Annotated in this window: 57 protein-coding genes and 1 pseudogene (1 of these 58 only partly in view); 21 read left to right on the top strand and 37 right to left on the bottom strand. The window is 64.7% G+C overall.

Annotated features, from left to right (window positions below; genetic code table 11):
* Positions 1–227, bottom strand: partial view of an alpha-D-ribose 1-methylphosphonate 5-triphosphate diphosphatase gene (locus DL899_RS11085; protein WP_111734421.1) — the beginning only. Its footprint begins 919 nt before the window's first position; the window shows 227 of its 1,146 coding nt (coding positions 1–227); it begins with the start codon at positions 225–227; the stop codon falls past the left edge of the window.
* Entirely contained in the window at positions 224–946 is a 723-nt protein-coding gene (locus DL899_RS11080) for an alpha/beta fold hydrolase (RefSeq protein WP_111734420.1), read from the bottom strand. Before DL899_RS11080 ends, DL899_RS11085 begins: the two co-directional genes overlap by 4 nt.
* A 59-nt stretch (positions 947–1,005) precedes the next feature.
* Here DL899_RS11080 and DL899_RS11075 point away from each other — a divergent pair, with 59 nt between their 5' ends.
* The 3 genes from DL899_RS11075 (at position 1,006) to argF (ending at position 3,856) form a co-directional block, all read left to right on the top strand.
* The gene (locus tag DL899_RS11075; RefSeq protein WP_111734419.1) at positions 1,006–1,446 is read left to right on the top strand and encodes an NUDIX domain-containing protein; all 441 of its coding nucleotides are present in this window, start codon (positions 1,006–1,008) and stop codon (positions 1,444–1,446) included.
* 223 nt (positions 1,447–1,669) lie between these two features.
* A complete protein-coding gene (locus tag DL899_RS11070; protein ID WP_111734418.1) occupies positions 1,670–2,863 on the top strand; it encodes an aspartate aminotransferase family protein in 1,194 nt (397 codons plus the stop codon).
* Between the two features lie 66 nt (positions 2,864–2,929).
* Positions 2,930–3,856: an ornithine carbamoyltransferase gene (gene argF / locus DL899_RS11065; protein WP_111734417.1), complete on the top strand. Its 927-nt coding sequence runs from the start codon at positions 2,930–2,932 to the stop codon at positions 3,854–3,856.
* 94 nt (positions 3,857–3,950) lie between these two features.
* Here argF and DL899_RS11060 read toward each other — a convergent pair whose 3' ends face one another.
* Positions 3,951–4,268 carry an HPF/RaiA family ribosome-associated protein gene (locus tag DL899_RS11060; protein ID WP_111734416.1) on the bottom strand — a complete coding sequence of 106 codons (318 nt, stop codon included), beginning with the start codon at positions 4,266–4,268 and terminating at the stop codon, positions 3,951–3,953.
* 180 nt (positions 4,269–4,448) lie between these two features.
* Between DL899_RS11060 and gndA the strand changes: the two genes are divergently transcribed.
* A complete protein-coding gene (gene gndA, locus DL899_RS11055; protein ID WP_111734490.1) occupies positions 4,449–5,849 on the top strand; it encodes an NADP-dependent phosphogluconate dehydrogenase in 1,401 nt (466 codons plus the stop codon).
* A 23-nt stretch (positions 5,850–5,872) separates the two neighbouring features.
* On the opposite strand, the gene DL899_RS11050 is transcribed toward gndA, so the two are convergent.
* From DL899_RS11050 to DL899_RS11035, 4 genes are all read right to left on the bottom strand, one after another.
* Positions 5,873–7,402 carry an inorganic phosphate transporter gene (locus DL899_RS11050; protein ID WP_420820975.1) on the bottom strand — a complete coding sequence of 510 codons (1,530 nt, stop codon included), beginning with the start codon at positions 7,400–7,402 and terminating at the stop codon, positions 5,873–5,875.
* A gap of 42 nt (positions 7,403–7,444) precedes the next feature.
* Positions 7,445–7,861 carry an NUDIX hydrolase gene (locus DL899_RS11045; RefSeq protein WP_338049656.1) on the bottom strand — a complete coding sequence of 139 codons (417 nt, stop codon included), beginning with the start codon at positions 7,859–7,861 and terminating at the stop codon, positions 7,445–7,447.
* Positions 7,862–7,969: 108 nt separating this feature from the next.
* Positions 7,970–10,423: an ATP-dependent helicase HrpB gene (hrpB, locus tag DL899_RS11040; RefSeq protein ID WP_111734413.1), complete on the bottom strand. Its 2,454-nt coding sequence runs from the start codon at positions 10,421–10,423 to the stop codon at positions 7,970–7,972.
* A 77-nt stretch (positions 10,424–10,500) separates the two neighbouring features.
* Positions 10,501–11,199, bottom strand: coding sequence for a DUF3108 domain-containing protein (locus tag DL899_RS11035; RefSeq protein WP_162685560.1), 699 nt, complete (start codon positions 11,197–11,199; stop codon positions 10,501–10,503).
* A gap of 89 nt (positions 11,200–11,288) precedes the next feature.
* Here DL899_RS11035 and meaB point away from each other — a divergent pair, with 89 nt between their 5' ends.
* Together meaB and DL899_RS11025 are read left to right on the top strand one after the other, a co-directional pair.
* Entirely contained in the window at positions 11,289–12,260 is a 972-nt protein-coding gene (meaB, locus tag DL899_RS11030; protein WP_111734411.1) for a methylmalonyl Co-A mutase-associated GTPase MeaB, read from the top strand.
* A gap of 229 nt (positions 12,261–12,489) precedes the next feature.
* Positions 12,490–13,416, top strand: a complete 927-nt coding sequence (locus tag DL899_RS11025) for an AEC family transporter (protein ID WP_162685559.1) — start codon at positions 12,490–12,492, stop codon at positions 13,414–13,416.
* A gap of 179 nt (positions 13,417–13,595) precedes the next feature.
* Here DL899_RS11025 and DL899_RS11020 read toward each other — a convergent pair whose 3' ends face one another.
* On the bottom strand, positions 13,596–14,516 hold the full coding sequence (locus tag DL899_RS11020) for a manganese-dependent inorganic pyrophosphatase (RefSeq protein WP_111734409.1): 921 nt from the start codon (positions 14,514–14,516) through the stop codon (positions 13,596–13,598).
* Positions 14,517–14,798: 282 nt separating this feature from the next.
* Here DL899_RS11020 and groES point away from each other — a divergent pair, with 282 nt between their 5' ends.
* On the top strand, positions 14,799–15,101 hold the full coding sequence (gene groES, locus DL899_RS11015; RefSeq protein ID WP_111734408.1) for a co-chaperone GroES: 303 nt from the start codon (positions 14,799–14,801) through the stop codon (positions 15,099–15,101).
* Positions 15,102–15,156: 55 nt separating this feature from the next.
* Entirely contained in the window at positions 15,157–16,806 is a 1,650-nt protein-coding gene (gene groL / locus DL899_RS11010) for a chaperonin GroEL (RefSeq protein WP_111734407.1), read from the top strand.
* 101 nt (positions 16,807–16,907) lie between these two features.
* Here groL and DL899_RS11005 read toward each other — a convergent pair whose 3' ends face one another.
* Positions 16,908–17,531, bottom strand: coding sequence for a hypothetical protein (locus tag DL899_RS11005; protein WP_111734406.1), 624 nt, complete (start codon positions 17,529–17,531; stop codon positions 16,908–16,910).
* A 109-nt stretch (positions 17,532–17,640) separates the two neighbouring features.
* Positions 17,641–18,129: a flavin reductase family protein gene (locus tag DL899_RS11000; RefSeq protein ID WP_111734405.1), complete on the bottom strand. Its 489-nt coding sequence runs from the start codon at positions 18,127–18,129 to the stop codon at positions 17,641–17,643.
* Between the two features lie 240 nt (positions 18,130–18,369).
* Here DL899_RS11000 and DL899_RS10995 point away from each other — a divergent pair, with 240 nt between their 5' ends.
* On the top strand, positions 18,370–19,278 hold the full coding sequence (locus DL899_RS10995) for a glycosyltransferase family 10 domain-containing protein (protein WP_111734404.1): 909 nt from the start codon (positions 18,370–18,372) through the stop codon (positions 19,276–19,278).
* Positions 19,279–19,318: 40 nt separating this feature from the next.
* On the opposite strand, the gene DL899_RS10990 is transcribed toward DL899_RS10995, so the two are convergent.
* The gene (locus DL899_RS10990) at positions 19,319–21,031 is read right to left on the bottom strand and encodes a bifunctional sulfate adenylyltransferase/adenylylsulfate kinase (RefSeq protein WP_111734489.1); all 1,713 of its coding nucleotides are present in this window, start codon (positions 21,029–21,031) and stop codon (positions 19,319–19,321) included.
* A 394-nt stretch (positions 21,032–21,425) separates the two neighbouring features.
* On the bottom strand, positions 21,426–22,370 hold the full coding sequence (gene trxB / locus DL899_RS10985; RefSeq protein WP_111734403.1) for a thioredoxin-disulfide reductase: 945 nt from the start codon (positions 22,368–22,370) through the stop codon (positions 21,426–21,428).
* A gap of 229 nt (positions 22,371–22,599) precedes the next feature.
* On the opposite strand from trxB, the gene DL899_RS10980 reads away from it, so the two are divergent.
* Positions 22,600–23,100, top strand: a complete 501-nt coding sequence (locus DL899_RS10980) for an Lrp/AsnC family transcriptional regulator (RefSeq protein WP_111734402.1) — start codon at positions 22,600–22,602, stop codon at positions 23,098–23,100.
* 55 nt (positions 23,101–23,155) lie between these two features.
* On the opposite strand, the gene DL899_RS10975 is transcribed toward DL899_RS10980, so the two are convergent.
* From DL899_RS10975 to lgt, 4 genes are all read right to left on the bottom strand, one after another.
* The gene (locus DL899_RS10975; RefSeq protein WP_162685558.1) at positions 23,156–23,836 is read right to left on the bottom strand and encodes a Hint domain-containing protein; all 681 of its coding nucleotides are present in this window, start codon (positions 23,834–23,836) and stop codon (positions 23,156–23,158) included.
* Positions 23,837–24,645: 809 nt separating this feature from the next.
* Positions 24,646–25,401 (bottom strand): peptidoglycan editing factor PgeF, encoded by a 756-nt coding sequence (gene pgeF / locus DL899_RS10970; protein WP_111734400.1) that lies wholly within the window; start codon positions 25,399–25,401, stop codon positions 24,646–24,648.
* Positions 25,398–26,462, bottom strand: coding sequence for a class I SAM-dependent methyltransferase (locus DL899_RS10965; protein WP_111734488.1), 1,065 nt, complete (start codon positions 26,460–26,462; stop codon positions 25,398–25,400). The genes pgeF and DL899_RS10965 overlap by 4 nt, the downstream gene beginning before the upstream one ends.
* Positions 26,459–27,349, bottom strand: coding sequence for a prolipoprotein diacylglyceryl transferase (lgt, locus tag DL899_RS10960; RefSeq protein ID WP_111734487.1), 891 nt, complete (start codon positions 27,347–27,349; stop codon positions 26,459–26,461). The genes DL899_RS10965 and lgt overlap by 4 nt, the downstream gene beginning before the upstream one ends.
* 99 nt (positions 27,350–27,448) lie before the next feature.
* On the opposite strand from lgt, the gene DL899_RS10955 reads away from it, so the two are divergent.
* From DL899_RS10955 to aroA, 7 genes are all read left to right on the top strand, one after another.
* The gene (locus DL899_RS10955; RefSeq protein ID WP_111734399.1) at positions 27,449–27,694 is read left to right on the top strand and encodes an accessory factor UbiK family protein; all 246 of its coding nucleotides are present in this window, start codon (positions 27,449–27,451) and stop codon (positions 27,692–27,694) included.
* 360 nt (positions 27,695–28,054) lie between these two features.
* Positions 28,055–28,555, top strand: a complete 501-nt coding sequence (locus DL899_RS10950) for a type III secretion system chaperone family protein (RefSeq protein WP_111734398.1) — start codon at positions 28,055–28,057, stop codon at positions 28,553–28,555.
* 97 nt (positions 28,556–28,652) lie between these two features.
* Positions 28,653–29,468: a pyrroline-5-carboxylate reductase gene (proC, locus tag DL899_RS10945; protein WP_111734397.1), complete on the top strand. Its 816-nt coding sequence runs from the start codon at positions 28,653–28,655 to the stop codon at positions 29,466–29,468.
* On the top strand, positions 29,461–29,802 hold the full coding sequence (locus DL899_RS10940; RefSeq protein WP_111734396.1) for a tRNA-binding protein: 342 nt from the start codon (positions 29,461–29,463) through the stop codon (positions 29,800–29,802). The genes proC and DL899_RS10940 overlap by 8 nt, the downstream gene beginning before the upstream one ends.
* The gene (locus DL899_RS10935) at positions 29,802–30,755 is read left to right on the top strand and encodes a 2-hydroxyacid dehydrogenase (RefSeq protein ID WP_111734395.1); all 954 of its coding nucleotides are present in this window, start codon (positions 29,802–29,804) and stop codon (positions 30,753–30,755) included. The genes DL899_RS10940 and DL899_RS10935 overlap by 1 nt, the downstream gene beginning before the upstream one ends.
* A 57-nt stretch (positions 30,756–30,812) precedes the next feature.
* Positions 30,813–31,082 (top strand): hypothetical protein, encoded by a 270-nt coding sequence (locus DL899_RS10930; RefSeq protein ID WP_162685557.1) that lies wholly within the window; start codon positions 30,813–30,815, stop codon positions 31,080–31,082.
* Between the two features lie 73 nt (positions 31,083–31,155).
* Positions 31,156–32,502 carry a 3-phosphoshikimate 1-carboxyvinyltransferase gene (aroA, locus tag DL899_RS10925; RefSeq protein WP_111734393.1) on the top strand — a complete coding sequence of 449 codons (1,347 nt, stop codon included), beginning with the start codon at positions 31,156–31,158 and terminating at the stop codon, positions 32,500–32,502.
* Positions 32,503–32,692: 190 nt separating this feature from the next.
* Here aroA and DL899_RS10920 read toward each other — a convergent pair whose 3' ends face one another.
* The 7 genes from DL899_RS10920 to DL899_RS10890 form a co-directional block, all read right to left on the bottom strand.
* Positions 32,693–33,376, bottom strand: coding sequence for a phosphoribosylanthranilate isomerase (locus DL899_RS10920; protein ID WP_111734392.1), 684 nt, complete (start codon positions 33,374–33,376; stop codon positions 32,693–32,695).
* Positions 33,377–33,386: 10 nt separating this feature from the next.
* Positions 33,387–33,737 carry a lipopolysaccharide assembly protein LapA domain-containing protein gene (locus tag DL899_RS10915; RefSeq protein WP_111734391.1) on the bottom strand — a complete coding sequence of 117 codons (351 nt, stop codon included), beginning with the start codon at positions 33,735–33,737 and terminating at the stop codon, positions 33,387–33,389.
* Entirely contained in the window at positions 33,737–34,021 is a 285-nt protein-coding gene (gene ihfB, locus DL899_RS10910; RefSeq protein ID WP_111734390.1) for an integration host factor subunit beta, read from the bottom strand. The genes DL899_RS10915 and ihfB overlap by 1 nt, the downstream gene beginning before the upstream one ends.
* Positions 34,022–34,371: 350 nt before the next feature.
* Positions 34,372–36,150: a 30S ribosomal protein S1 gene (gene rpsA, locus DL899_RS10905; protein ID WP_275426793.1), complete on the bottom strand. Its 1,779-nt coding sequence runs from the start codon at positions 36,148–36,150 to the stop codon at positions 34,372–34,374.
* 95 nt (positions 36,151–36,245) lie between these two features.
* Entirely contained in the window at positions 36,246–36,518 is a 273-nt protein-coding gene (locus tag DL899_RS10900) for a DUF6525 family protein (protein ID WP_111734388.1), read from the bottom strand.
* 80 nt (positions 36,519–36,598) lie between these two features.
* A complete protein-coding gene (locus DL899_RS10895) occupies positions 36,599–37,207 on the bottom strand; it encodes a (d)CMP kinase (RefSeq protein WP_111734387.1) in 609 nt (202 codons plus the stop codon).
* Between the two features lie 77 nt (positions 37,208–37,284).
* Positions 37,285–39,327 carry an ASKHA domain-containing protein gene (locus DL899_RS10890; protein WP_111734486.1) on the bottom strand — a complete coding sequence of 681 codons (2,043 nt, stop codon included), beginning with the start codon at positions 39,325–39,327 and terminating at the stop codon, positions 37,285–37,287.
* Between the two features lie 287 nt (positions 39,328–39,614).
* Here DL899_RS10890 and trpB point away from each other — a divergent pair, with 287 nt between their 5' ends.
* A complete protein-coding gene (trpB, locus tag DL899_RS10885; RefSeq protein WP_111734485.1) occupies positions 39,615–40,847 on the top strand; it encodes a tryptophan synthase subunit beta in 1,233 nt (410 codons plus the stop codon).
* A gap of 126 nt (positions 40,848–40,973) precedes the next feature.
* Here the strand turns inward: trpB and DL899_RS10880 are convergent, their stop codons facing one another.
* The 10 genes from DL899_RS10880 to hmgA form a co-directional block, all read right to left on the bottom strand.
* Entirely contained in the window at positions 40,974–41,369 is a 396-nt protein-coding gene (locus DL899_RS10880) for a carboxymuconolactone decarboxylase family protein (protein WP_111734386.1), read from the bottom strand.
* Between the two features lie 22 nt (positions 41,370–41,391).
* Positions 41,392–41,766: a DUF2237 family protein gene (locus DL899_RS10875; RefSeq protein ID WP_111734385.1), complete on the bottom strand. Its 375-nt coding sequence runs from the start codon at positions 41,764–41,766 to the stop codon at positions 41,392–41,394.
* A 198-nt stretch (positions 41,767–41,964) separates the two neighbouring features.
* Positions 41,965–42,168, bottom strand: coding sequence for a YgaP family membrane protein (locus DL899_RS10870; RefSeq protein ID WP_111734384.1), 204 nt, complete (start codon positions 42,166–42,168; stop codon positions 41,965–41,967).
* Positions 42,169–42,305: 137 nt separating this feature from the next.
* Entirely contained in the window at positions 42,306–42,992 is a 687-nt protein-coding gene (gene pth / locus DL899_RS10865; protein WP_111734383.1) for an aminoacyl-tRNA hydrolase, read from the bottom strand.
* A 154-nt stretch (positions 42,993–43,146) separates the two neighbouring features.
* The gene (locus tag DL899_RS10860; RefSeq protein ID WP_111734382.1) at positions 43,147–43,815 is read right to left on the bottom strand and encodes a 50S ribosomal protein L25/general stress protein Ctc; all 669 of its coding nucleotides are present in this window, start codon (positions 43,813–43,815) and stop codon (positions 43,147–43,149) included.
* A gap of 133 nt (positions 43,816–43,948) precedes the next feature.
* Complete coding sequence (locus tag DL899_RS10855) at positions 43,949–44,140, bottom strand: DUF2783 domain-containing protein (protein WP_111734381.1); 192 nt, start codon at positions 44,138–44,140, stop codon at positions 43,949–43,951.
* A complete protein-coding gene (locus DL899_RS10850) occupies positions 44,137–45,729 on the bottom strand; it encodes an FAD-dependent oxidoreductase (RefSeq protein WP_111734380.1) in 1,593 nt (530 codons plus the stop codon). Before DL899_RS10850 ends, DL899_RS10855 begins: the two co-directional genes overlap by 4 nt.
* Positions 45,730–45,767: 38 nt before the next feature.
* Positions 45,768–46,718, bottom strand: coding sequence for an MBL fold metallo-hydrolase (locus DL899_RS10845; RefSeq protein ID WP_111734379.1), 951 nt, complete (start codon positions 46,716–46,718; stop codon positions 45,768–45,770).
* A complete protein-coding gene (locus DL899_RS10840; RefSeq protein ID WP_111734378.1) occupies positions 46,715–47,677 on the bottom strand; it encodes a fumarylacetoacetate hydrolase family protein in 963 nt (320 codons plus the stop codon). Before DL899_RS10840 ends, DL899_RS10845 begins: the two co-directional genes overlap by 4 nt.
* 64 nt (positions 47,678–47,741) lie before the next feature.
* A complete protein-coding gene (gene hmgA, locus DL899_RS10835; RefSeq protein WP_111734377.1) occupies positions 47,742–49,100 on the bottom strand; it encodes a homogentisate 1,2-dioxygenase in 1,359 nt (452 codons plus the stop codon).
* Positions 49,101–49,168: 68 nt separating this feature from the next.
* On the opposite strand from hmgA, the gene DL899_RS10830 reads away from it, so the two are divergent.
* The 3 genes from DL899_RS10830 to DL899_RS10820 are packed head-to-tail and all read left to right on the top strand — an operon-like array spanning position 49,169 to position 51,213.
* The gene (locus tag DL899_RS10830) at positions 49,169–49,612 is read left to right on the top strand and encodes a MarR family winged helix-turn-helix transcriptional regulator (protein ID WP_111734376.1); all 444 of its coding nucleotides are present in this window, start codon (positions 49,169–49,171) and stop codon (positions 49,610–49,612) included.
* Between the two features lie 51 nt (positions 49,613–49,663).
* Complete coding sequence (locus DL899_RS10825) at positions 49,664–50,530, top strand: DMT family transporter (RefSeq protein WP_111734375.1); 867 nt, start codon at positions 49,664–49,666, stop codon at positions 50,528–50,530.
* 23 nt (positions 50,531–50,553) lie between these two features.
* On the top strand, positions 50,554–51,213 hold the full coding sequence (locus tag DL899_RS10820) for a 5-formyltetrahydrofolate cyclo-ligase (RefSeq protein WP_111734374.1): 660 nt from the start codon (positions 50,554–50,556) through the stop codon (positions 51,211–51,213).
* A 200-nt stretch (positions 51,214–51,413) separates the two neighbouring features.
* Here the strand turns inward: DL899_RS10820 and DL899_RS10815 are convergent, their stop codons facing one another.
* From DL899_RS10815 to DL899_RS10800, 4 genes and pseudogenes are all read right to left on the bottom strand, one after another.
* Positions 51,414–52,223: a division plane positioning ATPase MipZ gene (locus DL899_RS10815; protein ID WP_111734373.1), complete on the bottom strand. Its 810-nt coding sequence runs from the start codon at positions 52,221–52,223 to the stop codon at positions 51,414–51,416.
* Between the two features lie 198 nt (positions 52,224–52,421).
* Entirely contained in the window at positions 52,422–52,643 is a 222-nt protein-coding gene (rpmE, locus tag DL899_RS10810; protein WP_111734372.1) for a 50S ribosomal protein L31, read from the bottom strand.
* Positions 52,644–52,654: 11 nt separating this feature from the next.
* Positions 52,655–53,038, bottom strand: coding sequence for a 50S ribosomal protein L19 (gene rplS, locus DL899_RS10805; RefSeq protein ID WP_111734371.1), 384 nt, complete (start codon positions 53,036–53,038; stop codon positions 52,655–52,657).
* A 410-nt stretch (positions 53,039–53,448) separates the two neighbouring features.
* Positions 53,449–54,318, bottom strand: a pseudogene (locus DL899_RS10800) (acyltransferase family protein); the annotation flags it as partial.
* Positions 54,319–54,453 lie beyond the last annotated feature (135 nt).

Below are 54,453 nucleotides of genomic sequence, written 5' to 3'. Positions count from 1 at the left end.
AGCCCCGCGCCCAGGTCGGTCATTGCGCCGCGCCGGGGGGCGAGGTGCCTTTCAAACCCGTCGCCATGCGCATCGACGATACCAGGCAGCACCAGAAAGCCGCCCAGATCGACCTCTCGCCGCTGTTGGTCGCTGGTGATGCGCCCGTGGGCCAGGTTCAGGTCGGTATCGGCCAGCCCCTCGGAGGTCAGAACCTGGGCGCCGGTCAGGCGCAAGGACAGGCTCATTCATCATCCCCGAATATCAGGTCGCCCAGTCCCAGGTCATGATCAAAGGCGCCGGTGGCAAGGAACGTCTCGACCTGCGCGATGACAAGCGGGTTGTTCATCATGAAGGTGTGGGTGACCGGCAGGACGATGTGATCGGCCATGCCCTCGACACGGGTGGAGGCGACCGAGACCTTGCCGTCATCCGGCCCCTCGATCAGGGTCGAGAAATAGGGGTTGAGCGTCCTGTCGCCGGCAATCACGCCCAGTTCGAAATCGACCGGCGGCAACTGTTCCGGCAGGTCACGCGCCCCGGTGCCCAGTTGCTGACCGGCGGGGCCGTTGAACCACTGGAACAGCTCGTTCCCGCCCAGCTCGTCCACCAGTTCGGTGCCGTGGTTGGGCGGCGCCAGCATCACCACCCGGCCCAGCTTTGCGGGCCGGTTCGCACCCAGCCAATAGCGCAGCAGGATGCCGCCCATGGAATGGGTGACGAAATGGATGCGGGCGTCGCCGCAAACCCGGACGGCGTAAGGCAGCGTTTCTTCGGCCAGCGTTGCGATGCGCAGCTCGGTTGATGGGTAGTCGGGACGATAGGTGGTGTATCCCTTGGCCTGCAGCGCCTCTTCCATCACGATGAACGAGGCATCGGTGCGCGCCAGCCCGTGCAGCAGCACCACGCAGTCGGCCAGCGCCGAGGTGGACAGCCATAGGGCAAGGGCGAGAAGAAGTGCTTTCATGCTCCTTGAGATAACGCCGCCGGGCCGGTTACAACACCCCCTGTCGAAAGGGGAGTGGTATGACGGTACGTTTGGCGGTGCGCGCGGTGATCGTCGACAGGGGGCGGCTCTTGCTCGTCAACGCCTATCCCGGGGATGAAAGCGATCTGTGGTGCGCGCCGGGCGGCGGGGTGGTGCCGCACCTGTCGCTGCCCGAAAACCTTGCCCGCGAGGTGCATGAGGAAACCGGCCTTGCCGTTGAGGTCGGGGCGCCCTGCCTGGTGAATGAATTTCACGACCCAGGCGGCGACTATCACCAGGTCGATCTGTTCTTTCGCTGCCGCATCACCGCCGGGGCGTTGGATGACGGCTGGTGCGACCCCGAAGGGATCGTCAATCGCCGCCGCTTTTTCACGCAAAACGAACTGGCGGGCCTCAGGCTCAAGCCCGACCTCCTGCCTGATGTCGCGTTCTCCGATGGCTGCCTTTACGACCCGTTGGAGGTGCTGGTGCCGCGCTAGGCAGGGTGCGGGGCATGTTTTTTCTTCCCATTCGGCAAGCGGCGCGCTAGGACACGCCCATGATCGAACGCGCTGAAAATACCCTGCTCCGACGCCGCCGCCGCGGCTGAGCCTCGCCACCGTTCGATCCCGGCGTGCCCTGACGCATGCCAACCTTTCCCACCGCAATTGACTTGAACGCCCGCCTCGGGCACCAAAAGGCCTCCAACCGAAGGATGACGCCATGATCCCCTCCGTCCTGCCGACCTACAACCGCGCACCGCTTACCTTCGTCTCGGGCGAAGGAAGCTGGCTGACCGAGGCGGACGGGCGCCGATTTCTCGACCTGGGCGCGGGCATCGCGGTGAACGCGCTGGGCCACGCCCATCCGGCATTGGTCAAGGCGCTGGGCGATCAGGCGGCGCGGCTTTGGCATACGTCGAACCTCTACCGCATCCCCCAGCAACAGGAGCTGGCCGACAGGCTGGTCGAGGCGACCTTTGCCGATACGGTGTTCTTTACCAACTCGGGCACCGAGGCCTGCGAACTGGTGGTCAAGATGGCGCGCAAGCATTTCTTTGACGCGGGCCAGCCCGAACGGGTCGACATCATCACCTTCGAGGGGGCGTTTCACGGCCGCTCCAGCGCCGCCATCGCCGCCGTCGGGTCTGAAAAGATGACCCACGGCTTTGGCCCGCTGCTGCCCGGTTTCACCCAGGTTCCCTGGGGCGACGAGGCGGCGTTGAAGGCGGCGATCACCGACACCACCGCCGCCATCATGGTCGAGCCGGTGCAGGGCGAGGGCGGCATCCGCCCGATGCCCGATGCCTGTCTCAAGGGGCTGCGGGCACTGTGCGACGAACACGGGCTGCTGCTGATCCTTGACGAGGTGCAATGCGGCATGGGCCGCACCGGGCGCCTCTTTGCGCATGAATGGGCCGGCATCGCGCCTGACATCATGATGGTGGCCAAGGGCATCGGCGGGGGCTTTCCGCTGGGCGCCGTTCTGGCGACCGAGGTCGCCGCCAGTGCCATGACGGCAGGCACCCATGGGTCAACCTATGGCGGCAACCCGCTGGGCTGCGCGGTGGGGTGCGCGGTGATGGATCACGTCACCGCCCCCGATTTCCTGGCCGAGGTGAATCGCAAGGCAAGCCTGCTGCGCCAGCGGCTGGAGGGGCTGGTCGCCGCCCATCCGCAGGTGTTCGAGGAGGTGCGCGGCGTCGGCCTGATGCTGGGCATCCGGTGCAAGGCGCCCAATGCCGACGTGGTCGCGGCCGGCTATGATGCGCAGGTGCTGACCGTGCCGGCGGCCGACAACGTGGTGCGCCTGCTGCCACCCCTGAACATTACCGATGACGAAATCGCCGAGGCCATGACCCGCCTCGACGCCGCCGCCAACCAGATCGAACAGGCGCAGGAAAAAGCGACCGCCTGAGCCTTTATCCTTCAGAAGAATTCGCCGACGGGGCCGCGCCCCGCCCGGCCCAACCAGAGAAACGCGATGAGCCATTTCCTAGATATCCACACCACCGATCCCGTGGCGCTGCGCCAGATGCTTGATCAGGCCGCGGCGATGAAGGCTGCCCGCGCCGGGCGCCCGCGCGGCGCGCCCGATGACGAACAGCCGCTTTCGGGCCGGATGGTGGCGCTGATATTTGAAAAGCCGTCGACCCGGACGCGGGTCAGCTTTGACGTGGGCGTGCGCCAGATGGGCGGGCAGACGATGCTGCTGTCGGGGGCCGAGATGCAGCTTGGCCACGGCGAAACGATTGCCGACACCGCGCGGGTGCTCAGCCGCTATGTCGACCTGATCATGATCCGCACCTTCGACGAATCGGTGCTGGCCGAGATGGCCGAATATGCCGATGTGCCAGTGATCAACGGGCTGACCGACCGCACCCACCCTTGCCAGATCATGGCCGATATCCTGACCTACGAGGAACATCGCGGCCCCATCGCCGGGCGCAAGGTGGTGTGGTCGGGAGACGGCAACAATGTCTGTGCGTCGTGGCTGCATGCCGCGGGGCAGTTCGGCTTTGACTTCACCTTTACCGGCCCAGCCTCGCTGGACCCCGAGGCCGAATTCGTCGGGCTGGCGCGCAGCGCCGGCAGCACCGTGGTGATTGAACGTGACCCCGCCCGCGCGGTCGAGGGTGCCGACCTGGTGGTGACCGATACCTGGGTTTCGATGCATGACAGCCAGTCGGCCAAGGAACGCCGCCACAACCTGTTGCGCGGCTATCAGGTCAACGAGGAACTGATGGCGCATGCCAAGCCGGATGCGCTGTTCATGCATTGCCTGCCCGCCCACCGCGAGGAAGAAGTGACCAGCGCGGTCATGGACGGGCCGCAATCGGTGATCTGGGACGAGGCCGAGAACCGGCTGCATGCGCAAAAGGCGGTGATGCGCTGGTGTCTCGGCGTCTAATCCGGCCGACAGCCAAAGATAAGCGACCCGCCCCGGCCCTTGAGCCGGAGCCCCGGGTCAGGCCCGGGGCGGTTTTGTTTGCGGGTAGCACGCTCTAGCGCCGCTTGTCGAGGCGGCCGAATTCGCTTTCCAAGTGCGCACGCAGCTTTTTCGCGCCGTTGCGCAGGGCCGATTTTACATCGGCGTCGCGATGCACCACCGTATGCGGCTGCAACCCTTCGGGGCGCGCCTCTAGTGTGCAGCGAATGTCATCCGCACCACCCTTGCCGCCGTTTTCGTCGGCCAGGTGCACCTCGATCCGCGACAACCGGTGGCCGAGATGACCGATTTCGGATTGAAGCATGTCCTCGACCACTTCAAGCGTGCGCGCATCGCCGGTGATATGGGTGTCGGTATTGAGCTGAATCTGCACGATTGCGATCCTCCGGGTTGTTTTGTGTAGATCATACACCGTCGATGTGGGGTGCGTTTTGATCCTGCGCAAGTAGGCACAACATCGTGCGGCGGTCAGGGGCGATCCGGCCCTTGCGCCCGGCTGAGAGTGCAATAGGCTGGGGCCATGTCAACAACACGGGGCGCGCGCGGAATGCGGATGTCGCTGGCACAGATAGGTGTCTACGGCCTTGGAACCATGGGCAGCGCGCTGGCGCTGAACCTGGCCGAAAAGGGTATTCAGGTCGCCGTTACCAACCGCGAGGCCGAGTGGATCTCGCCCTTCATGGCCGAGGCCGGGGCGCTGGCCGGGAACCTGCACCCGCATGAGGTGCTTGCCGATTTTGTCGCCGGGCTGGCCAGGCCGCGAACCGTGCTGTTCATGATTCCGTCGGGGCCGCCGATGGACGCGATGATCAAGGCCATCACCCCACTGCTGTCACCCGGCGACATCCTGATCGACGGCGGCAACGCCGATTTCCACGACACCCGTCGCCGTACCGAGGAACTGGCCGGCACCGGCATCCATTTCGTCGGTATGGGGGTTTCGGGCGGCGAAGAGGGGGCGCGCAACGGCCCCTCGATGATGGTGGGCGGCAGCGAGGAAAGCTGGCAACGCCTGAAACCGATGTTTGAGGCAATTGCTGCGCGGTTCGACGGGCACCCTTGTGTCGACAGGCTGGGCCCGGACGGGGCGGGGCATTTCGTCAAGACGGTGCATAACGGCATCGAATACGCCGAAATGCAGGCGATTGCTGATATCTATGGCATATTGCGTTATGGTGCCGCCTGGACCCCGGCAGAGATCGGGGCGCTTTTCGGCCGCTGGAACGAAAGCGGGCTGAACGCCTACCTGCTGGGGATCACGGCCGAAATCCTGGGCCATTCCGACCCCAGGACCGGACACCCCATGGTCGACGTGATCGCCGACACCGCCGGGCAAAAGGGCACCGGCGGCTGGACGGTGATCGAGGCGCTGCGCCTTGGCCAGTCGGCCAGCATGATCGAGTCGGCGGTGGGCGCGCGCAACTGGTCGTCGGAAAAGGCCGTGCGGCATGAGGGAGAGGTCCGGCTGGGGGGCGAGCGTGGCTCGCTCGACATCGCCCCCGACGTTCTGGCAGACGCGGCGATGGCGGCGCGTATCCTTGGCCATGCGCAGGGCTTTGACATCTTTGCCGCCGCTTCGGCGGAATACGGCTGGCAGCTTGACGGGGCGCGTATCGCGGAAATCTGGCGCGCGGGGTGCATCCTGCGCTCGGCCCTGCTGGACGATATCGCCGGCGCCTTTCGTTCCGACCCGCCCCATGGCCGGCTGATCCTGTCAGAGGCGTTCGTGCAGCGGCTGCGGTCAACGGTTCCGGCGCTGCGGCAGGTGGTATCGCAGGCGGTGGCGGCGGGTCATGCCGTGCCGGCGTTGTCGGCCGGGCTGCAATGGTACGACACCATGCGCCAGGGCTATGGCACCGCCAACATCATCCAGGCGCAACGCGACTGGTTCGGCCATCACGGGTTCGAGCGGCTGGGCCAGCGCGGGCGCCATCACGGGCCGTGGCAGGACTGAAGACGCCAAAACCCGGCACCTTGTCAGATCATCGCCGTGTGCAGCACCAGATAGATCACCGCCGACATGGCGGCGGCGGCTGGCACCGTCACCACCCAGGCCGCTATGATGGTCATGAAGTGGCTGCGCCGTACCAGCTTGCGCCGGCGGCGTTCCTCGGGCGGCAGGCGGCGGGTTGTGCCGTTAGAGATGTCCGAGGGGCGGCGGTGGCGATCCATGTACCACTCCCTAAAGAACCCGACGCCAAAGACACCGCCCACCGCGATATGGGTCGAACTGACGGGCAGGCCCAGCCAGCTGGCCAGGATCACGGTAATCGCCGCCGAAAGCGCCACGCAATAGGCGCGCATCGGGTTGAGCTTGGTGATCTGGCTGCCGACCATCCGGATAAGCTTGGGACCGAACAGGAAGAGGCCAAAGGAAATCCCCAGCGCGCCGATCACCATCACCCATTGCGGGATCTCCACCTTGCCGGCGGCGGCGCCGAATTCTGACGCGTGAACAACCGCCGCCAGTGGCCCCACCGCATTGGCCACGTCATTGGCGCCATGCGCGAAGGATAGCAGCGCGGTCGAGATGATCAGCGGCAGGGCAAAGAGCTTTTTCAGCGACCGGACCCGGTTTTCCATGCCCACTGACTGGCGCCGGACAAGGGGGATGCTCAGCACCCAGATCGTCAGGCCGGCAACCAGCCCGATCGCCAGCGCCAGGCCGATGCTCATGCTGATGACGTGCTTGAGCCCCTTGAGCGCCAGGTAAGCCGCAAAGGCGCCTGCCATGATCCCCACAAGGATCGGAACCCAGCGGCGCGCGGCGGCGATCTTGTCATCGCGATAGATGATCCGGTTCTTGATCAGCGCCAGGAATGCCGCCGCGATCACCCCGCCCATGATCGGCGAGATCACCCAGCTGGCGGCGATGGCGCCCATGACCGGCCACGAAATGGCCGAGAAACCGGCCGCGGCCAGCCCGGCCCCCATCACCCCGCCGACGACCGAATGCGTGGTCGAGACCGGTGCGCCGATCCGCGTGGCAAGGTTGATCCAGAGCGCGGCCGCCACCAGCGCCGACATCATCGCCCAGATGAATCGCCTTGTTTCTGCCACGCTGGCGGGGTCGATGATGCCCTTGGATATCGTCGCCACCACGTCGCCGCCGGCCAGCAGCGCGCCGGCGGTTTCGAAAACCGCGGCGATGATGATCGCGCCCCCCATGCTGAGCGCATTCGCGCCCACCGCCGGCCCCATGTTGTTGGCAACGTCATTGGCGCCGATATTGAGCGCCATGTAGGCCCCGAACACCGCAGCGGCGATCACCACCAGGTTGCCGGGTTGCGAGTCGAAGAAAAGCGCCGCGCCCAGCCCGGCGATGACGATAAAGGCCAGACCGATTCCGGGGGCGATCAGCGGCCGCGCGACATAGGCGGTGGCGTATTCGATATGGGAGATACGCCCGAGGTCTTTGTCGAGCGTTTTCCACTGGTTGCTGTCCGGTGTTTCGCTCAAACCGCCGCTCCGGGGTCGTGAAAGATCGCCGTGCAGCGTTGCCGGCATGAGGCGCAGCCTCGGCTGTTTCGTGGCCGGGTTACCGAATTGTTACAGTTGCCGCAAGAGTGCTTTCAACTCCGGCTCGGCAACACGCGCCGCCGCCATCTGCGGCGACAGCCACAACCGCGCCCGTTCGCGCGTTTCGGGGTAGACGTCGGAAAGTTCCTCGACATCAATCCGGTAGACCCGCACCTCGACCGGGGCGGAATAGCCGTCATCAAGGCGCTTGTCGTAGTGATAGACGCCGTATGGTTCGGTCGAGACGCTGGCGGCCTTGACGCCGGCCTCTTCCCACGCCTCGGTGCGCGCGGCCTCGGCGGCGTTCATGTCTTCCATCAGCCAGCCCTTGGGCAGCACCCAGCGCCCGGTGTCCCGGCTGGTGATGAGCAAGACCTCCGTGCTGCCGTCCTCGGCCGTGCGGCAGCACAGCGCGGCCACCTGCAATTCAGGCGGTCGTCTCAGCAAGGGTTGAACCATTTCGGCCCAGGCTTTTTTCAGGGGTCCGGTCATATCGGTTTTTATCTGCTCGTTTGTTTGACAGATACTATAGGCATCAAGACGTTGAATATCAAATCAACTGTCTTTGCGACGTTTGGCCCGCAGGGTGGGGTCGGCGGCGGTCGGGTCTTCGGGCCAGGGGTGGCGGGGATAGCGGCCGCGCATTTCCTTGCGCACCTCCGCATAGGCCCCGGCCCAGAAACCGGGCAAATCCAGCGTCGTCTGCAAGGGCCGCCCGGCGGGCGACAGCAGCGTCACCCTGAGCGGCGTATCGCCCACCCTGGGATGCGTCGTCTGACCGAACATTTCCTGCAGGCGCAGGGTGATTTCGGGATGGTCGCCTGAATAGTCAATGGGTATCTGCCGCCCCAGGGGGGTGGTGAAATGCGCGGGCGCGGCGGCATCCAGCCGCTGCATCCGGTCCCAGTCGAGCCGGGCGCGCAGTGCCGGCAGGATGTCGAAGCGCCGCCAGGCGTCGGCGGTGCGGATGCCGGAAAGATGCGGCAACAGCCAGTCCTCGGCGCTGTCCAGTAGCCCGGCCTCGGTAAAGTCGGGAAAACCCTCGCCCGCGGCGCGCAGCAGTTCGACGCGTGCGGCCAGGCGGCGCGCGGCATCCGACCAGTTGAGGCCCAGCGCGTGCACGCCCTCCAGCATCGCGTGTGCAAGGGCCTCTTCGGGGGCGTCCTTCCATATCCGGTCGTCCAGCACCAGCGCGCCGAACCGTTCCTGTCGGCGGGCCTGGACGCGGCCGGCGCGGCGATCCCAGAAACAGACATCCTGCCAGGCGATGTCAGCGGTAAAGAGCGCGCGCAGCTCGGCCTCGGTCAGTTCGGCCGCCTGCCGGATGCGGGCCTCGCGCCGGTCGCCGTCCAGATCGGTGGCCACGATCAGCCGCGCGCCCGGCAGCGGGTCGCCCTCGGGCAGGGCCGCGCCGGCGCCGCCCGACAACAGATAGCGCGGCGCATCGCCGGGGCGGCGCAGGCCCACCCGGTCGGGATAGGCCAGCGCGGCCATCGTGCCGGTGCTCAGCGGCGCGTGCCGCGCCGCGCCCTTGGGGGTGCGTTTGGCCGCGCGCGCCAGCCGCCCGGCCTCGGCCCGGATGCGGGCGATTGCGCCACGGTTGGCATCGGGCGGCGGGTTGTCGATCGCAGACAGTCGTAGTGCCAGGTCGACCGACCCGACGCCACGCGCCAACGGGTCGCGTTCGCCCAGCAGGGCCGCGAGCGTCGCCGCCTGCGCACCGGCCATCGCCAGCATATGCGCCAGCCGCGGGTGCAGCGGCAGACCGGCCAGCGCCCGGCCGTGATAGGTGATCCGGCCCCGCGCATCGAGCGCGCCCAGCATCCCCAGCAGCGTTCGCGCCTCTGCCAGGCTGGCCGGGTTGGGCGGCGTCAGGAACGGCATCTGCTCTGGCTCTGCCCCCCAGAGTGCGAGTTCCAGCGCCAGAGCGGTCAGATCGGCGGCCTCGATCTCGGGCGGGGGAAAGGCGGCCAGCGCGCCTTCTTCACCCTTGCTCCAGAGCCGGTAACAAACGCCCTCGGCCACGCGACCGGCGCGGCCGGCGCGTTGGATGGCCTCGGCACGCGTCACCCGCTCGGTCACCAGCCGCGACATACCTGAGGCGGGGTCGAACCGCGCCCGCCGCGCCCGCCCGCCATCGACGACGACGCGGATATCCTCGATCGTCAGCGATGTTTCGGCGATGGCCGTGGCCAGCACCAGCTTGCGCCCCGATTTCTGCGGCGCGATGGCGGCGCGTTGTTCGGCAAAGGGCAGCGCGCCGTAGAGTGGGCGGATCCGGCAGCTATCCGGCAGGCGGTCGCGCAGCAGGGCGGCGACGCGGCGGATCTCGCCCTCGCCCGGCAGAAAGGCGAGAATGCCGCCCTCGGTCTCGGCAGCGGCCTGTTCCAGCAGATCGGCCATCGCAACATCGAACCGCGTGCCCTTGCGCAGCGGACGGGGCAGGTGGCGGATGGCGACCGGATAGGCGCGGCCCTCGGCGGTGATCACCGGCGCGCCCATCAGTTCGGCCACCGGGGCGGCATCCAGCGTGGCCGACATTGCCACCAGCAGCAGGTCATCGCGCAAGGCGCCCGCGATTTCCAGGCACAGCGCCAGGCCGAGATCGGCGTTCAGCGACCGTTCGTGAAATTCATCAAAGATGACGGCCCCCACCCCCGAAAGCCCCGGGTCGGACTGGATCATCCGGGTGAGGATGCCCTCGGTCACCACCTCGATGCGGGTTGCGCCCGATACGCGGGCCTCGCCCCGGATGCGATAGCCGACGGTCTGTCCCGGCGTTTCCTTCAGCGTTGCGGCCATGCGTTCGGCGGCGGCGCGGGTGGCCAGGCGGCGGGGTTCCAGCATCAGGATGCGGCCCTCGGTCAGCCCCGCGCGCAGCATTTCCAGTGGCACGACCGTGGTCTTGCCCGCGCCCGGCGGCGCCTGCAGCACCGCGCGGCGGGTTTGTCGCAGCGCATCCAGAAACGCCGGGATGGCGTCATGCACGGGCAGGGTGGCATCGGTCATGGCATGGGGTTATCGGGCAAGCGCGCGGCAATGGCCAGAGGGGGCGGGGAGAGGCAGTGGCAGCGGGCGCGGCGCCCTCAGCGGCGCTCCATCACCGCGGGGCCCAGCCTTGTGTCAAAGGCCACCCTTTCGGCCCGCATCGTGTTGCCGGCGGGGACATAGGTGACGGAGATGTCCACGTCGCTGCTGCGGCGTTCGATTTCGCTGTAGCCCGCCACCCGGCGATAGGCGCCGTCGCAAACGATGGCATCACCCTCGGCCCGGCGCCGATCAAGGGTGATCACCGCGTGGCGGTGGCCATCGAACACATCGGCCTTGAAGCGGCAGACCTCGTCTCGCGGCTGGTCGCGCAGCGCGATGTAAAGCAGCGTCAGCGGGTCGATGGCATTGCGCAGTCCCGATGTATCCGCCGGCGGTGCGCTGCTGCCGGTGTCGCCGGCGACAAGGCGGGGCTGACCCGGGGCAAAGCGCACGTGCACATCCGTGACCCGGCGACCGTCGTCGATGGCCTCGGTATAGTCGTGCGGTCGCAGGTCGCCGCCCGCGACCATCCCCTGCACGGTGACATTGGCCCTCAGCCGCCTGAGCACGCCGACAAGGCCCGCGGTCTTGAAATGCGACCGCGCGGCATAGCCGCCATTGGTAACATTGGCGCCGATCTCGATCACGCCGGCCCTCAACCCCAACAGCCGCACGTCAAAACGCATCGACGACTGTTCACCGGCACTGCCGGCGAAGGGCAGAAGCAAAAGCACAAATATGGCTGCGACGCGCATGGCGGACCCCTGTTCGCCGCCTCGGCACTGGACAATCGGACACGGGCCAAGGCATAGGGTCCGTCGACAGCGACGCATGGGCGGCATTCATGGACATTGCACAGCTAAGCGAGAGAATAATCAAGGGCGATCGACGGGCCCTTGCCCGCGCCATCACTCTGGTCGAAAGCGGCCGCGCCGATCACCGCGCTCAGGCGGGCGAGCTGATGGAGGCGCTCAAGGGTCGCCGGCAGGCCGTGCGCATCGGGTTGTCAGGTACGCCCGGCGTTGGCAAATCCAGCTTTATCGACGCTTTTGGTACCATGCTGACGGGGCAAGGGCTGCGGGTGGCGGTGCTGGCGGTCGATCCCAGTTCGGCGCGTTCGGGCGGCTCGATCCTGGGCGACAAGACAAGGATGGAACGCCTGAGCCGCGACGAGCGCGCGTTTATCCGCCCCTCGCCCAGCCGCTCGCATCTGGGCGGGGTGGCACGGCGCACGCGCGAGGCGGTCGGGCTGTGCGAGGCCGCGGGCTTTGACGTCGTGCTGATCGAGACCGTGGGCGTCGGGCAGTCTGAGACCGTGGTGGCCGAGATGTCGGACATCTTCGTGCTGCTGCTCGCCCCGGCGGGCGGGGACGAATTGCAGGGGGTCAAGCGCGGCATCATGGAGATGGCCGACATGATCCTGGTCAACAAGGCCGATGGCGACCTGAAACCGGCGGCCCAACGCACCCGCGCCGATTATGCCGGGGCGCTGCGGCTGCTGCGCAAACGCCCGCAGGACCCGGAAGGCTTTCCCAAGGTGATGCTGGTCTCGGCCCTGAAAGAGGAGGGGCTGAAAGAGGCATGGGACGAAATGCACCAGCTTGTCGAGTGGCGCCGCGAGAACGGGCATTTTGATGCGCGCCGGGCCGAACAGGCGCGCTATTGGTTCCTTGAAGAGGTCCGGCAGGGCCTTTTGGCGCGGCTGGAAACACCCGAGGCCCGCGCGGCGATGGAAGAGGCCGCAACGCAGGTGGCCGACGGCCATGTGACCCCGGCCAACGCGGCGCGGAAATTGCTGGAGCGGCTGAAGGGCTGAGTGAGAAGGATTGCGCGCAAATCATGTTGGTCTGCTTTGCGCCCAATATGACCAATGCTGCAGAACGCGTGAAAGGCTGCTTTGACGCTCTCCCTAATCCTAAGCTGGCTGTCTGGGTGTAGCTCGACCAGTATCCATGACGCGAGTGGACAGCGATGTGCCATCTTGCCTTCCGCCTCAAACGTTCATTATATGTTCTTTAACATCTACCTGTTTCAGGACTAACGGCATGTCCCTTGCTCTCTCGGTTCTACCGATCATTTTGACTGTCGCCGTGGGGTATATCGTGGTGAATTCGGGTGTATTACCGCGTGATAGGTGGGATGGAATAAACGCCTTGAATTTCAATATTCTGATTCCGGCAACACTTATTCACGCAATCGCCACAGCCGATTTGTCGCACCTCGCCTCAGGGGATTGGGTTATTGCCCTTCTGGCCACACTAGGAATTCTTGCTGGCGTGACCATCACCTTGCGGTTTTTGATCAATCCGACAGTCCTGCCAAATCCTTCTTTCTCGACCCTCTTTCAAACCACGACACGCTGGAATGCCTTCATAGGTCTCGCAGCGGCGGATCAATTGATTGGGGGGAACGGCATCGCATTACTCGCTCTGGGTATGGCGATATTGATCCCGGTCATCAATGTCGCAAATATTGTGATACTGGTCATTTTTGGAACTGCCCAAACTAGCGCAACAAAGGTTGCTCGCTCGATCATGCAAAACCCGCTTGTGATCGGATGCGCTGTTGGTCTTCTCATCAATATGGTCGAAATCCAACTACCGGTTCCAGTCATGAGCGCACTTGATCTGATTAGCCGTGCCGCCTTGGGAATCGGGCTTTTGGCAGTAGGTGCTGGAGTTGCGCTTAGCAGGCTCTTCGAAAGGTCATGGAAAGTCTGGATAGGCGTGTTTTTGCGTGTTGGCCTTGCTCCGGCTGTGTTCGTTGTCTTGGCTGTGGGGTTCCAGCTAAGCTCTGGCGAAACCTTGGCTGGAACGCTGATATTTGCTGTGCCAGCTGCTGCGAATGGTTACATCGTTGCCCAACGAATGGGCGGCGATGCAGACCTCTACGCCGATATTCTGACTTGGCAGATATTCCTGTCACTAGCGATGCTGCCTGTCTGGGCAGCGTTGGTACATCTTGTCCGATAGCCAACATCTGATGGAAGGTGAGGCGGACTGGTGCTGGGATAAGCAGACATTCGCGCCGCCGCAGTAAAGCAGCCGCAGTGAAAAAGACTTTCGTCCCGCATGGCCGACCAACACGGTCTGCGGGCACCACCAAAGAAAAGGGCGCCCGCAGGCGCCCCTTGTCAGTCCTTTGGCCGGTATCAGACCGCCAGGTTGGGGATGATCTGCTTTTTGCGGCTCATGACCCCGGGCAGCAGCACGGTGTCGCCCGAAACCTTGGCGCCAAAGCTTTTCTCGGCGACCGTTTTGACCAGGTCGTTGGGAACCAGCAGCGTCGCCTCTTCGCGGAGGATGTCGACCACGAACAGCAGCACCTGATCGACGCCGTCCTCGGCGGCGACGGTTTCCATCGTCGCCATCAGCCCGGCCTTGCGGTCCAGCACCATCGCCGGGGTGGTGGTTTCCAGAACCGAGACGCGGAAGCTCTTGTCGCCGACCTTGTATTCCTTGGAATCCATCCGCAGCAGTTCGGCATCGGAAAAGGCCGAAACGTCGGATTTGGCGGCGAACATTTCTGCCGCGTAGTCGGGGATCGACAGGCCAAGGTCGGCGGCCAGTCGTTCAGCCACTTCGCGGTCATGCGCCGTGGTGGTGGGCGAGCGGAATTCAAGCGTATCGCTGAGAATGCAGGTCAGCGCCGCGCCCTTGGCCCAGTCGGGCATCTTTTCGGCGTCGGCGCCCATCAGGTCGATCATGATCGTTGCGGTGCAGGCCAGCGGCCGCACGGTGATGTTGATCGGTGCCTTGGTTTCCAGCCCGCCGGCCAGCTTGTGATGGTCGATGATGGCGCGCACGTCGGCGTCGTTGACGTTCTCGGGCAGTTCAGCGGGGTTGTTGGTGTCGACGATGACGCAGGGTTGCCCTTCGGCCAGCGTTTTGATGATTCGCGGCTTGGGCAGATCCCAGCGTTTCAACATGAAGGCGGCCTCGGTGTTGGGTTCGCCCAGCAGCACCGCTTCGGCTTTCTCGCCGCGTACTTCGTTGAGATACCACGCCCAGAGAATGGGCGATCCCGTGGAATCCGTGTCAGGCGATTTGTGGCCAAAGACGAGGGTGGTCATGCGTGATTGTCCTGTCGAATATGGTAATTTGGGCGCCTTATAGGCGCGTGTCTGGGCGATGTCATTATTTTTGCCGCAACGCGGCGTCATTTTCGCGCGCGATACCTGTGCCGCCGGGGGCGGGACGCGGCGAAGAGCGCCGTTCAAAAAATTGTGGACGCGCTTGTTGACACCCCCATTTGCAATGCCTAGCTAAGCGCTGTTAGCACTCTCCTGATGTGAGTGCTGATGGCCCGGGGAGAGGGCCATTTCGGAGAAACTTTGAGCCAGGGAGCCAAAGACATGGCATTTAAACCTCTGCATGACCGCGTGCTTGTCCGCCGCGTCGAGAGCGAAGAAAAGACCTCGGGCGGGCTGATCATTCCCGACACCGCCAAGGAAAAGCCCCAGGAAGGCGAAATCGTGGCCGTCGGCGCCGGTGCGCGCGACGAAGACGGCGACCGGATTGCACCGGACGTCAAGGCAGGCGATCGCATCCTGTTCGGCAAATGGTCGGGCACCGAGATCACGCTCGACGGTGAAGAGCTGCTGATCATGAAGGAAAGCGACATTCTGGGCATCATGGAAAGCGGCAAGGCCGCCTGATCGCGCCCGGATCGTGAACTGAACCCAAGATAACAAGACTTCAGGAGCAACTGACATGTCTGCAAAAGACGTCAAATTTGACACCGATGCCCGCAATCGCATGATGCGCGGCGTCAACGTGCTGGCCGATGCCGTGCGCGTGACCCTCGGCCCCAAGGGTCGTAACGTGGTCCTCGACAAATCCTTTGGCTCGCCGCGCATCACCAAGGACGGTGTTTCGGTCGCCAAGGAAATCGAACTGGAAGACAAGTTCGAGAACATGGGCGCGCAAATGGTCAAGGAAGTGGCCCAGCGCACCAATGACGAGGCCGGCGACGGCACCACCACCGCCACCGTGCTGGCTCAGGCCATCGCCAAGGAAGGCATGAAGGCCGTGGCCGCGGGCATGAACCCGATGGACCTCAAGCGCGGTATCGACCTGGCCACCACCAAGGTCGTCGAAGCCATCAAGGCGGCTGCGCGCGAAGTCAAGGACAGCGGCGAAGTCGCACAGGTCGGCACCGTATCTGCCAACGGCGAGGCCGAAATCGGCCAGATGATCGCTGACGCGATGCAGAAAGTCGGCAATGACGGCGTCATCACCGTCGAAGAGAACAAGGGCCTGGAAACCGACACCGAAGTGGTCGAAGGCATGCAGTTCGACCGTGGCTACCTGTCGCCCTACTTTGTCACCAATGCTGACAAGATGACCACCGAACTCGAGGACTGCCTGGTTCTGCTGCACGAGAAGAAACTCAGCTCGCTGCAGCCGATGGTGCCGCTGCTGGAATCGGTCATCCAGTCGCAAAAACCCCTGCTGATCATTGCTGAAGACGTCGAAGGCGAGGCGCTGGCCACGCTGGTGGTCAACAAGCTGCGCGGCGGGCTCAAGGTTGCTGCCGTCAAGGCACCGGGCTTTGGCGATCGCCGCAAGGCCATGCTGCAGGACCTCGCCATCCTGACCGGCGGTCAGGTAATCAGCGACGACCTGGGCATGAAGCTCGAGAATGTCACCATGGACATGCTCGGCAAGGCCAAGAAGATCGCGATCACCAAAGACGAAACCACCATCGTCGACGGTGCCGGCGACAAGGCCGAGATCGAGGCCCGCGTCGCCCAGATCCGTCAGCAGATCGAAGACACCACTTCGGACTATGATCGTGAAAAACTGCAGGAACGTGTTGCCAAGCTGGCCGGCGGCGTTGCCGTCATCCGCGTGGGCGGCATGACCGAAACCGAGGTGAAAGAGCGCAAGGACCGCGTCGATGACGCGCTGAACGCCACCCGCGCCGCGGTGCAGGAAGGTATCGTCGTCGGCGGCGGTGTCGCCCTGGTGCAGGCTGCCAAGGGCCTCGAAGGTCTGACCGGCGCCAACAGCGACCAGACCAACGGTATCGTCATCGTGCGCCGTGCGCTCGAGGCGCCGCTGCGTCAGATCGCCGATAACGCCGGCGTTGACGGTTCGGTCGTTGCCGGCAAGATCCGCGAGTCGGACGACCTCAAGTTCGGTTTCAACGCCCAGACCGAGGAATACGGGGACATGTTCGCCTTTGGCGTCATCGACCCGGCCAAGGTGGTGCGTACCGCGCTCGAGGATGCCGCCTCGATCGCCGGTCTGCTGATCACCACCGAGGCGATGGTCGCCGACAAGCCGCAGAAAGAAGGCGCTGCCGGTGGCGGCATGCCTGACATGGGCGGCATGGGCGGCATGGGCGGCATGATGTAAGCCTGCCCGCGCAGAGTACGACAATAACGGGGCCGCCCTTTGGGGCGGCCCTTTTCATGTTCGGGGGTTGTTGTGTTGCGGGGGTGCGGCCGGGGCAGAGGTCAGGCGCGTGTCGGCCGCACGGACTGTGCCGCATCACCGTTGCGCGCGGTGACGGAAAAGAAACCCCTGTGCGGACCGTTGTCATGGACGATATCGCACAGGTGGCGATGGATATGCTCCAGTTCCTGCTGCGCGCCCGTCAGCGCCAGCAGTGGCGTGTGATGCCCGGCCACACGCACGCACAGCGACGCCTGGCCCATCGGTGTCGATGGCCGGCGAAGGAACAGGCTTTCGATATCGTCCAGGTTGATGCTGCGCATCACCCGTCCGCGGTGGTTCATGTTGATCTTGGTCAGCGCCAGCGTGCCGCGCTTGGCATCCAGCGCCATCTGGCGCCGAAAGCCCCGGGTGCCATAGGCATAAACGGCCAGCCCGGTGGCGGTGCAGATCGCCGCCAGCATCCCGTGCGGCAGCGCCTGGTCGCTTCCCGATTCCATCGGCAGCACAAGCCATAGCATCGTCGATGCCGCGACCGTCAGCCCGCCGGTCAGGCGCAGGACAAGTTCCGACATGGCCTCCAGGCGGAAGCGGTTCGACCTTTCGCGTGCGGTCAGGCCCATCGGCGACCGCATCAGCGTAACCGTTCCCCAATCGCCCTCGTAGACGTGTTCGCGCTGCCCCATTTCACGGACCCCGATAAAAAATAATTGAATCAGTTGGCCAGAAAAAACCGGCGACAATGTGGCCCTGCGCGCATGATTTGACGGCAAATATCGGTCGCCGAACCTGCCGTTACGCCTTTTTGGGCCGGACAATGTGGTAGGTGCCGCGCATGTAGGTCAGCGGTTTTTCCCCGGCGTCAAAGATGTCGGTGACGTTGCCGATACAGATGGCGTGGCTGCCGTGGACATGCCGGTGACCGAGTTCGCAGGTAAATGCCGTGGCGCGGGGCAGGATCGGCCCGAAACGGGTTTCCGAAACATCGAGCCCGGCAAAGCGGTTGGGCATCCGTTCGTCGAACCTGCCCGCAAAGGCCCGCGCCAGGTCAACCGCGTCCTCGGGCAGGACGTTGACGCAAAAGACCCCGTTTTCCTCGACCGCGCGGGCGATGCGGCTGTCGTCACGCAGGCACACCAGGACAGAGGGCGGATCGGCCGACAACGACGTAAACGCGCTGATGGTGGCGCCGGCCATTCCCGCGGGCCCGTCGGTGGTGACGACGGTCACCGTGGCCGCGACCTGGCGCATCGCCGCGACAAAGGCCCCGCGCGCCACCGTCATCGGCGGGCGGTTCTCTGTGCGGGGCGCTTGGGCGCGTTGGCTGCCAAGGGGGGCGGTCTCCTATTACGGCGCGGGCCGGTTTGCAGGTGTAGAGATAGTGGGCAAATGCCTGCCGGTAAAGGAGGCAGCAAGCGGGGCGGTTTCGGCATCGGCCTGCATGCATCACGCGCCCCCCTGCAGGCAACTGATTGCCCTTGCCCGCGATTGTCCCTATCACCCCGGCCTGAACCGGAGCCGCCAATGCCTGACACCTCTTCTGCCGTGGCCTTTTTGCCGCCCGCCACCCGGCCGGGCCTGTTCGGGCTGGGGCGGGTGGCGCTGGATGCGCTGTTCTGGCCGCTCGGCCGGCCCGAAAGGCTGTCGCATCCCGGCGCCACACTGGCCGATATGGGGGCGCAGGATCACCTGGTCGGCCTGGCCCAGGACCTGATGCGACCACGGTTGCGGCGGGGTACGCGGGTGCAGATGTCGGTCGTCATGGCCGAGCCCGAGGTGATTCACGGTGCGCGCCAGCGCCGCGCGGTGCGCCGGGCCGGGCGCTATCACCGAATCCTGAGCTATAACGAGACGCTGCTTGCGCGTCTGCCCAACGGCATATTCTTTCCCTACGGCACAAGCTGGGTGCCGGAATGGCGCGAGCGCGACATGACCAAGCGCGCCATGTGTTCACTCATCGCGTCGGCGAAGCGGTCGCAAGAGGGGCACGAGCTGCGTCACCGCATGGTCGAGGCCGTGCGCCGCGACGGCCTCGATGTCGAGGTCATGGGCCGTGGCTACACCCCCTTTGGTGCCAAGGCCGAGGGGCTTGCCCCCTATCGCTATTCAGTGGTGATCGAGAATGTGCGAGAGCGCAATTTCTTTACCGAAAAGCTGATCGATGCGGTGCTGTGCCGGACGGTGCCGATCTATTGGGGTTGCCCCAACATTGCCGACTTCATGGATGTCTCGGGCATGATCCTGTGCGAGACCGAAGCCGAGATACTGGCGGCCATCGCTTTGATGTCAGAGGCCGACTATGCCGCACGGCTGCCAGGCCTGCTGGCGGCGCAGGAACAGGCGGCCGCCTATGGCGACATATTCGAACGCGCCGCCCGCGCGGTGCTGACGGACCAGCTGGTGCCGCCGCATCCCCGGCCGGCGGGGGCCTGACCCCGCCGGTTCCGTGTGTCGCCGGCAATGGCGAACGGGATCACCCCGCGATAAGGCCCATCTGTTCGAGCTTGAGAATGACCTGATGGGCGCAGTTGTCGACGTCATGACCTTCGGTGTCGACGCGCAGTTCGGGGTCTTCAGGCACGTCGTACGGGTCTGAAATTCCGGTGAATTCCTTGATCTTGCCCTCGCGCGCCAGCTTGTAGAGCCCCTTGCGGTCGCGGCGTTCGCATTCCTCGAGCGAGGTCGAGACATGGACCTCGACGAAGGCGCCGTATTGCTCGACATCCTCGCGCACTGCCCGGCGGGTGGTGGCGTAAGGCGCGATCGGGGCACATAGCGCAATGCCGCCGTTCTTGGTGATTTCGCTTGCGACATAGCCGATGCGGCGGATGTTGAGGTCGCGGTGCTCCTTGGAAAAGCCCAGCTCGGAAGAGAGGTTCTTGCGCACGATGTCGCCATCGAGCAGCGTCACCGGCCGGCCGCCCATCTCCATCAGCTTGACCATCAAAGCGTTGGCGATGGTCGACTTGCCCGACCCCGAAAAGCCGGTGAAGAAAACGGTGAAGCCCTGCTGGCTGCGCGGCGGATAACGGCGGCGCAGCTGTTCCACCACCTCGGGAAAGCTGAACCAGTCGGGGATTTCCAGCCCCTCGCGCAGGCGGCGGCGCAATTCGGTCCCCGAGATGTTGAGGATGGTGACGTTGTCGCGGTCCTCGATCTCGTCCACCGGCTCGTACTGGGCGCGTTCCTGAACATAGACCATGTGCTTGAACGGCACCATCTCGATGCCGATCTCGCCCTGGTGGGCGCGCACCATATCCTGCGCGTCGTAGGGGCCGTAGAAATCATCGCCCTTGCTGTTCTTGCCCGGGCCGGCATGGTCGCGCCCGACAATGAAGTGGGTGCAGCCGTGGTTGCGCCGGATCAGCGCATGCCACAGCGCCTCGCGCGGGCCGGCCATGCGCATCGCCAGGTTCAGCAGGCTCATCGTGGTGGTCGAGCCGGGGTACTTGTCCAGCACCGCCTCGTAACAGCGCACGCGGGTGAAGTGATCAACATCGCCCGGCTTGGTCATGCCGACGACCGGGTGGATCAGCAGGTTGGCCTCGACCTCCTTGGCGGCGCGAAAGGTCAGCTCCTGGTGTGCGCGGTGCAGGGGATTGCGGGTCTGGAAGGCGACGATCTTGCGCCAGCCCAGCTTGCGAAACAGCGCGCGCAACTCGTTGGGCGTGTCGCGGCGGGCGCGGAAATCATAATGCACCGGTGTCTGGATGCCGGTCACCGGGCCGCCCAGGTAAACCGGTCCGGCGGTGTTGTGCAGATAGTTCACCGCCGGGTGGGTGCTGTCGTCGGCACCAAACACCTTTTGGGCCTCGCGCGCCTTGTCCGGCGTCCAGCGGTCGGTGACGGTGAGTGTCGCCAGGATCACCCCCTCCTGGTCGCGCAGGGCGATGTCCTGGCCCAGCTCGATGCCCTTGGCGAATTCCTCGGACACGTCCAGCGTGATCGGCATCGGCCACAGGGTGCCGTCGGCCAGGCGCATGTTCTCGACCACGCCATCATAATCGGCTTGGGTTATGAACCCCTTCAGCGGATTGAACCCGCCGTTCATCAGCAGCTCCAGATCGCAGATCTGCCGCGGGGTCAGGTCCCAGCTGATCAGGTCAGCCGCCTCGACCTTCAGCTTTTGCGCGGACTCGTAGGAGACGTATAGTTCGGGGATGGGGGCGAGGTTGGAATGGGACATTTTCATACTCGTCGTAATTCGGTTGGGCGGATTAGGCCCGCAGCGCCGGACCCGGTGTCAGGGGCGCCATAGACCCGCTTGGCACCGGGTTTCAAGGCGGCAAGGGTCAAAGTGGCAGACTGCGGCGGAAAAACCGCGTCTCGAATGGCGATATGCCGGGGAAGGTTTGTCGATGTTGCAAAGGCTGGGAGATGAATTTTCCATTCCGCTCGGTGATGGAAATGTCTTGTGCTTCCTTATCAAGAGAGGCTGTGAAATTCTCCTGATTTGCGGATTTGGCAGTGTCAGCTGCTAAACCGTGACGACATCATAGATACCGAACAACATGAACGAACGGCGCGGTAATGCCCGCGCCGTTTTGCATTTTTGGGGTGGGACCCGTGGCGCGCGCCGGTCAATCCTGCTGTTCGGCCAGGAACCGTTCCGCGTCCAGCGCCGCCATGCAGCCCATGCCGGCGCTGGTCACCGCCTGGCGGTAGACGTGATCGGTCAGGTCGCCGGCGGCAAAGAGGCCGGATATCGAGGTCTGCGTGGCGCCCGGCGCGACCTTGACGTAATCGCCGTGATGCATCTCGACCTTGCCCTTGACCAACTCGCTGGCCGGCGCGTGGCCAATGGCGATGAACACACCCTTGCAGGGGATCTCACTGGTCTCGCCGGTCTGGGTGTTCCTGACCCTGACGCCGGTCACACCCTTGGGGTCTTGGTCGCCCAGTATCTCGTCGATCTCGTGAAACCATAGCGGCTCGATCTTGGGGTTTTTCAACAGCCGGTTTTGCAGCACCTTTTCGGCGCGCAACTCGTCCCGGCGGTGGATCAGCGTCACCTTCGAGGCGAAATTGGTCAGAAAGAGCGCCTCTTCGACGGCGGTGTTGCCACCGCCCACGACCACGATTTCCTGCCCGCGGTAAAAGAACCCGTCGCAGGTGGCGCAGGCCGAGACACCGAAGCCCTTGAATTTCTCTTCGCTTTCCAGCCCCAGCCACTTGGCCGTTGCGCCGGTGGCCATGATCACGGCGTCGGCGGTATATGTGGTGCCGCTGTCGCTGGTGGCGCGAAACGGCCTGCTGTCGGTGTCGAGATCGGTGATGATGTCGCCCACGATCTCGCAGCCCATCGCGCGGGCGTGCGCCTCCATCCGGACCATCAGGTCGGGGCCCTGCACCTCGGTATCGCCGGGCCAGTTCTCGACCTCGGTGGTGGTGGTCAGCTGTCCGCCCGGTTCGATCCCCTGAACCAGCAGCGGTTCCAGCATCGCCCGCGCGGCATAGATGCCGGCGGTGTATCCGGCAGGGCCGGAGCCGATGATCAGGCATTTGGTGTGGCGGGGCTCGGGCATGAGGGGCAACCTTTGATCAGTTCGTATCAGGGTGGGTCTTGTCTGGACGAGTCGGCTGCGAGATATAGCGGCGCCGGCGACCGGGTGAAAGCCCGCCCTCGGCGGCCCGCAGGCAATACGTGTCCGGGGCGCGTCGCTATGGCCATTCGAAACGATCTTGCGCATGCGCGAAATAATATTGCGCGCGCCGGCGGCAATGCTATAACAATCGCGAATTCAAGGAGGGGATATGCCCGCCACCCGACTGGACGAGATCGACCGCAAGATACTGGCCGAACTGCAGGCCGACGGTCGCATGACCAATGTCGAACTGGCCCGCCGCGTGGGCATCTCGGCGCCGCCCTGCCTGCGCCGGGTGCGCACGCTGGAAGAAAGCGGTTACATCCGCGGCTATCATGCCGAGGTCGATGCGCGCGAACTGGGGTTCGAGGTGCAGGTCTACGCCATGGTCGGGCTGCAAAGCCAGGCCGAGGCAGACCTGTCGGCGTTCGAGGACCGCTGCCGCGCCTGGTCGCTGGTGCGCGAATGCAACATGCTGAACGGCGAGGTCGATTTCATGCTGAAATGCGTGGCGCCCGACCTGTCCACCTTTCAGCGGTTCCTGACCGAGGAACTGACCGCGGCCGACAACGTGGCCAGCGTCAAGACCTCGCTGGTCATCCGCTGCGCCAAGGATGAACCCGGCGTGCCCTTCGATGTGCTAGAAGAACGGCTGAGCCAGTCCGCGTAACGCAAAGAGGGCCGCGGATCGGCCCTCCTTGCTTGCCGTGACACCTGTCCTGCCGTCAGGCGACGTCCGCCTGCGCGGCGTCGTTCAGCGGCAGGCGCTGACAGGCCAGCGGGCCAAAGTCGCGCGGCCGTTTCACATGCGGAAAGAAGGACATGAACAGGTCCAGCATCTTGGGCCCCATGTTGCGTTCGAACCCGACGCCGGGGTGATAGCTTTCGGTTTCCATTCCGTTGGCCGTGATGATCGCGTGGCGGCGCAGGCACAGGTGATAGACGGTCACCGGGCGCGGCGGCACGATCTCTATCGCGTTGACACCATCAACCATGTGCGAGGCAGGCGTAAGCGCATGGTCGCCCATGATCTTGTCGAACAGCCGCGGTGGCCGCAGCATGAAGCGCGCGCCGGGGCCGGCCATGATGTCAGTCTGCGGCCGGCCAAAGCCAAAGCTGTCGGCGGTGATCCGGGTCAGGCTGGAGCCATCGGGAAACTTGTCGCAACGCGGCACCAGCGTCATTGCGCCGACCCATTGCAGTTGCAGGGCGCCGTGGTTCTTGGTGGCCAGCTTCATCCCCGGCACAAGGTCCTCGACCGGGACGGGGCCGCGGGTGGTGGCGATCAGCGTACCGTGTGCAAAGGCGGAAAATGCCCCTTCAAAGGCCGGAATGGCCGGGCCGATCTGTTCGGATTGGCGCACCTGGCCATCGTTCAGAAGCGCGGAGATGCGATATTTCCGCATGACCAGAGGCTTTCGTGTGGGCTGTCTGGCCGTTGCGGCGCGCGCCGATGCAGAACTACGGCCTGAGAAAGCGGACGAAGTATTGGACGGAACACGCGCGGCATATGCCCGCGCGGCATAGGAAGGGGTCACCATGATCGAGTCACCTCTAAAGGTAGTCTCAACCGCGTCGGCCCCCACCGACAACGACAGAAGGACTTGTTACTGCTTACGTTGCTAGATGTGTTCAGATGCCAAACAAATGGCGCAATTGCCCCAGTTTAGTCAAATTTCAGCTATTATTGTAATGACCTTGCCGACAATCATGCAGCGATGCGCCGACTGTTTTTCCGCAATCAACGCTTTTGCCACAATTGATGAATCGGCGATTCGAAAATCCAGTTTATGAAGTTAACTCAGTGCAGGGAACGGGTCCTGCTGTCAGGCGACGCTGACGGTCTTGAGAATGGCGTCGTGGCGGGTAGAGCGGCGCTTGCCGCGCTGAAATGGCATCGGCGTTGCAGCTTGTTTGCTGGTCTCAATGACCGATTTCATCCACCGAGTCCTCATCTCCGCGCTCCTCTTCAGTACTTGTTACCGTTGGCCTGTGGCCTTCGCTTGTATGGCGGCAGTATTGTCGTGGTTTGGGGCAAAGATTGGGCCAAGAGATGGGAATAGCCGGGAAACGTCGTCGCTATTCTTGGGCCGCACAATCCACGCGTGCATTTTCGCAAGGTATTGAAAAACTGTTGCAAATCCGATGAACGCGGTAATAGCCGGTGCCGTCTACGGACAAAGTGGGCGTATTCCTGCCCAGACCTTGCCCAATTTCACAGGCGGATCGCCGACAACAGCCGGCCATAATCCGCCTCGGCCGCGTGGGTCGCGCGGCGATAGGAATAGAATCTCCCGGCGTCGGAATAGGTGCAGTGCCGCGTCCATTCCGCGTGCCCGATACCGGCGCTGCGCAGGCGATGCAGCCCGTAGGCGGGCAGGTCGAACTGATAGCGGCCCTCGTTGCCGTTGGCAAAAAAACGGTGGTTGTCGGGGTCCTCGGCCATGAAATCATCCAGGAACTCGGGGCCCACCTCATAGGCCGCCTGGCTGATCGTCGGCCCGATCGCCGCGCGGATGTCGCTGCGGTTCGCGCCCAGCCGTTCCATCGTGTCGAGCGTGGCGTCAAGTACCCCGTCAAGCGCCCCGCGCCAGCCGGCATGCGCGGCGCCGATCACGCTGGCCTGCGCGTCGGCAAACAGCACCGGCTGGCAGTCGGCGGTCAGCACCGCCAGCGCCAGCCCGGGCCGGTCGGTGACCATCGCGTCGGCGGTCAGGCGGCCGGGGGCGGGGCCATCGATCACCGCCACCTCAGCCGAATGCACCTGATGCACGGTGATCAGCGCCTCCGGGGGCACGGCCATCGCGTCGGCAACGCGGGCGCGGTTGATCTGCACGATTTCGGCCTGGTCGCTGGAGCCGAGGCCGCAGTTGAGCCCGGCGAAGATGCCCGACGACGCCCCGCCGCGCCGGGTAAAGAACCCGTGCCGCAGAGGTGCGAGGCAGTCGGCGGTGAGAATTTCCAGTGTCATGCGTCCAGTCCGGGTGGCGGGGTTGCGGTCTTGGGAAACAGCGCCATCACCTTGAACAGAGTCCCCATTTCGGCCGGGTGGGTCAAGCGCCGATGCGCGGCGACATGCGTCTCCAGCTCTGCGCCGGTCAGCCCGCGCGCCAGGGCCTGTGCTCGCTGGGTGATGCCCAGCCGTTCCAGAAACACGCCCTGCGGCGTCAGCCGGCTGGCGGAACAGGGCTGGGCGGCCTGCGCCAGCGCCTCGAAATCCACATGCGCGGTCAAATCGGCCTCTCCCGGCTCGGCCAGCGGGTCGGCATGTTCGTGCCTGCGCACCGCCTGCAGCGTGTCGCCCAGCGAGCGCCAGTCACCATAATCGACGATCAGCGCGGCCCCGCCTCGCGTGGCGATTCGGGGGCCGATCTCGGCCGCGATGGCCTCGGCCGCGGGTGAGAATTCGACGATGTCGCCATCTCTGGTGTCTTCCAGCCGGTGCGCCAGTTGCGGCAGCGGCGTGGGGTCGCTCAGCCCCAGGCACAGTGCGCCGTCACGCAGCCCCACCACCCGTTCGCGCCACGCCGCGCCCTCGCGCACCGCCTGCCGGATCGGCAGCGCGTCGAAAAACTCGTTGGCGACCAGGAAAAGCGGCAGGTCGGGCAGGGCGGTGATGCTGTCGTGCCAGGTGATGTCATCGCGCCCCAGCGTCGCCGCCTGCGCCTGCCGCAGCGCCGGAGATGTCTCGACAAGGTGCAGCCGTAGCGCGTCGTGAAAGCCCGGCACCGCGCGGGTGGCGCGCAGGATGTCGGCCATCAGCGTTCCCCGCCCCGGCCCCGGCTCGGCCAGGGCAAAGGGGGCCGGCGCGCCCTGGTCCAACCAGCCTTGCGCCAGCGCCAGCCCGACCAGTTCGCCGAACATCTGCGAAATCTCGGGCGCGGTGGTGAAATCGCCCCCGGCGCCCAGCGGGTCGCGGGTGGTGTAATAGCCGTGCTCGGGATCGCCCAGGCAGGCGGCCATGTAGTCGGCCACCGTCATCGGCCCACTGGCGGCGATCTGGCGCGCCAGCCTTTGCCCCAGTGGGGTCATGCTGCCGCCCGGGCGCGGGCGCGCAACAACAGCCACAGACCCAGCGCGATCATCGGCAGTGACAGGAGTTGCCCCATCGTCAGCCCGTAGCCCTGCACGCGCAGGGCCAGCCCCAGCGGGTTGCCCTCTGTCACGAACTGGGCGTCCGGCTGGCGTACGAACTCGACCAGGAAACGCGCAAGGCCATAGCCGGCAAAGAACACCCCTGTCAGCGCCCCGGGTCGCGCCAATGAGCCGCCCCTGAACGCCATGACGATCAGAGCCGTGCCCAGCAGCAAACCCTCAAGCCCGGCCTCGTAAAGCTGCGAGGGATGGCGCGCGCAGGCGCCGACGATGCCGGGACAGTACTGCGCCATCTCACCGGGAAAGATCACGCCCCAGGGCAGGTCGGTGGGCCGGCCCCACAGCTCGGCATTGATGAAATTGGCGATCCGCCCCAGCAACAGCCCCGGCGGTGTAGCCATGCACAAGACGTCCGCCACCGACAACCAGGCGATGCGCTGACGCCAGGAATAGACGACGCAGGCGGTGATCACCCCCAACAGCCCGCCGTGAAACGACATGCCGCCCTGCCAGATCATCAGGATCTCGCCGGGATGGGCAGCGAAATAGGCCGGGTTGTAAAAGAGGACGAAACCCAGCCGCCCGCCCAGGATCACGCCCAGGATCACCCAGGTCAGCAGATCCTCGACCTGGGGCTCGGTAATGGCCGGGTTCCCGCCCCGCCAAAGGCGCGGCCGGCGCACCGCCGCGACCACCAGACGCCAGCCGATCAGGATGCCGACGATATAGGCCAGCGCGTACCAGCGCAGCGCCAGCTCGAAACCGAAGACCGGCAAGGTGAATATCTCGGGCGAGATGTCGGGAAAGGGGATCGCTGCCTGCATGTCTGCCTCTCGTGCTGTGCCGGGTGCGGGCAAGTCAACCTTGCGGGTCCGGCCTTCGGTCGCCATATAGAGTGCAAAGGTAACGCCGGAGCAATCCCCATGCAGACCCGCAACAAGGTTCTTGACGATCTAGGTCAACTGATGACCAACGCCATGGGCGTGGCCCAGGGCGCACGGGAAGAGGCCGAGACGGCGATGAAGTCGATGATCGACCGCTGGCTTGCCGACCGCGATTTCGTCACTCGCGAGGAATTCGACGCCGTCCGCGCCATGGCCCAGAAGGCCCGCGAAGAGAACGAGGCGCTGAAAGCGCGGATCGAGGCGCTGGAAAAGGGCGCGAAATAACCGCCCGCCCGTAGGGTGGGTTTCCAACTCACCGATCCACCAACTTCTGTTCCGAACGACGGGCCGCGCCGCCTGTAGGCGCTGGCGCGTGCAAGGGCCGCATGGGGTGCGTTGCGCCCGAAAACCCTCGTCGATGGACGGGGTGCGCTGTCGCTGCAACGCGTCATTACGTCTTGATGACGTTTCTGTGTCATCCCCAACTTATTGCGGTTATCCCCAACAAATCGCTTTACAGGTATTCCAAATGCCTCCACCATATCTGGTATGGGTCAGGTGGGTACACCCCCGATCCTAGAGCAGGCACCGAGCGTTTGGGGTGCTGTCCACCCCCGGCGCTATGCAACAAAACGAGGTGGCGGCATGACCTTTTCCGAGCAGTTCCTGCACGACGACCTGCATCCTATTGATATCGTCGAGCATCTGGCCGAACATCACGACTGGGAATTTGACCGCATTGGCGACGACCAGATCGCAATGGCGGTCGAAGGCCAGTGGCGCACCTATTCCGTCACCCTGGCCTGGTCGGGCTATGACGAGACCCTGCGCCTAGTCTGCACCTTCGAGATGGAGCCGCCCGAGGACAAGCATGCCGTTCTCTACGAGACCCTGAACGAGGCCAATGACAAATGCTGGGCCGGCGCCTTTACCTATTGGGCCGAGCAAAAGCTGATGGTCTACCGTTACGGGCTGGTCATGGCGGGGGCCGGCGGTGTCTGCCCCGAGCAGGTGGATACGCTGATCGGCACCGCCGTTCACAGCGCCGAACGCTTTTACCCCGCCTTTCAACTGGCCGTCTGGGGCGACCGCACCCCGCGCGACGCCATGCAGGTGGCCATGGCAGAGGCGTATGGCCGCGCCTGAACGCCACCCCTGAACGCCACCATTGAAACCGCGCATGCCCGGGCGTAACACTTGGTCCGGATTCACCGGATTTGCCGGGGCAAGATAGGGGTGCGGGATGAGCCTTTTGGATGTGGCGCGTGACGGTCTGGTCTTGCTGGGCTGCGGCAAGATGGGGTCTGCGATGCTGGCCGGCTGGCTTGACCGGGGGCTGCCGCCGGGCGCGGTGCACGTGATTGACCCCAACCCGTCGGACTGGCTGCGCTCGACCGGTGTCGCGCTCAATGGAAAGCTGCCGCAAAAACCGTCGATTGCGTTGGTCGCGGTCAAGCCGCAGATGATGGGCGATGCGCTGCCCGCGCTGGCGGCGCTGGGCGGGGGCGGCACGCTGTTCCTGTCGGTCGCTGCGGGCACTCCGATTGCCGCCTACGAGGCCGCGATGGGCGAGGGTACGCCGATTGTCCGCGCCATGCCCAACACCCCGGCGGCGGTGGGCCGGGGCATCACCGCCATCATCGGCAACGCCCACGCCACCGAGGCGGATCTTTCCGCGGCTGAGGAACTGCTTGGCGCCGTGGGCCAGGTGGTGCGGCTGGAAAGCGAAGACCAGATGGACGCAGTGACCGGGCTTTCGGGTTCCGGCCCGGCCTATGTCTTTCACATGATCGAATGCATGGCCCGCGCGGGCGAGGCGCAGGGGCTTGCCCCCGATCTGGCGATGCAACTGGCCAAAGCCACCGTTGCCGGCGCCGGCGCACTGGCCGAGGCCGCAGACGAAACCCCGGCACAGCTGCGCGTCAACGTCACTAGCCCCAACGGCACCACCCAGGCCGGGCTGGAGGTGCTGATGGATGATGCCGCCGGCCTGCCGCCGCTGATGGAACGTACTGTGGCCGCCGCCGCGAACCGGTCGAGGGAGCTGCGCAATGACTGACCGGATCACCTTTGACGATTTCCTCAAGGTCGATATCCGGGTTGGCCGGGTGGTGCGGGCCGAACCGTTTCCCGAGGCACGCAAGCCCGCGATCAAGCTGTGGGTCGATTTCGGCCCCGAGATCGGCGAACGCAAAAGCTCGGCGCAGATCACCGCGCATTACACGCCCGACGGCCTGATCGGCAAACAGGTGATGGCGGTCGTCAACTTCCCGCCGCGCCAGATAGGCCCCTTCATGTCAGAGGTTCTGGTGCTGGGCGTGCCCGACGCCGATGGCGAAGTGGTGCTGATTTCGCCCGATCAAGACGTGCCCGAAGGGGGGCGGATGCACTGATGCGCGTGCTGTTTACCTGCCGCTATCCCGATGCGGTGATCGCCCGCGCCGAGGAACACTTCGAGGTCGAGGTCCGCGAAGACCGGACGCCGCTGAAACCGGGCCAGATGCGGGCCGCGCTGACGCTTTATGACGGGGTGGTGCCGACGCTTGGCGATGCCTTTACGGCCGAGGTGTTCGATGGCGCAGAGGGATCGCGCTGCAAGGTGCTGGCCAATTTCGGTGTCGGCTACAACCATATCGACGTGGCGGCGGCGCGGGCGTCGGGCATCACCGTGACCAACACCCCGGGTGCCGTGACCGACGCCACCGCCGACATCGCGCTGACGCTGATGCTGATGACCGCCCGCCGCGCGGGCGAGGGCGAAAGGCTGGTGCGCGCGGGCAAGTGGGCCGGCTGGACCCCGACACAGTTGCTGGGGCTGCACATGACCGGCAAGACGGTGGGGATCATCGGCCTGGGCCGGATCGGGCAGGCGATCGCCCGGCGCTGTCATTACGGCTTTGGCATGAAGGTGCTTTACGTCAACCGCTCGGCGCGCGAGACCAGTTTCGCCGCCACCCGGGTGGAAACGCTGGCAGAGCTGGCGCAGGCGGCGGATTTCGTTGTCGTGGCGGTGCCGGGCGGGGCCGAAACGCACCACCTTATCGGGGCGGATGTCTTTGCCGAGATGCAGCCGCATGCCTTTTTCATCAACATTGCGCGGGGCAACGTGGTTGACGAGGCCGCGCTGATCTTGGCCCTGCAGGCGGGGGAAATCGCGGGGGCCGGGCTGGACGTCTACGAACATGAACCGCAGGTGCCCGAGGCGCTGAGGGCGATGGAAAACGTCACGCTTCTGCCGCACTTGGGCACCGCCGCGTTGGAAGTGCGAGAGCAGATGGGATTCATGGCGGTCGACAACCTGGTGGCTGCGCTGAACGGTGAAACGCCCCCCAACCTGGTGAACTGACGCTGGCGCCGGTCCAGGCGGATGGATTGCGCGGGCAAACAAGGGGATGGTGGGCAGATGGGAATGTCATTCGCGGTCAATGGCGAATTCTCGCCGCTGCATCATGTGGTGGTGGGCCCGGGGGCAGGTCTGATCCTGCACGATTTCTGGCGCGAGATCGGCGATACCTTCGTTACGGCGGGGATGCGCAACCAAACCCGGGCCGAGCAAATCGCCGGCACCGCCGACCTGCTGGCCGGCTGTCGGGTGGACGAGGTGACCTTTGACGTCGTGCCGTCTACCGGCGGGTCGTTTTTCTGCGCCACCCTGCCGCTGCGGCGGGGCTGAGGCCCGAACCCGATTTACCCGGCAGCAAGGTTGCACTATCACGCTGCCGACTGACCCAAGGAAAGGCGCGTCCATGTCCGGCCACGGCACCCCCATCCCAATGACCTCTCACGCCTCGACCGGGCTTTCGGGTCAGGCCGATGTGCCTGGTGACAAGTCGGTATCGCACCGCGCTCTGATCCTGGGCGCGCTGAGCGTGGGCGAAACGAAAATCACCGGCCTGCTGGAAGGTGAGGATGTGCTCGACACCGCCGGCGCCATGCGCGCCTTTGGTGCCGAGGTAACACGCGACGATGACGGTACCTGGCATGTGCACGGTGTCGGCGTCGGCGGCTTTGCCGAGCCCGAACAGGTCATCGACTGCGGCAACTCGGGCACCGGGGTGCGGCTGATCATGGGGGCGATGGCGACCTCGCCCATCTCGGCCACCTTTACCGGCGATGCCAGCCTCAACTCCCGGCCAATGGCGCGGGTGACCGACCCGCTGGCGCTGTTCGGTGCGCGGGCGGTGGGGCGTGCGGGCGGGCGGCTGCCGATGACCATCGTGGGCGCGGCCGACCCGGTGCCGGTGCGCTATGCCGTGCCCGTCCCCTCTGCACAGGTGAAATCGGCGGTGCTGCTGGCGGGGCTGAACGCGCCGGGCGAAACCGTGGTGATCGAGAAGGAGGCGACGCGCGACCATACCGAGCGGATGCTGGCGGGGTTCGGCGCACATATAGCCACCGAGGTGATCGATGAGGGCCGGGTCATTACCCTGACGGGCCAGCCGGAACTGCGCCCGCAGACCATCGCGGTGCCGCGCGACCCCAGCTCGGCCGCCTTTCCCGTCTGTGCCGCGCTGATCACCGAAGGGTCGGACGTCTTGGTGCCGGGGATCTGTCTGAACCCCACGCGCGCCGGGCTCTTTACCACGCTGATCGAGATGGGCGCGGATCTGAGCTATGAAAACCCCCGCGACGAGGGGGGCGAGCCGGTGGCCGACCTGCGCGCGCGGTTTTCACCCGGCCTGAACGGGGTCGAGGTGCCGCCCGAGCGCGCCGCCAGCATGATCGATGAATACCCGGTGCTGTCGGTCGTCGCCGCCTTTGCCGAAGGGCAGACCATGATGCGCGGCGTCAGGGAATTGCGGGTCAAGGAAAGTGACCGCATCGACGCGATGGCGACGGGCCTGCGCGCCTGTGGCGTCAGCGTCGACGAGGGCGAGGATTGGTGGACGGTACATGGCCGCGGCCACGGTAACGTGCCGGGCGGGGCCACCTGCGCCGCAAGGCTCGATCACCGCATCGCCATGTCGTTCCTCGTGCTGGGACTCGCGACGCAAAAACCCGTCAGTGTTGATGACGCCACGCCGATTGCCACGTCGTTTCCGGTTTTCGAGCCCCTGCTGAAAGGGCTTGGTGCGGATATCCGGCGCGACTGACCGGCTGCGCCCCGGCCACACGTTGGCGCGGCTCCTGGGGATGAAAATGGGTATTTTCAACCAGAAAGAAGCAGGGGCGCCTTTCCGTGTTTCTTTCTGGTTCGAAATACCCCGGGGGAGTCCCGGACATGGTCCGGGACGGGGGCAGCGCCCCCTGCAAAGGGTTCTCAGATAGGCGCCGCCGGGCAGTTCAGTCGCCGCTGCCCATGCTGCCACTGGCCCGCCCTGCGCCGTGGGCGGCCTCAATGAAGGCGCGGATGAGGTTGGCATCCTTGATCCCCGGCGCGCTTTCGACGCCTGACGATACATCGACCTGCCGCGCGCCTGTGGTCCGGATCGCGGTGGCGACATTTTCGGGCGTCAACCCGCCGGCCAGCATCCACGGCACCGGCCAGCGTCGCCCCGAAAGCAGCGCCCAGTCGAACGCCTGCGCGTTCCCGCCGGGGCGATCTGCGCCTTGCGGGGGCTTGGCGTCGATCAGCAACTGGTCGGCGACGCGGGCATAGAAATCTATCTGGGTCAGGTCCTCGGGGCCTGCGATGCCAATCACCTTCATCACCGACAGCCCGTAGCGCGCCTTGACCTCGCGTACGCGGGTGGGGCTTTCATGGCCGTGAAGCTGCAGTATGTCGATGGCGGCCGTGCCGGTGATCGCGTCCAGCAGGGCGTCGTCGGCGTCAACGGTCAGCGCCACCTTGGCGATGCCCTCGGGCACCGACAGCGTCAGCGCCGCCATTTCTTCCAGTTCCAGGTGGCGGGGGGATTTGGGAAACGACACGAACCCCAGATAGGCCGCGCCCGCCACGATGGCGGCGGGAATGTCGGCGGGGTCGGTCAGTCCGCAGATCTTGACCCGAATGTCGGAGGTCGTCATGACGAATGCCTTACCCGGCCTTGTCCAGCAGGGCCAGCACCTCGTCCTGGTCCTTGTGACGCTCGCCCTTGAGGCGGCGCAGCTCGGCCTTGAGCCGCTCCATCTCGCGCGCCTGCCGGGCGGCGGCGGCGCGTTCGCCGGCCTCGCGGATCCATTCCCAGATCAGACCGACGATGAGCCCGGCCAGCACCCCGCCGAACATCACGATGAAAAGCGGCACCTCGTAGACCGGGTTGATCGCGGCCAGGCTGGACAGCTCGCCAGGCAGGATCTGCACCTGCACGATGCCGCGATTGGCCAGCGCGACAAGGATGAGGGCGATCGCGAAGATCGCGATAGAGGCGTAGCGGATGTAACGCATCAGGCCTTTCCGTTCAGGCGATCACGCAACAGTTTGCCGGTCTTGAAAAAGGGCACGTGTTTTTCCTCGACCTCGACCGCGTCGCCGGTGCGCGGGTTGCGCCCCATGCGGGCGTCGCGCTTCTTGACCGAAAAGGCGCCGAAGCCGCGCAGTTCGACCCGGTTCCCATTGGCCATGGCGTCGGTGATTTCGTTGAATATGGTGTTCACGATGCGCTCGACATCGCGCTGTATCAGGTGTGGGTTTTCGTCGGCGATCTTCTGAATCAGTTCCGATCGAATCATCGGCTGTCTCCCCGGGTGGTCTGTTCTGGCAGGCCTGGCAGTCCGGTAAACTATAGATAGAAATCAGAAAAACAGAAATAGCCAGAGTGACCGGAGCGAGCGTGAAATTGCTCTTTTTGGGCGGTTTGAGCCGGGCAAGCCCCGCCGCGGGGTCCGCTTTGCCCATGCCGGGGTGCGCCGCAGTGCAGCGAAGCCGCCATTGGAAAGCCATTGATTCGGCGGGAATCTGGTGCCCGGGCGGGCGGCTGCGGCGGCCTGTTCGGATGTGAAAAGGCCCCGCCGGGGTGCCGGCGGGGCCTTTGTTGTTGCCGCTGCTTGCGCAATCCGCCTTTCGGCGGCTGGGCGCGGTATCAGTCGTCGTTGTCGCCCTTCAGAGCGGCGCCAAGGATATCGCCCAGCGAAGCGCCCGAGTCCGAGCTGCCATACTGTTGCACGGCTTCCTTTTCTTCGGCGATTTCGCGGGCCTTGATCGACAGACCCAGGCGGCGGGTCTTGGGGTCGACATTGGTGACGCGCACATCGACCTTGTCACCGACCGAGAACCGCTCGGGCCGCTGTTCGGAACGGTCGCGGGAAAGGTCGGACCGGCGGATGAAGGATTTCAGCCCGTCATAGGTCACCTCGATGCCGCCATCCTCGATCGAGGTGACCTCGACGGTGATGATCGAGCCGCGTTTGACGCCGCCCACGGCCTCGGCGAACTTGTCACCGCCCAGTGCCTTGATCGACAGCGAGATACGTTCTTTCTCGATATCGACTTCCGACACGACGGCCTTGACCACATCGCCCTTCTTGTAGCTCTGGATCGCGTCTTCGCCGCGTTCGTCCCAGCTGAGGTCGGACAGGTGAACCATGCCATCGATTTCGCCCGGCAGGCCAATGAACAGGCCGAACTCGGTGATGTTCTTGACCTCGCCCTCGACCTCGGTGCCGACGGGGTGGGTTTCGGCGAACACTTCCCACGGGTTGCGCATGCACTGCTTCAGCCCGAGGCTGACGCGGCGCTTGGCCGGGTCGATTTCCAGCACCATGACCTCGACCTCCTGAGAGGTGGAGACGATCTTGCCGGGGTGGATGTTCTTCTTGGTCCAGGACATTTCCGAGACGTGCACCAGCCCCTCGACCCCCGGCTCCAGCTCGACGAAGGCGCCGTAGTCGGTGATGTTGGTGACGCGGCCGGCATGGACCGAACCCAGCGGGTATTTGACCGCAACCAGGTCCCACGGATCTTCCTGCAGCTGTTTCATGCCCAGGCTGATGCGGTGGGTTTCCTTGTTGATCTTGATGACCTGCACCTTGACGGTCTCGCCGATCGAAACGATCTCGGAGGGGTGGTTCACCCGCCGCCAGGCCATGTCGGTGACGTGCAGCAGCCCGTCAACACCGCCCAGATCGACAAAGGCGCCGTATTCGGTGATGTTCTTGACCACACCGTCGACGGTGTCGCCCTCGGTCAGCTTGGCGATGACCTCGGCGCGCTGTTCGGCGCGGCTTTCTTCCAGGATGGCGCGGCGGCTGACAACGATGTTGCCCCGGCGGCGGTCCATCTTGAGGATCTGGAAGGGTTGCTTGAGACCCATCAGCGGGCCGGCGTCGCGCACCGGGCGCACATCGACCTGAGAGCCGGGCAGGAACGCCACGGCGCCGCCCAGATCGACGGTAAAGCCACCCTTGACGCGGCCAAAGATCGCGCCCTCGACGCGGGCATCGTCGGCATATGCCTTTTCCAGGCGGTCCCAGGCGGCTTCGCGTCGGGCCATTTCACGGCTGATCACGGCTTCGCCGCGGGCGTTCTCGGCAGCGCGCAGATACACCTCGACCTCGTCACCGACAGAGATGTCGGGCGCTTCGCCGGGATTTGCGAATTCCTTGAGCTCGACGCGGCCTTCCATCTTGTAGCCGACGTCGATGATGGCTTGTCCCGCCTCGATGGCGATGACCTTGCCCTTGACGACAGAACCCTCATCGGGCGTGTCCATTTCGAGGCTTTCGTTCAGTAGGGCCTCGAACTCTTCCATGCTTGTATTCTGAGCCATGTGGCGTCGTTTTCCTTTTACATCGGTTTTTCTGGCCGCGCGGTTGTCTCCGCCGGTCTTGGGGTTTCGTTGGTCAGACGGAACATAAAACAAAGAGGGCCGGAGGCTCCGACCCTGCTCGTCTCTATTGCTTCATGGCGGTTCCGCCTTGTCGACAGGGCGCTGTCTACACGCGCGCGCCCCTTATTTCAAGCGATTTTACTGATCTGCTGTGCGGCTTGCCCCGAGGCGTTGAGATCCCGCGCAAGCATTGCGGCCTCGACTTTCGACAGTCGAACAAGCGCCGCCTCCGGTCCCGCCTCCCGGCGGGCCTTGTTCCAGATTTTCAATGCCGATTGCGGTGACCACGGCAACGCGGCCTCTCTGAGCCACGCGCGCAAGGGGGGCGGCAGGGTGTCAAAGTGATGCATGGGGCTTCCGGCCCGACGTCGGGCAAGGCTTGAAGAGAGGTTGCGAGGCATGATCTTAGGGCGTGTTACGTTATCACATATCATATATGAGAAAGACCAACCGCCCGCAATCCCATTGTCAGGAAGGCGCCTCAGCGCTGCTGAGCCTCGACCGCCGCAATCGCCGACGCGATCGCCTCGTCTATTGACATGTCGCTGGTGTCCAGCACCATCGCATCCGATGCTGGGCGCAGCGGGGCCTCGGCGCGGGCGCTGTCGCGTGCATCGCGCTGGCGCAGGTCCTCGGCTACTTCTTCAAGCGTGATATCATGGCCGGTTTCCACCAGCTCCTTGTGGCGGCGGTGGGCGCGCACCGCGTCAGAGGCGGTGACGTACAGCTTTACCTCGGCATCAGGGCAGATCACCGTGCCGATATCGCGCCCGTCCAGCACCGCGCCGCCGTCCCTGAGGGTGAAGGCGCGCTGAAAATCCACCAGCGCGCGGCGGACATCGGGCATGGCGGCCACGCGGCTGGCGGCGCGGGCGACCTCTGGCGTGCGCAGCCCGTCGGTGGCCAGGTCCTCGGCGCGCAGGTTTTCAGCGGCGGTCACCGGATCGACCCCGTCGAGCGTGCGCCGCGCCACCGCGCGGTAAAGCAGCCCGGTATCGAGATGGGCAAAGCCGAAATGCGCCGCCACCGCCTTGCTGATGGTGCCCTTTCCAGCCGCCGCCGGCCCGTCGATTGCCACCGTGAACGCCATGTGCTGCCCCGTCATTCGCCGTTCCGGACCAGCTATCGCATCCGGGGCCTGGCCTCAAGCGGTGGCAGGGGTGTGGGCTACCCCCGCCTGCGCCTGCGCCGCCCCACAGTGCCGCCTTGGGAGCCGGCGTTGAAGCTGACCTCGGGCAGTGTCACCACCTTGCGCAGTTCGGGGAAGGGGGCGGTCTTGTGCGGGATGGCGTTTGCGGCGACGAAATGTTCCTGGAATTTCGGCTCGATTGCGGTTTCGACCTTGGTGATTTCGCGCACGGTGCGCTCTATCTCGGTCCGCGCGGCGATGTTGCACAGCGCGATCCGTGCACCGGTGCCGGCGGCGTTGCCGGCGCTGGTGACCTTGTCGAGCGGAACGTCTGGGATCATCCCCAGCACCATCGCGTGCAGGGGCGAGATATGCGCGCCAAACGCGCCGGCCAGCACCACCCGGTCGACCTTGTCCACGTTGCGGGCATCCATCAGCAGCCGCGCCCCGGCATAAAGCGCCGACTTGGCCAGCTGGATGGCGCGCACGTCGCCCTGGGTGACGGTGATGCGCGGCCCGCTGTCGGCGGTGGCATCGTGGATCAGATAGGCATGGGTGCGCCCCTCTGGCACGCAGCGGGCGGTGCCGGTGCGTTCGGCCGAGCCAATAAGTCCGCTTTCATCCATCAGCCCGGCAAGGCGCAGCTCGGCCACCGCCTCGATGATGCCAGAGCCGCAGATGCCGGTGATGCCGGTCTGGGCGGTTTCCTCCCAAAATCCCTCTTCGTCAGACCACTTGTCGCAGCCGATCACGCGAAAGCGCGGCTCGCGCGTCTCAACGTCGATGCGAATGGCCTCGATGGCGCCGGGGGCGGCGCGCTGGCCGGATGAAATCTGTGCGCCTTCAAAGGCCGGGCCGGTGGGTGACGAACAGGCCAGAACCCGGCTGCGGTCGCCAAGCAGGATTTCGGCGTTGGTGCCCACATCGACGATCAGCGCCAGGTCGTCGGACTTGTCTGGTGCCTCGCTCAGCGCCACGGCGGCGCAGTCGGCGCCAACATGGCCGGCGATGCAGGGCAGGAAATAGGTGCGCGCGCGCGGGTTGATCGACACCAGGTCAAGTTCGCGGGCGTCCATCGAGATGCTGTCCGAGGTGGCCAGTGCAAACGGCGCCTGGCCCAGTTCCACCGGGTCGATGCCCAACAACAGGTGATGCATCACGGGGTTGCAGACAAAGACCGTCTCGACGATCAGCTGCGGGTCGATCCCGGCCTCTTCCGCCACGTCCACGGCCAGCGCGTCGAGCGCCTCGCGCACGGCGCGGGTCATCTCGACGTCGCCGCCGGGGTTCATCATCGAATAGGAAACCCGGCTCATAAGATCCTCGCCAAAGCGGATCTGCGGGTTCATGACGCCGGCGCTTGCCTTGACATCGCCGGTGACGAGGTCGGTCAGATGGGCGGCGATGGTGGTGCTGCCCAGGTCGATGGCCAGGCCGTATAGCCCGCCTTCGTGCAGGTCGGGCCAGATTTCCAGCACCCTTGCGGCATCGTCCTTGTGCGACTTGTGCAGCGCCACGGTGACGCGGAATTTACCCTTTCGCAGCGTCTTTTGCAGCTTGCTCAGCAGGGTTGTGTCGGCGCGGATCGCCTCGACCCCCCATTCCGATTTCAGCGCGCGTGCGAGGCGTTCCAGGTCGCCGGTGGGCTCGTGCATATCGGGCTCGTCCACCTCGACGAAATAGAGCCGCGTCGCCGGGTCCATCTCGATCACGCGGGCGGTAGCGGCCTTGCGCACCACCTGCCGGTGGACCTGGCTTTCTGGCGGCACGTCGATCACCACGTCGTGCATGATCTTTGCCTGGCAGCCCAGTCGCCGCCCCTCTTTCAGGCCGCGTTTCTGGTCATAGCGTTCCTCGACCGCGTTCCATTCCGACAGCGCGTCCTGTTCGACGGTGACGCCGTGCTTGGGGAATTCGCCATAACTGGGCGTGATCTGGCACTTGGAACAGATGCCGCGCCCGCCGCAGACCGAATCAAGATCGACACCCAGCTGTCGCGCCGCCGTCAGCACCGGCGTGCCGGCGGGAAACCGGCCGCGTTTGCCCGACGGGGTGAAAACAACAAGAGGATCGGTGGTCATGGCGCGCAGCCCCCAAAAAAGATCACTGTCTTCCGCAACATAATGTGTGCCGTGGCGGGCGGAAGGCTGCAACCGGCAAATTCCTGCCTCATGACGTCATCACAGCCGTGCTCTGTCACCCTCGCGGCCCGTTCGGGCGGCTTGTTCAGGCTTCTTTCTGGTTGCAAATACCCACAAGGCGGGACGGCAGCCGAAAGTGTGCCGCCGGGGTGGCGCGCGCAGGAAATCACTGGAAAACCGCCGGCGCGTTCCATATGGGTATGCGGCAAGTCACAAAGGGGCCACGCATCATGAACGACCTATTCAACTCTTTCATGACCGGGCCGGACGACAAGGGCCGGTTCGGCCAGTTCGGCGGCAGGTTCGTGTCGGAAACGTTGATGCCGCTTATCCTGGAACTGGAAGAGCAGTACGAGCGGGCCAAGACCGACCAGGATTTCTGGGACGAGATGCAGGACCTGTGGACCCACTATGTCGGCCGTCCCAGCCCGCTCTATTTTGCCGAGGGGCTGACCGCGCATCTGGGCGGGGCCAAGGTCTATATGAAGCGTGATGAGCTGAACCACACCGGCGCGCACAAGATCAACAACGTGCTGGGCCAGATCCTGCTGGCGCGGCGCATGGGCAAGACCCGCATCATCGCCGAGACGGGTGCCGGCCAGCACGGCGTCGCAACAGCGACGGTCTGTGCCAAGTTCGGGCTGAAATGCGTCGTCTACATGGGCGCGCATGATGTCGAGCGGCAAAAGCCCAACGTTTTTCGCATGCGCCTGCTGGGTGCCGAGGTGGTGCCGGTGACAAGCGGGCGCGGCACGCTCAAGGACGCGATGAACGACGCGCTGCGCGACTGGGTGACCAATGTGCGCGATACCTTTTATTGCATCGGCACCGTGGCCGGGCCGCATCCCTATCCGGCGATGGTGCGCGACTTCCAGTCGATCATCGGCAAGGAGGTGCGCGAGCAGATGCAGGCGGCCGAGGGGCGCCTGCCCGATACGCTGATCGCGGCGATCGGCGGGGGATCGAACGCGATGGGGCTGTTCCATCCGTTCCTCGATGACAAGGACGTGCGCATCATCGGTGTCGAGGCGGGCGGCAAGGGCGTCAACGCCAAGATGGAGCATTGCGCCAGCCTGACCGGCGGGCGGCCCGGCGTTCTGCACGGCAATCGCACCTATCTGTTGCAGGACGATGACGGGCAGATCCTGGAAGGGTATTCGATCTCGGCGGGGCTGGATTACCCCGGTATCGGGCCCGAACACAGCTGGCTGCACGATACCGGGCGGGCGGAATACGTGGCGATCACCGATGTCGAGGCACTGGAGGCGTTTCAGCTTTGCTGTCAGACCGAGGGGATCATTCCCGCGCTGGAACCCTGCCACGCGCTGGCCCACGTGACGAAGATCGCGCCGGAACTGCCGGGCGATCATATCATCTGCATGAACATGTGCGGGCGTGGCGACAAGGACATCTTTGCCGTCGCGCGGCACCTGGGCTTTGAGATGAGCGAAGGCGGCTGAGCCGGGCACTGGCTAGGTGTCTCGGATGTCGAAAATCGGCGACATGAGCTGATCTTGAGTGAGGGTGGGGGCTTCACCCCCCCACCTGCGGCCGAGGACCGCCCCCGGCACTACAGACCTCCTGCCTCAGGCCTTGAACACCTCGTCCACAGGCACCTGCAGGGCGCTGACCAGCGCGTTGGTCTGTGACGCCATGCCGATCACGGCAAGCAATTCGCCATACTGTGCCTCGGTCATGCCTTTGGCGCGGGCGCTGGCGGTGTGGGAATGGGCGCAGTATTCGCAGGCATTTGCGGCCGAGACGGCGATATAGATCATCTCCTTGGTCAGCGGGTCGAGCGCACCGTTCCCCATCACCACCTTCAGCCGCTCCCACGTCGCCTTTAGCAGCGCCGGGTCATGCGCCAGCGCGCGCCAGAAATTGTTGATGAAATCGGTGCCGCGGGTGGCGCGGATATCGTCGAAGACGGCGCGCACCTCGGGGTTGGCGTCGTCATCGGAAATCAGGGTCACTGTGGCCATCAAAGGGTCCTTCTTGTCGGGGCTATTGCGGGGCGTGCTGCCTGAGAATTTCCAGCGGGACGATGTTGAGCGCGCTTTCATGCGTGGCTTCGAGACGCACCTGCGGCGCACAGCCTTCGTCATGAGCCTGCAAAAAACGCGCAGCGCACAGGCACCACTGATCGCCGGCCTTGAGGCCGGGAAAATCGAACTCGGGCCGCGGGGTCGACAGGTCATTGCCGACATACTTGGAATAAGCCAGAAATTCGGCCGTCATCAGCGCGCAGACGGTGTGGCTACTGCTATCCTCGGGGCAGGTATTGCAGTGGCCGTCGCGGAAAAAACCGCTGACCGGATCCTTTGAGCAGAGTTCAAGCGTTCCGCCCAGTACGTTGATCGCCTTATCCTTGCGGATCATGGATGCCTCGCTGACATGTTGGTACGGGATGAGCGTAGCATCCGCCCGGCATGGTGCAAGGGGCAGGATGAGCGGACAGGGGATGCGGCCCAGCGCATTGAGGCGGGCCGGCATCCCCTGCCTCCTCCGGCCTGCCCGGTGGATCAGACGGGCAGGCCCCGCCCGCGACCAGAGAAAACTCCGGTGCGGATCCGCGGGTTACTTGAAGGCGCAGCCCGGCCGCAGGCAGAACAGGCGCAAGACGAGCGCTGCAGGGCAGAACCCGGTAAAGGCCGACTGGATCAGGTTGAGGCCGATGAAGGCGGTGAACCACATCCAGAGCGGCGACACCCAAAGGGTCAGCCCCAGGCTGAGCAGGATCATCACGCCTGCAAATGCCAGTACCACGCGATCAAGGGTCATGACGGTATCCTTTCGTAAAACAGGTCTTTGCGCAATACTTATGGGGCGGGCCAAACATATGTGGGGCGGGCCAAACATATGCAATATAATGAATGCAAGATGCCGCACCCGGTCGGCCCGGGCAAGCGCAATCTGGCTCAGCGAAAACGGTCCATGAGCTTTTGCAGGGGGGTGCGGTCTTCGGCCTCGTCCGTTTCGGGTTTGCCGGTCGAGGCCTTGCCGGGCTTTGCCGCCGCTGCGGGGACGCCTTCGCGCGCGGGGGCCATGCGCCGGGCGACAGCGTTCATGAACTTGTCGGCATGGCCCGCCGCAAGTTCCGGCGCGCCCTCGGCGATGCCGCGCAGCAGATCGTCCAGCCAGCCCTGGTCGGCCTTGGCGAAATCCTGCAGCACGTAACCGCTGACCAGTTCCTTGCGCCCCGGATGCCCGATGCCAAGGCGCACGCGTCGGTAGCTCTCGCCGATGTGCTGGTGGATGGAACGCAGGCCGTTATGGCCGGCGTGCCCGCCGCCGGTCTTGACCCGCAGCTTGCCCGGCGCAAGGTCCAGTTCGTCATGAAAGACGGTGATGTCGGCGGGGCCAAGCTTGTAGTACCGCATTGCCTCGCCGACCGATTGGCCGGACAGGTTCATGAATGTCGTGGGCTTGAGCAACAGCACCTTGTCAGTTCCTAGGCGGCCCTCGGCGACCTCGCCCTGGAAACGGGCTTTCCACGGGGTGAACCCGTGTTCCGACGCGATCCGGTCGACGGCCATATAGCCGATATTGTGCCGGTTGCCGGCGTATTTCGCCCCCGGATTGCCCAGCCCCGCGAAGATCTGCATGGCGGTGTCGCGCCCCCTTTGCCTGCGCTCTGTTTAGGCGGCGCCGAGCGATGGATCAACTGTTGCCCCGGCTTATCGGGTCCGGCGAAACAAAAAACGCGGGGGCGGCCGATGCCGCGCCCCGCGTTCTGAAAGATCCGGTGCGATGCCCGGCTTATTCCTCGGCGCCGCCCTCGGCTGCGTCCTCGGTGTCACCGACGGTTGGAACTTCGGTGGTTTCTTCGCCCTCTTCGGCGTCATCGTCGGCCGCAAGAACGGTCGGGGCGGAAACGCTGCAGATGATGAAGTCGCGGTCGATGGTGGGCTTGGCGCCCTCGGGCAGGGTGACCTGGCTGATGGTGACGGAATCGCCAATCTCCAGCCCGGACAGGTCAACGGTGACCTTTTCGGGAATGTCGCCGGCGGTGACCAGCAGCTCGATCTCGCCGCGCACCACGGTCAGAACGCCGCCCTTGCGCAGGCCCGGTGTCTCTTCTTCGTTGATGAAGTCGACCGGGATGAAGAGGTTGATCTTGGTCGTGCGCCGCAGCCGCATCAGGTCCAGGTGCGTCGGCAGGTCCTTGACCACGTCGCGCTGCACGTCGCGGCAGATAACCCGCACGTCTTCGTGTCCGTCAACCTTGAGGTTGAAGAGCGTCGACTTGAAGCGGCCTGCCCGCAGTTTCGTCAGCAGTTTGTTGAACGGAATGTTGATCGGCAGCGGGTCTTTGTCGCCACCGAATACGATCCCCGGAACCATGCCTTCGCGGCGTGCTGCACGAGCGGCGCCCTTGCCCGTCCCCGTGCGTTCCTGGGCGTGAAGATCAGGAATTTCTCCAGCCATTTTGATATCTCCAAGATAGGGCGGAGTGCCTCCAAGGCTGTCACCCCGCGTGAAGCCGCGCGTATAGACTGGATCGGGGGCGTTGGAAAGCCGTAAATTGGCCGCTGCGGCGCCGGCGGCGTGCGCAAACCTGTCAGCGCCGGCGGGCGGCGTCCAGTGCGGCGCGAAATACCTCGCGGCTGCCGATCTGGTTGGCGAGGATCAGGATCAGCCGGGCGTTGAGGGCGGCGCTTTCGGTCTCTGACAGCCCCTCATGTGCGGCCAGCAGGTCGGCATAAAGGTTGTCGGGCGCATCGATGTTGGGGGAAAGGACGAGGCGGGTCATGGCGTGGCTCCGGTCGCGCGCGACAGCGCGGTGGCGATGGTGGCGGGGGTGGCGTTGGCCCATCGGGCGGCGACATGCTGATCGGGGCGGATGAGATAGAGCGCGCTTGGCGCGTCACCAAGGTAGCGCGCGCGCAGTTCGTCATCGGGGTCGGCCACGCTCAGCGGTGTGGTGCCGGGCACCTGCGGCGCCTGCACGCCCAGGCCCATCAGGGTAAACCCGCGACCCAGGCGATCGAGCAGAAAGCCGGTTTCGAACGTCGCATCTGGGCAGGGGGCGCCAGGGCGTGACCGCGCCGGGCCGCCGGGCAGCGCGTCGGGCGTGTTGAGCGGCGATCCGTCATGGGTGGCCGGCAGAGACAGGCGGCCGGAATTTACCAGCGGACGGGCGAATTCATGGCGCTCCGACAGGTCAAGCACCGCGTCGCGGAAAATCCGGCTCATCGCCGATTTGGGCGTGATGAAATCGGTCGAGCGGGTCGAGTTGAGGATGTTTTCATCGGCGGCCTGCACGCGCTCGGCGTCGTAGCTGTCCAGCAATGCCTCGGGCGCGTCGCCGGCGATCACCGCCGCCAGTTTCCAGCACAGATTGTCGGTGTCCTGAAGGCCGGAATTGGCTCCGCGCGCCCCAAAGGGCGACACCTGGTGCGCGGCGTCCCCGGCAAAGACGACGCGGCCGTGGCGAAACCGTTCCATGCGGCGGCACTGGAACGTGTAGATCGACACCCATTCGAGATCGAAGGTCACCTCCGGCCCCAGCATCTGGCGCACCCGCGCCTTGACGCGCACTGGCTCCTTCTCGCGCTCGCGGTCGATGTCCCAGCCCAGTTGCAGGTCGATCCGCCAGACCCCGTCGGGCTGTTTGTGCAACAGCGCCGACTGGCCGGGGTTGAAGGGCGGGTCGAACCAGAACCAGCGTTCGGTCGGAAACTCTGCCTGCATGGTCACGTCGGCGATCAGGAAATTGTCTTCGAATACCCGGCCGGTAAAGCCGAGGCCGAGATGTTCGCGCACGGGCGAGCCGGCACCGTCGCAGGCGATCAGCCAGTCGGCCTGCAGCGCATAAGGCCCCTCGGGGGTGTCGATGGAAAGTGCGACGTGATCGTCATGCGCTTTGACCCCGGTCACGCGGTTGCCCCCGCGCAGGTCAATCGGCGCGCCCTCGGCCTGCAACTCGCGCAAGCGGGCCACCATGTCCTGTTCCAGGTGGTATTGCTGCAGGTTGATGAATGCCGGGCGGCGGTGGCCGGTTTCGGGCAAGAGGTTGAATTCGTAAACCTTTCGGTCGCCAAAGAACACTTTGCCCAGGTTCCATTGCACGCCCTTCTCGACCAAGGTTTCCCCCATGCCCAGCCGGTCGGCAATTTCGAGCGTGCGCTTGGCAAAGCAGATCGCCCGCGAGCCGTGCGAAACCTTGTCGTTCTCGTCCAGCACCACCACCGGCACGCCGCGCTGACCGAGGTCGAGCGCTGCCGCCAGCCCCACCGGACCCGCGCCGACGATGACCACCGGATGACGCACCGGCGTGGCGGCGTCCTGGTCGGCGCTGCGGGCATAGGGGTAAAGCGGTTTTTCGAAAATCTGCGTCATGGCCTTTCCTCCCTTGGCCCTGACCCTCTTTGGCGGGTTCAGCCTTGCAGGGCCTCCCACATCTCGATGTCGCGCTGGGCGGTCCAGATGCGGGGGGTGTCGATGCCACGGGCCTCGTCATAGGCGCGGGCGACGTTGAAGGGCAGGCAGTGCTCGTAAATGGCGTAGTCAGCGAACTTGGGGTCGCAGGCGGCGCGCACCGCGTCCCATGCCTCTTTCAAGGTGCCGCCACGGGCGGCGACACGGGCCGCCGGCGCATAGGTGGAGGCGACGAAATCGCGGGTGTTCTCGATCGCGGCGTTGACCATTTCGCGCCCCATCAGCGCATCGCCCCGCCCCGGCGCGATGGCATCGACGTCGAACCACTTGATTTCGTCCAGCGTGTCGCCCCAGTCGCCGAAATGCCCGTCGCCGCAATAGCAGGCGGAATGGTATTCGACGATGTCGCCGGTGAACATCACGTTCTCGTCGGGCACATGAATGACGATATCGCCGGCGGTGTGCGCCCGCCCGAGATGCATCAGGTCGACCCGCCGGTTGCCGAGGTAAACGGTCATCCGGTCGGAAAAGGTTGTCGTGGGCCAGGTCAGGCCGGGGATGCTCTCATGCCCTTCGAACAGGCGGGGAAAGCGCTGGAATTCGCTGTCCCAGTCCTCTTGCCCGCGCTCGGCGACCATCGCGCGCGCGGTGTCGGACATGATGATCTGGTCGGCGCCATAGGCGGCTGCCCCCAGCACCCGCACCGCGTGGTAATGGGTCAGCGCCAGATGGGTGATCGGCTTGTCCGTCACCTGGCGGATGCGGGTAATGACCTCCTGCGCCAGCCGGGGGGTGGCCTGCGCCTCGATCACCATCACCGAATCGTCACCGATGATGACGCCGGAATTGGGGTCGCCCTCGGCGGTGAAGGCCCACAACCCGCGCCCCACCTCGGTGAACGAGATGGTCTTTTCGCTCAGGTCGCCCTGGGATGCGAATTTCTTGCTCATGTCAGTGCCTCCACGCTTTGATCGATGGTGCCGAACAGGGATAGGCCGGCATCGTCTTCCATCCATATCCTGACCCGGTCGCCGGCGCCAAGAAAGGGGGTTCGGGGTTCGCCCGACATAATGGTCTCCACCATCCGCTGTTCGGCAATGCAGGAATAGCCCCTGCCGCCCTGCGCCACGGGTTTGCCCGGCCCGCCGTCCTTGTCGCGGTTCGATACCGTGCCCGACCCGATGATCGTGCCGGCGGCCAGCGCCCGTGTCTTTGCCGCGTGGGCGATGAGCGTCGGAAAGTCAAAGGTCATGTCCACCCCGGCATCGGCACGGCCAAAAGGTGCGCCGTTCAGATCGACACGGATCGTCCCCGACAGATGCCCGCCATCCCAGCCCGGCAACGCGCGCGGATCGACCGCCAGCGGCGAGAATGCGCAGGCGGGCTTGGACTGAACAAAGCCGAACCCCTTGGCCAGCTCATCCGGGATCAGCGCCCTGAGCGAGATGTCGTTGCACAGCATCACCAGCCGGATCGCATCGTGCGCCTGCGCGGGCGTGGCGCCCATGGGCACGGGGCCGGTGATCACGGCCACCTCGGCCTCAAAATCCATGCCCCAGTCGCGCGCGCCCCTGATCGGCGCGGTGGGGGGCAGGAACCCGTCCGATCCGCCCTGGTACATCAGCGGGTCGTGCCAGAAACTGTCGGGCATCTGCGCACCCCGCGCCCGGCGCACCAGCTCGACATGGTTCACATAGGCCGACCCGTCGAGAAACTGATAGGCCCGTGGCAACGGTGACAGGCAGCGGGCAGGATCAAACGGTTGCTCCGGCCCCGGTGGCGGCATTTCCGCCCCGTCGAGCATCGCCTGCAGCGTCATGCCCGGAAGCGGGCGGCAGGTGGCCAAGTCTTCGGACACGATCGCAAGCCGTCCGTCAGGCGTGCCGTTGTCGAGGGTGGCGTATCTCATCGCATATTCCCCGCGCCGTTTGCTGCCCTGCCATTCATACTACCGAAATTGCACAAGAACTCGGTCATTTTCGGCCGGATGTCCCGTCGAACTTCTTTTCGATGTCGGCCCAGCAATCGATATAATCATCCTGCAACGGCGCCTCTTGCGCGGCAAAGCGGGTCAGGTGCTGCGGAAAGCGCGTCTCGAACATGAACGACATGGTGTTGTCCAGCTTTTCGGGCTTCAGCTCGGCGTTCGAGGCCTTTTCAAACGCCTCACGATCGGGGCCGTGCGGCAGCATCATGTTGTGCAGGCTCATGCCGCCGGGCACGAACCCCTGCGGCTTGGCATCGTACTGGCCATAGATGTTGCCCATCAGCTCGGACATGATGTTCTTGTGATACCAGGGCGGGCGGAACGTGTCCTCCATCACCATCCAGCGTTCGCGGAACAGCACGAAGTCGATATTGGCCGTGCCCGGCACGCCCGAGGGCGCGGTCAGCACGGTAAAGATTGAAGGGTCTGGATGGTCGAACAGGATCGCGCCGATCGGGCAGTAATTGGTCAGGTCATACTTGCACGGCGCATAGTTGCCGTGCCAGGCCACCACGTCGAGCGGGCTGTGCCCGATCTCGCAGCGGTGGAACTGGCCGCACCACTTGATGGTGACGGTCGAGGGCGTTTCGCGGTCCTCGAAGGCGGCGACGGGGGTCTTGAAATCGCGCCGGTTGGCCATGCAGTTGGCGCCGATCGGGCCGCGGCCGGGCAGGTCGAACTTCTGCCCATAGTTTTCGCACACGAACCCGCGCGCCGGCCCTTCCCCCAACTCGACCCGGTAGACCAGGCCACGGGGGATGATGGCGATTTCCTGCGGTGCGACGTCGATCACGCCCAGTTCGGTGCAGAACCGCAGCCGGCCCTGCTGGGGCACCACCAGCAACTCGCTGTCAGCGGAATAAAAATATTCGTCCACCATCGAGGCGGTGACCATGTAGATATGGCTGGCCATGCCGACCTGGGTGTTGACGTCGCCCGCCGTGGTCATCGTGCGCATGCCTGTCAGCCAGGTCAGCGCCTCGTCGGCATGGGGCACCGGGTCCCAGCGGTACTGGCCCAGCGACACCACGTCATCGACGATATGCGGGGCCGATTTCCAATAGGGCAGGTCGATCCGCGCATAGCGCGAGGAATGCTTGACCGAGGGGCGGATGCGATAGCACCAGGTGCGTTCGTTCTGGTGGCTCGGCGCGGTAAAGGCGGTGCCCGACAGCTGTTCGCCGTAAAGCCCATAGTCGCATTTCTGCGGGCTGTTCATGCCCTGCGGCAGGGCGCCGGGCAGGGCCTCTGTCTCGAAGTCGTTGCCGAAACCAGGCATGTAGCCTTCATGCGTGCCGGTGGGGGTGGCGGCGCGGGTCAGGTCGCTGGGGTGCTTATCATACATCTCCGACTCCTCTTATCGATCGGTGCTAATGGTTGATTTTGTAACTAACAAGGGCTAGCGCAATCGGCATGACGGATGACGATGACGACGATTTCGACCTGGACCTATTCCTGCCCTACCTCCTGAACCAGGCGGCCGAGGCCGCGGGGCGGGATTTTCAGGCGGTCTACAAGGCCCGCTACGGCATCGGCCGCAGCGAATGGCGGGTGTTGTTTCACCTGGGCCAGGATGGGCCCTTGACCGCCAAGGAGATCGCCAGCCGCGCCATGATGCACAAGACCAAGATCAGCCGCGCGGTGGCGGCGCTGGCGGTGCGGCGGTTCCTGACGCGCGAACGTTCGGAAACCGACCGCCGGTGCGAGCACCTGCACCTGACGCCCGCCGGGCAGGCGGCCTATCGCGACCTGCGGCGCGAGGCGGCGCGCTATGACGCGCGCCTGGTGTCGCGTTTCGCGCCCGAAGAGTCGGCGCAGCTGCGCACCATGCTGCGCCGTCTTTCCGGCGCGCGCTGAGCCCGTGGACGGGCTTTACATTCACCCGCGATTGCCGTTTTCCTGACGGCCATGACCGACCACGCAAAGGGCCTTTTGATCACGACGCTGGGCGTCCTGTTCGTGGTGCCGGATTCGCTGTTTGTCCGGCTGATAGAGGCCGAACCGATAGTAATCGCCTTCTGGCGCGGGCTGACCTCGGGGGTGATCATCCTGGCGGTGGTGCTGGCGCTGCAGGGCACGGGCGGGTTTCGCACGGTGCTGCGCGGCGGCTGGCCGGTCGCGGTCTACGTTGTGCTGATCTCGTTCACCTCGCCGGGGTTCGTGCTGGCGGTCAGCAATACCAGCGTCGCCAACGTGGTTTTCATATTTGCATCGATGCCGATCTTTTCGGCCATTTTCGCCCGCGTGTTTCTGGGTGAGCCGATCAGCCGCCGGGTGGTGCTGACGATGCTCGTCGTCATCGCCGGGCTGGGCATCATCGCCTATGGCTCGTCCGAAAACGCCGTCGCCTCGTGGCGGGGGGACATCTTTGCGGTGATGGTCTGCGCGGCTTATGCCGGGGCGCTGACAGCGGTGCGGCGGTTGCGCGCGATCTCGATGATTCCGGCGATCCCGATTGCGTATCTGCTGTCGGCGGCGGTGATCGCACCCTTCGTGGCGTCCGGCGCGCCGGTGGCGGCGCAGTGGCACCTGCTGCTGGGGCATGGCGCGTTCATCGCTGCGGCGACCTGCCTGATGACGCTGGGGGCGCGGTATCTCAGCCCGCCCGAGGTCGCGCTGCTGATCTTGCTGGAATCGGTGCTGGCGCCGCTCTTGGTCTGGGCGGTGGTGGGCGAGGACCCGGGGCGCTGGGCGATCCTGGGCGGGGCGGTGGTGCTGGGCGCGCTGCTGGTGTCCAACATGGTGGCGCTGCGTCGCCGCCGGGAGATGGCCTGAAACGGGCCTGGAAGGAGGAGAAGATGGAGGAAGACGACAGCGGCGGCAGCGCCCCGTGTTTCGCTCACGAGCTGGTGGGCGGCTTTGCCGTAGATCAGGAGACCTGGCGCGATGTGCGGCGCTTTCGCGTGTCTGAGCGCGCGCGGCTATACGCCCGGCGCAAGGAGCTGACACAGGACGAACGCGCGGCCCAGTCGGCTGCGGTCGCGGCGGGGCTCGATACCCTGCTGCCCGAATCTGCGGGCAAGGTGGTGGCCGGGTACTGGCCGATCCGAGGAGAGCTGGATTTGCGCGACTGGATGGGCCGGGCGCATGTGTCGGGGGCACGCCTGGCCCTGCCGGTGGTGCTGGAAAAGGGCCAGCCGGTCGAATTCCGCGCCTGGGCGCCGGGCGCGGCGATGGAGCGCGGCATCTGGAACATCCTGGTGCCGGCAGAGGGCGAGGCGCTGCTGCCCGACGTGGTGATCGTGCCGCTGGTGGGGCTGGACCGGGATCTTTATCGGCTGGGCAATGGCGGGGGCTATTACGACATGACGATCGCGGCCTGCGATCCGCGCCCCAGGCTGATCGGGGTGGGGCAGGATTTCTGCCGCATCAGCACGATCTTTCCGCAGCCTTGGGACATCCCGATGGATTGCGCGGTGCTGGGGGATGTCACGGTATCGGGTGCGGACGGGGGATAGTGGCGTATTGCTCTGTGGCTTGTCTATCTCGCCCGGTCCGCTTGCGGGCCGGGCATGCGCCTTCCCGCCCCATGGCGGGCGCATTCGCGCCCACCCGGGCAGTTGCATGCCCTGTGGTTGGAGATGCCGAATACGGACAGTCTAAACGCCCCGAAAACAATCAGCTTTGATTGATATGGTGATACCTGTAACTGGGACCCTCAGAAATCGGCCGTGACGCCGGGCAGCTTGAGGGCGTTGATCAGGTCGCGCAACTCCTGCCGCGCTGCAACGTTCGAGATGTTGAGCTGCTTGACCCCGATATCCTTGAGGTCCAGCAGCGTCAGCCCGCGCGGAAACAGCTCGCGGAATATGACCCGCTCGTGAAATCCCGGCGCGGTGCGAAAACCGATGCGGCGGGCGAGGTTTTCCAGCGCGCGCCCCATCTTTTCCTTGTTGACCATCTGCTGCGCCCCCAACCGGTTGCGCACCACCACCCAGTCGATCGGCTTCAGCCCCGCCTGGGCCCGCAACTGCCGCGCGTTCCACACCATCTCGGAATAGACCGAGGGGCCGAGGATGGTCTGCCCGTCGCTGTCGACATGGGCCAGCAGGTCGAAATCGATGAAACTGTCATTGAGCGGCGTGATCAGCGTGTCCGCAAGGCTGTGGGCGACCTGGCTGAGCCGCGTGTGCGAGCCGGGACAGTCGATCAGGATGAAATCGCTGTCGGGCTCCATCTCGGCCACGGCGGCGGATAGCCGGCGGTCATAGATGTTTTCACCCGGCTGCAGCGCCGACTGGTCGATCTCGGGCAGGTCGCGCCAGGACGGCCCCGGCAGTGACAGCCCGGACTTTTCCATGAACCGGGCGCGGTTGGTGATGTAGGTGCCCAGCGTCTTTTGCCGCAGGTCGAGGTCGAGCGCGCTGACCTTGCGCCCCAGCCGCGACAGCGCCGCGGCGACGTGCATCGACACGGTCGACTTGCCGGCGCCGCCCTTTTCATTGCCCACGACGATGATATGCGCCATGCCCGTAGCCCTTCATTCAAATGCCCGGATTTGGCCGGTGCTTTTGGCATGCTACCATATGTTGTATGTGGCTCGCCGTGAAGCGGGATATGCGCTTTGCCTCGGGATTATTGCATTTGCGCCATCGCCAAGCCCAGACGCGAGACGAAAACGCCGCCCCTGGGGGCGGCGCCTGATCTTTGCATCGGGTGAAAGGGATCAGAATCCCAGGCCCGAGTATTTGTTCTTGAACTTCGACACGCGGCCGCCGGCATCCATCAGACGGGTGCCGCCACCGGTCCAGGCCGGGTGCACGGTCGGGTCGATGTCAAGCGACAGCGTGTCGCCCTCGTTGCCGTAGGTCGAACGCATCTGTATCACGGTGCCATCGGTCATCTTGACGTCGATGACGTGATATTCGGGATGGATATCTTTTTTCATCTCTGGCTTCCTCAGGCGGATGCGCCGGTCTTCGGCTTGTAGTTGGTGTCCTCGGCGATCCGGGCCGATTTGCCCCGGCGCGAGCGCAGGTAATACAGCTTGGCGCGGCGCACGCGGCCGCGGCGGACCACGGTGATGCTTTCGATATTGGTCGAATAGAGCGGAAAGATGCGTTCCACGCCTTCGCCAAAGGAAATCTTGCGAACGGTGAACGAACCGGCGATGCCGCTGCCGTTCTTGCGGCTGATGCACACACCTTCAAAGTTCTGCACCCGGCTGCGGGTGCCTTCGGTCACCTTGTAACCGACGCGCACGGTGTCGCCGGGTTTGAAATCGGGAACTTCTTTCCCGAGCGAGGCGATCTGGTCGGCCTCGATCTGAGCGATAATATCCATCGCTTCTGGCTCCTAAAATGCTTGCGGTTCTGACCCGCAAAGGTGTCTCGCGTCCTCAGAGCTTCTGGTCTTCTTCCGGGTCCGCCATGTGTCCCATCCGGGGGCGCCCGCCAGAGATCAGGCCGTCATTTTGTTCTCATGCCTTGGGGCCGGAACCGCGGGAAGGGCCGAAGAAAGCCCCGCATACAATTGGTCCGGGCCACAGGGGCACGGCCCCGAGTCGGATTTCCGACCGGGACGAGCGGGGTATAGACAGGTTACGGCAAGGGATCAAGGGGTTCGTTGGCAGAAGATGTGGCAACCGGGACGGTAGCGGGTACGTCTCCGGTGAGACTGGGAAGATATGCTCCTTTGAGGGTTTGTGTGATGCAGCCGACAAGGTCGTGTTTCCAACGTGGCTTTGGACTGTCTCACGATCTTGCCCGTTTCTTGCGAAGGAATTTATTGGCCCGGTTATCAAGTATGTAGGCAAGCATGATCAGGGCACCTGAAGCGATCATAAAGCCATAAGTCGACCGGGAGAAATTCCACTGAACCAGGAGCGGATAATGAAGCGCGTATACTCCGTAAGAAATACTCGATAGCCACACCCAGCCCAACGGATAGTTTGATCCTACCCAGCGAACAAAAGATCTTACGGGCTGAATGAATGAAATCGTGACCAAAATAAATGCGAACGAAAAGTGACGAAACTGCAGGATCGGATAATGTCCAAAGTCCACAATAATATTTTCTAATATCATGATTGCAAACCATAAAACGCAAGCTGCGCCAAGGTACCCAACGGGAGCGGCCAGGTTCCTGATGTTGTATTTTCCATTTACGTAGGAGTCTCCAAGCATCGCGCCGCACCACCAAATAATGAAATATGACGGAAGGAGGAGAAAATGCTGAGGGTATATCTTGTAAAGGAGAATAAATATCAGGGAACATCCTCCGATCACATGTTGTGATAAACGGCCCCTCGAAATATAAAGCGGGAGTACTATGGGGTAAATTATGTAGAATATGGCTTCGTAAGACAGGGACCACAGGGGAGAATTACCCAAGAAGGGATTGCAGATTGTGCCGGGCACAAGACTTCCTCTGTCTTGCAAGAAAAGCAGGTTGCAGATTGCCTCCGAAAAACGGAACCGACTTGAAAATGTTCCGTCCCATAGGGAAATCGCAATACTTGCCAGGAGGGCTGCCAAAAGAACTGGATACAGCCGATATGCCCGGCGACGCGCATAGGCCCGAAGGTTGTGTGTTCGGTTCTTCTCGTTGATGTGAATTACAAAGCCGCTAACCCAACTTCAACAGTTAAACGCGTAAGTGATTGATATTATTGATGCGGGATATCTGCTTTTGCCACAACCGGGCCGTTTCAGGAGGGTGTTTTCAGGCTCAGTGCATCGAAGAGTTCCAATTGCTCC

Origin of the sequence: Roseovarius amoyensis (genome assembly GCF_003260265.1) — a bacterium.
Lineage (GTDB): Bacteria > Pseudomonadota > Alphaproteobacteria > Rhodobacterales > Rhodobacteraceae > Roseovarius > Roseovarius amoyensis.
This window is presented reverse-complemented; position numbering and strand designations above follow the sequence as displayed.

What these genes read in the sequence shown, in the direction of transcription:
- DL899_RS11080 (WP_111734420.1), bottom strand. Translation starts at nt 946, where the DNA reads ATGAAAGCACTTCTTCTCGCCCTTGCCCTATGGCTGTCCACCTCGGCG.
- DL899_RS11075 (WP_111734419.1), top strand. Translation starts at nt 1,006, where the DNA reads ATGACGGTACGTTTGGCGGTGCGCGCGGTGATCGTCGACAGGGGGCGG.
- DL899_RS11070 (WP_111734418.1), top strand. Translation starts at nt 1,670, where the DNA reads ATGATCCCCTCCGTCCTGCCGACCTACAACCGCGCACCGCTTACCTTC.
- argF (WP_111734417.1), top strand. Translation starts at nt 2,930, where the DNA reads ATGAGCCATTTCCTAGATATCCACACCACCGATCCCGTGGCGCTGCGC.
- gndA (WP_111734490.1), top strand. Translation starts at nt 4,449, where the DNA reads ATGTCGCTGGCACAGATAGGTGTCTACGGCCTTGGAACCATGGGCAGC.
- DL899_RS11050 (WP_420820975.1), bottom strand. Translation starts at nt 7,402, where the DNA reads ATGCCGGCAACGCTGCACGGCGATCTTTCACGACCCCGGAGCGGCGGT.
- hrpB (WP_111734413.1), bottom strand. Translation starts at nt 10,423, where the DNA reads ATGACCGATGCCACCCTGCCCGTGCATGACGCCATCCCGGCGTTTCTG.
- DL899_RS11035 (WP_162685560.1), bottom strand. Translation starts at nt 11,199, where the DNA reads ATGCGCGTCGCAGCCATATTTGTGCTTTTGCTTCTGCCCTTCGCCGGC.
- meaB (WP_111734411.1), top strand. Translation starts at nt 11,289, where the DNA reads ATGGACATTGCACAGCTAAGCGAGAGAATAATCAAGGGCGATCGACGG.
- DL899_RS11025 (WP_162685559.1), top strand. Translation starts at nt 12,490, where the DNA reads ATGTCCCTTGCTCTCTCGGTTCTACCGATCATTTTGACTGTCGCCGTG.
- DL899_RS11020 (WP_111734409.1), bottom strand. Translation starts at nt 14,516, where the DNA reads ATGACCACCCTCGTCTTTGGCCACAAATCGCCTGACACGGATTCCACG.
- groES (WP_111734408.1), top strand. Translation starts at nt 14,799, where the DNA reads ATGGCATTTAAACCTCTGCATGACCGCGTGCTTGTCCGCCGCGTCGAG.
- groL (WP_111734407.1), top strand. Translation starts at nt 15,157, where the DNA reads ATGTCTGCAAAAGACGTCAAATTTGACACCGATGCCCGCAATCGCATG.
- DL899_RS11005 (WP_111734406.1), bottom strand. Translation starts at nt 17,531, where the DNA reads ATGGGGCAGCGCGAACACGTCTACGAGGGCGATTGGGGAACGGTTACG.
- DL899_RS11000 (WP_111734405.1), bottom strand. Translation starts at nt 18,129, where the DNA reads ATGACGGTGGCGCGCGGGGCCTTTGTCGCGGCGATGCGCCAGGTCGCG.
- DL899_RS10995 (WP_111734404.1), top strand. Translation starts at nt 18,370, where the DNA reads ATGCCTGACACCTCTTCTGCCGTGGCCTTTTTGCCGCCCGCCACCCGG.
- DL899_RS10990 (WP_111734489.1), bottom strand. Translation starts at nt 21,031, where the DNA reads ATGTCCCATTCCAACCTCGCCCCCATCCCCGAACTATACGTCTCCTAC.
- trxB (WP_111734403.1), bottom strand. Translation starts at nt 22,370, where the DNA reads ATGCCCGAGCCCCGCCACACCAAATGCCTGATCATCGGCTCCGGCCCT.
- DL899_RS10980 (WP_111734402.1), top strand. Translation starts at nt 22,600, where the DNA reads ATGCCCGCCACCCGACTGGACGAGATCGACCGCAAGATACTGGCCGAA.
- DL899_RS10975 (WP_162685558.1), bottom strand. Translation starts at nt 23,836, where the DNA reads ATGCGGAAATATCGCATCTCCGCGCTTCTGAACGATGGCCAGGTGCGC.
- pgeF (WP_111734400.1), bottom strand. Translation starts at nt 25,401, where the DNA reads ATGACACTGGAAATTCTCACCGCCGACTGCCTCGCACCTCTGCGGCAC.
- DL899_RS10965 (WP_111734488.1), bottom strand. Translation starts at nt 26,462, where the DNA reads ATGACCCCACTGGGGCAAAGGCTGGCGCGCCAGATCGCCGCCAGTGGG.
- lgt (WP_111734487.1), bottom strand. Translation starts at nt 27,349, where the DNA reads ATGCAGGCAGCGATCCCCTTTCCCGACATCTCGCCCGAGATATTCACC.
- DL899_RS10955 (WP_111734399.1), top strand. Translation starts at nt 27,449, where the DNA reads ATGCAGACCCGCAACAAGGTTCTTGACGATCTAGGTCAACTGATGACC.
- DL899_RS10950 (WP_111734398.1), top strand. Translation starts at nt 28,055, where the DNA reads ATGACCTTTTCCGAGCAGTTCCTGCACGACGACCTGCATCCTATTGAT.
- proC (WP_111734397.1), top strand. Translation starts at nt 28,653, where the DNA reads ATGAGCCTTTTGGATGTGGCGCGTGACGGTCTGGTCTTGCTGGGCTGC.
- DL899_RS10940 (WP_111734396.1), top strand. Translation starts at nt 29,461, where the DNA reads ATGACTGACCGGATCACCTTTGACGATTTCCTCAAGGTCGATATCCGG.
- DL899_RS10935 (WP_111734395.1), top strand. Translation starts at nt 29,802, where the DNA reads ATGCGCGTGCTGTTTACCTGCCGCTATCCCGATGCGGTGATCGCCCGC.
- DL899_RS10930 (WP_162685557.1), top strand. Translation starts at nt 30,813, where the DNA reads ATGGGAATGTCATTCGCGGTCAATGGCGAATTCTCGCCGCTGCATCAT.
- aroA (WP_111734393.1), top strand. Translation starts at nt 31,156, where the DNA reads ATGTCCGGCCACGGCACCCCCATCCCAATGACCTCTCACGCCTCGACC.
- DL899_RS10920 (WP_111734392.1), bottom strand. Translation starts at nt 33,376, where the DNA reads ATGACGACCTCCGACATTCGGGTCAAGATCTGCGGACTGACCGACCCC.
- DL899_RS10915 (WP_111734391.1), bottom strand. Translation starts at nt 33,737, where the DNA reads ATGCGTTACATCCGCTACGCCTCTATCGCGATCTTCGCGATCGCCCTC.
- ihfB (WP_111734390.1), bottom strand. Translation starts at nt 34,021, where the DNA reads ATGATTCGATCGGAACTGATTCAGAAGATCGCCGACGAAAACCCACAC.
- DL899_RS10900 (WP_111734388.1), bottom strand. Translation starts at nt 36,518, where the DNA reads ATGCCTCGCAACCTCTCTTCAAGCCTTGCCCGACGTCGGGCCGGAAGC.
- DL899_RS10895 (WP_111734387.1), bottom strand. Translation starts at nt 37,207, where the DNA reads ATGGCGTTCACGGTGGCAATCGACGGGCCGGCGGCGGCTGGAAAGGGC.
- DL899_RS10890 (WP_111734486.1), bottom strand. Translation starts at nt 39,327, where the DNA reads ATGACCACCGATCCTCTTGTTGTTTTCACCCCGTCGGGCAAACGCGGC.
- DL899_RS10880 (WP_111734386.1), bottom strand. Translation starts at nt 41,369, where the DNA reads ATGGCCACAGTGACCCTGATTTCCGATGACGACGCCAACCCCGAGGTG.
- DL899_RS10875 (WP_111734385.1), bottom strand. Translation starts at nt 41,766, where the DNA reads ATGATCCGCAAGGATAAGGCGATCAACGTACTGGGCGGAACGCTTGAA.
- DL899_RS10870 (WP_111734384.1), bottom strand. Translation starts at nt 42,168, where the DNA reads ATGACCCTTGATCGCGTGGTACTGGCATTTGCAGGCGTGATGATCCTG.
- pth (WP_111734383.1), bottom strand. Translation starts at nt 42,992, where the DNA reads ATGCAGATCTTCGCGGGGCTGGGCAATCCGGGGGCGAAATACGCCGGC.
- DL899_RS10860 (WP_111734382.1), bottom strand. Translation starts at nt 43,815, where the DNA reads ATGGCTGGAGAAATTCCTGATCTTCACGCCCAGGAACGCACGGGGACG.
- DL899_RS10855 (WP_111734381.1), bottom strand. Translation starts at nt 44,140, where the DNA reads ATGACCCGCCTCGTCCTTTCCCCCAACATCGATGCGCCCGACAACCTT.
- DL899_RS10850 (WP_111734380.1), bottom strand. Translation starts at nt 45,729, where the DNA reads ATGACGCAGATTTTCGAAAAACCGCTTTACCCCTATGCCCGCAGCGCC.
- DL899_RS10845 (WP_111734379.1), bottom strand. Translation starts at nt 46,718, where the DNA reads ATGAGCAAGAAATTCGCATCCCAGGGCGACCTGAGCGAAAAGACCATC.
- DL899_RS10840 (WP_111734378.1), bottom strand. Translation starts at nt 47,677, where the DNA reads ATGAGATACGCCACCCTCGACAACGGCACGCCTGACGGACGGCTTGCG.
- hmgA (WP_111734377.1), bottom strand. Translation starts at nt 49,100, where the DNA reads ATGTATGATAAGCACCCCAGCGACCTGACCCGCGCCGCCACCCCCACC.
- DL899_RS10830 (WP_111734376.1), top strand. Translation starts at nt 49,169, where the DNA reads ATGACGGATGACGATGACGACGATTTCGACCTGGACCTATTCCTGCCC.
- DL899_RS10825 (WP_111734375.1), top strand. Translation starts at nt 49,664, where the DNA reads ATGACCGACCACGCAAAGGGCCTTTTGATCACGACGCTGGGCGTCCTG.
- DL899_RS10820 (WP_111734374.1), top strand. Translation starts at nt 50,554, where the DNA reads ATGGAGGAAGACGACAGCGGCGGCAGCGCCCCGTGTTTCGCTCACGAG.
- DL899_RS10815 (WP_111734373.1), bottom strand. Translation starts at nt 52,223, where the DNA reads ATGGCGCATATCATCGTCGTGGGCAATGAAAAGGGCGGCGCCGGCAAG.
- rpmE (WP_111734372.1), bottom strand. Translation starts at nt 52,643, where the DNA reads ATGAAAAAAGATATCCATCCCGAATATCACGTCATCGACGTCAAGATG.
- rplS (WP_111734371.1), bottom strand. Translation starts at nt 53,038, where the DNA reads ATGGATATTATCGCTCAGATCGAGGCCGACCAGATCGCCTCGCTCGGG.